Annotated in this window: 53 protein-coding genes, 1 tRNA gene and 5 pseudogenes (1 of these 59 only partly in view); 36 read left to right on the forward strand and 23 right to left on the reverse strand. The window is 69.1% G+C overall.

The window, feature by feature from the left end; translation table 11 throughout:
• Positions 1-624 (forward strand): SDR family oxidoreductase (locus PSH03_RS22295; protein ID WP_238690308.1); only part of this gene is annotated, 624 nt, incomplete at its 5' end.
• A gap of 112 nt (positions 625-736) precedes the next feature.
• Here the strand turns inward: PSH03_RS22295 and PSH03_RS22300 are convergent.
• Positions 737-1168: an SsgA family sporulation/cell division regulator gene (locus PSH03_RS22300; protein ID WP_007457244.1), complete on the reverse strand. Its 432-nt coding sequence runs from the start codon at positions 1166-1168 to the stop codon at positions 737-739.
• Positions 1169-1462: 294 nt separating this feature from the next.
• Between PSH03_RS22300 and PSH03_RS22305 the strand changes: the two genes are divergently transcribed.
• The 4 genes from PSH03_RS22305 (at position 1463) to PSH03_RS22320 (ending at position 4682) form a co-directional block, all read left to right on the forward strand.
• Positions 1463-2113, forward strand: a complete 651-nt coding sequence (locus tag PSH03_RS22305; protein WP_372494839.1) for a TIGR02611 family protein — start codon at positions 1463-1465, stop codon at positions 2111-2113.
• A 50-nt stretch (positions 2114-2163) separates the two neighbouring features.
• Positions 2164-2235 (forward strand) — tRNA-Val (locus PSH03_RS22310).
• A gap of 759 nt (positions 2236-2994) precedes the next feature.
• On the forward strand, positions 2995-3879 hold the full coding sequence (locus PSH03_RS22315; RefSeq protein ID WP_238690310.1) for a hypothetical protein: 885 nt from the start codon (positions 2995-2997) through the stop codon (positions 3877-3879).
• Positions 3880-4265: 386 nt separating this feature from the next.
• Positions 4266-4682, forward strand: a complete 417-nt coding sequence (locus PSH03_RS22320; protein ID WP_238690311.1) for a DUF7919 family protein — start codon at positions 4266-4268, stop codon at positions 4680-4682.
• 112 nt (positions 4683-4794) lie between these two features.
• Here the strand turns inward: PSH03_RS22320 and PSH03_RS22325 are convergent, their stop codons facing one another.
• The 3 genes from PSH03_RS22325 to PSH03_RS22335 form a co-directional block, all read right to left on the reverse strand.
• On the reverse strand, positions 4795-5190 hold the full coding sequence (locus tag PSH03_RS22325; protein WP_238690312.1) for a hypothetical protein: 396 nt from the start codon (positions 5188-5190) through the stop codon (positions 4795-4797).
• 31 nt (positions 5191-5221) lie between these two features.
• Positions 5222-7231: a DUF8224 domain-containing phage-derived protein gene (locus PSH03_RS22330; RefSeq protein WP_238690313.1), complete on the reverse strand. Its 2010-nt coding sequence runs from the start codon at positions 7229-7231 to the stop codon at positions 5222-5224.
• 371 nt (positions 7232-7602) lie between these two features.
• The gene (locus tag PSH03_RS22335) at positions 7603-8097 is read right to left on the reverse strand and encodes an SMI1/KNR4 family protein (RefSeq protein WP_210785546.1); all 495 of its coding nucleotides are present in this window, start codon (positions 8095-8097) and stop codon (positions 7603-7605) included.
• Between the two features lie 158 nt (positions 8098-8255).
• Between PSH03_RS22335 and PSH03_RS22340 the strand changes: the two are divergent.
• The 14 genes and pseudogenes from PSH03_RS22340 to PSH03_RS22410 all read left to right on the forward strand — a co-directional run bounded on the left by PSH03_RS22340 (position 8256) and on the right by PSH03_RS22410 (position 25683).
• A pseudogene (locus PSH03_RS22340) lies at positions 8256-9202 on the forward strand (helix-turn-helix domain-containing protein).
• A gap of 649 nt (positions 9203-9851) precedes the next feature.
• Positions 9852-12611 (forward strand): Clp protease N-terminal domain-containing protein, encoded by a 2760-nt coding sequence (locus PSH03_RS32705; protein WP_305076101.1) that lies wholly within the window; start codon positions 9852-9854, stop codon positions 12609-12611.
• Positions 12608-12946 (forward strand): CATRA system-associated protein, encoded by a 339-nt coding sequence (locus PSH03_RS22355; protein WP_238690314.1) that lies wholly within the window; start codon positions 12608-12610, stop codon positions 12944-12946. The genes PSH03_RS32705 and PSH03_RS22355 overlap by 4 nt, the downstream gene beginning before the upstream one ends.
• Positions 12939-14402, forward strand: coding sequence for a CATRA conflict system CASPASE/TPR repeat-associated protein (locus tag PSH03_RS22360; protein WP_238690315.1), 1464 nt, complete (start codon positions 12939-12941; stop codon positions 14400-14402). The genes PSH03_RS22355 and PSH03_RS22360 overlap by 8 nt, the downstream gene beginning before the upstream one ends.
• The gene (locus PSH03_RS22365) at positions 14399-15238 is read left to right on the forward strand and encodes an effector-associated domain EAD1-containing protein (protein ID WP_238690316.1); all 840 of its coding nucleotides are present in this window, start codon (positions 14399-14401) and stop codon (positions 15236-15238) included. Before PSH03_RS22360 ends, PSH03_RS22365 begins: the two co-directional genes overlap by 4 nt.
• A 245-nt stretch (positions 15239-15483) precedes the next feature.
• Complete coding sequence (locus PSH03_RS22370; protein WP_238690317.1) at positions 15484-15903, forward strand: hypothetical protein; 420 nt, start codon at positions 15484-15486, stop codon at positions 15901-15903.
• Complete coding sequence (locus tag PSH03_RS22375; RefSeq protein WP_238690318.1) at positions 15900-16913, forward strand: HesA/MoeB/ThiF family protein; 1014 nt, start codon at positions 15900-15902, stop codon at positions 16911-16913. The genes PSH03_RS22370 and PSH03_RS22375 overlap by 4 nt, the downstream gene beginning before the upstream one ends.
• Positions 16829-18448 (forward strand): effector-associated domain EAD1-containing protein, encoded by a 1620-nt coding sequence (locus tag PSH03_RS22380; protein ID WP_238690319.1) that lies wholly within the window; start codon positions 16829-16831, stop codon positions 18446-18448. The genes PSH03_RS22375 and PSH03_RS22380 overlap by 85 nt, the downstream gene beginning before the upstream one ends.
• Positions 18448-19437, forward strand: a complete 990-nt coding sequence (locus tag PSH03_RS22385) for a JAB N-terminal domain-containing protein (RefSeq protein WP_238690320.1) — start codon at positions 18448-18450, stop codon at positions 19435-19437. Before PSH03_RS22380 ends, PSH03_RS22385 begins: the two co-directional genes overlap by 1 nt.
• On the forward strand, positions 19434-20288 hold the full coding sequence (locus tag PSH03_RS22390; protein ID WP_238690321.1) for a hypothetical protein: 855 nt from the start codon (positions 19434-19436) through the stop codon (positions 20286-20288). Before PSH03_RS22385 ends, PSH03_RS22390 begins: the two co-directional genes overlap by 4 nt.
• A 74-nt stretch (positions 20289-20362) precedes the next feature.
• Entirely contained in the window at positions 20363-22348 is a 1986-nt protein-coding gene (locus PSH03_RS22395) for an ATP-binding protein (protein WP_238690322.1), read from the forward strand.
• Positions 22349-22353: 5 nt separating this feature from the next.
• Positions 22354-23541, forward strand: a complete 1188-nt coding sequence (locus tag PSH03_RS22400) for an AAA family ATPase (RefSeq protein WP_238690323.1) — start codon at positions 22354-22356, stop codon at positions 23539-23541.
• On the forward strand, positions 23534-24106 hold the full coding sequence (locus tag PSH03_RS22405; RefSeq protein ID WP_238690324.1) for a hypothetical protein: 573 nt from the start codon (positions 23534-23536) through the stop codon (positions 24104-24106). Before PSH03_RS22400 ends, PSH03_RS22405 begins: the two co-directional genes overlap by 8 nt.
• Before the next feature lie 14 nt (positions 24107-24120).
• Complete coding sequence (locus PSH03_RS22410; protein ID WP_238690325.1) at positions 24121-25683, forward strand: DUF8588 domain-containing protein; 1563 nt, start codon at positions 24121-24123, stop codon at positions 25681-25683.
• Between the two features lie 156 nt (positions 25684-25839).
• Here the strand turns inward: PSH03_RS22410 and PSH03_RS22415 are convergent, their stop codons facing one another.
• Both PSH03_RS22415 and PSH03_RS22420 read right to left on the reverse strand, forming a co-directional pair.
• Positions 25840-26154 carry a hypothetical protein gene (locus PSH03_RS22415; protein ID WP_238690326.1) on the reverse strand — a complete coding sequence of 105 codons (315 nt, stop codon included), beginning with the start codon at positions 26152-26154 and terminating at the stop codon, positions 25840-25842.
• Positions 26155-26470: 316 nt separating this feature from the next.
• Positions 26471-27055, reverse strand: coding sequence for a hypothetical protein (locus PSH03_RS22420; protein WP_238690327.1), 585 nt, complete (start codon positions 27053-27055; stop codon positions 26471-26473).
• A gap of 116 nt (positions 27056-27171) precedes the next feature.
• On the opposite strand from PSH03_RS22420, the gene PSH03_RS22425 reads away from it, so the two are divergent.
• Together PSH03_RS22425 and PSH03_RS22430 are read left to right on the forward strand one after the other, a co-directional pair.
• Positions 27172-27579 (forward strand): nitroreductase family deazaflavin-dependent oxidoreductase, encoded by a 408-nt coding sequence (locus PSH03_RS22425; protein ID WP_238690328.1) that lies wholly within the window; start codon positions 27172-27174, stop codon positions 27577-27579.
• A gap of 236 nt (positions 27580-27815) precedes the next feature.
• Positions 27816-28505, forward strand: a complete 690-nt coding sequence (locus tag PSH03_RS22430; protein WP_210785551.1) for a peptidase associated/transthyretin-like domain-containing protein — start codon at positions 27816-27818, stop codon at positions 28503-28505.
• Between the two features lie 166 nt (positions 28506-28671).
• Here PSH03_RS22430 and PSH03_RS22435 read toward each other — a convergent pair whose 3' ends face one another.
• Together PSH03_RS22435 and PSH03_RS22440 are read right to left on the reverse strand one after the other, a co-directional pair.
• A complete protein-coding gene (locus tag PSH03_RS22435; RefSeq protein ID WP_210785552.1) occupies positions 28672-29499 on the reverse strand; it encodes an SAM-dependent methyltransferase in 828 nt (275 codons plus the stop codon).
• A 202-nt stretch (positions 29500-29701) separates the two neighbouring features.
• A complete protein-coding gene (locus PSH03_RS22440) occupies positions 29702-31462 on the reverse strand; it encodes a DUF1996 domain-containing protein (RefSeq protein ID WP_238690329.1) in 1761 nt (586 codons plus the stop codon).
• Positions 31463-31656: 194 nt separating this feature from the next.
• On the opposite strand from PSH03_RS22440, the gene PSH03_RS22445 reads away from it, so the two are divergent.
• Positions 31657-32847: a cellulose binding domain-containing protein gene (locus tag PSH03_RS22445; protein WP_238690330.1), complete on the forward strand. Its 1191-nt coding sequence runs from the start codon at positions 31657-31659 to the stop codon at positions 32845-32847.
• 78 nt (positions 32848-32925) lie between these two features.
• A complete protein-coding gene (locus PSH03_RS22450; RefSeq protein ID WP_372494840.1) occupies positions 32926-33999 on the forward strand; it encodes a glycoside hydrolase family 53 protein in 1074 nt (357 codons plus the stop codon).
• A 40-nt stretch (positions 34000-34039) separates the two neighbouring features.
• Here the strand turns inward: PSH03_RS22450 and PSH03_RS22455 are convergent, their stop codons facing one another.
• The gene (locus tag PSH03_RS22455) at positions 34040-34237 is read right to left on the reverse strand and encodes a hypothetical protein (RefSeq protein ID WP_238690331.1); all 198 of its coding nucleotides are present in this window, start codon (positions 34235-34237) and stop codon (positions 34040-34042) included.
• Positions 34238-34665: 428 nt separating this feature from the next.
• Here PSH03_RS22455 and PSH03_RS22460 point away from each other — a divergent pair, with 428 nt between their 5' ends.
• Complete coding sequence (locus tag PSH03_RS22460; protein ID WP_238690332.1) at positions 34666-35667, forward strand: aldo/keto reductase; 1002 nt, start codon at positions 34666-34668, stop codon at positions 35665-35667.
• 73 nt (positions 35668-35740) lie between these two features.
• Entirely contained in the window at positions 35741-36583 is an 843-nt protein-coding gene (locus PSH03_RS22465) for a helix-turn-helix transcriptional regulator (RefSeq protein WP_238690333.1), read from the forward strand.
• Between the two features lie 18 nt (positions 36584-36601).
• On the opposite strand, the gene PSH03_RS22470 is transcribed toward PSH03_RS22465, so the two are convergent.
• Complete coding sequence (locus PSH03_RS22470; protein WP_238690334.1) at positions 36602-37549, reverse strand: helix-turn-helix transcriptional regulator; 948 nt, start codon at positions 37547-37549, stop codon at positions 36602-36604.
• Positions 37550-37763: 214 nt separating this feature from the next.
• Between PSH03_RS22470 and PSH03_RS22475 the strand changes: the two genes are divergently transcribed.
• Positions 37764-38963, forward strand: a complete 1200-nt coding sequence (locus PSH03_RS22475) for an MFS transporter (protein WP_238690335.1) — start codon at positions 37764-37766, stop codon at positions 38961-38963.
• Between the two features lie 64 nt (positions 38964-39027).
• On the opposite strand, the gene PSH03_RS32600 is transcribed toward PSH03_RS22475, so the two are convergent.
• The 3 genes from PSH03_RS32600 to PSH03_RS22485 form a co-directional block, all read right to left on the reverse strand.
• Positions 39028-39153 carry a hypothetical protein gene (locus tag PSH03_RS32600; RefSeq protein WP_255751021.1) on the reverse strand — a complete coding sequence of 42 codons (126 nt, stop codon included), beginning with the start codon at positions 39151-39153 and terminating at the stop codon, positions 39028-39030.
• The gene (locus tag PSH03_RS22480) at positions 39153-40448 is read right to left on the reverse strand and encodes a GAF domain-containing protein (protein ID WP_238690336.1); all 1296 of its coding nucleotides are present in this window, start codon (positions 40446-40448) and stop codon (positions 39153-39155) included. Before PSH03_RS22480 ends, PSH03_RS32600 begins: the two co-directional genes overlap by 1 nt.
• Before the next feature lie 217 nt (positions 40449-40665).
• The gene (locus PSH03_RS22485) at positions 40666-41085 is read right to left on the reverse strand and encodes a MerR family transcriptional regulator (RefSeq protein ID WP_238690337.1); all 420 of its coding nucleotides are present in this window, start codon (positions 41083-41085) and stop codon (positions 40666-40668) included.
• 237 nt (positions 41086-41322) lie between these two features.
• Between PSH03_RS22485 and PSH03_RS22490 the strand changes: the two are divergent.
• A pseudogene (locus PSH03_RS22490) lies at positions 41323-41619 on the forward strand (hypothetical protein); the annotation flags it as partial.
• A 231-nt stretch (positions 41620-41850) separates the two neighbouring features.
• Here PSH03_RS22490 and PSH03_RS22495 read toward each other — a convergent pair.
• The 3 genes and pseudogenes from PSH03_RS22495 to PSH03_RS22505 form a co-directional block, all read right to left on the reverse strand.
• Positions 41851-41931 (reverse strand): annotated as a pseudogene (locus PSH03_RS22495) (macro domain-containing protein); the annotation flags it as partial.
• A 17-nt stretch (positions 41932-41948) separates the two neighbouring features.
• Complete coding sequence (locus PSH03_RS22500) at positions 41949-42812, reverse strand: TIGR03620 family F420-dependent LLM class oxidoreductase (RefSeq protein ID WP_238690338.1); 864 nt, start codon at positions 42810-42812, stop codon at positions 41949-41951.
• Between the two features lie 24 nt (positions 42813-42836).
• Positions 42837-43166 carry a DUF2568 domain-containing protein gene (locus PSH03_RS22505; RefSeq protein ID WP_238690359.1) on the reverse strand — a complete coding sequence of 110 codons (330 nt, stop codon included), beginning with the start codon at positions 43164-43166 and terminating at the stop codon, positions 42837-42839.
• A gap of 965 nt (positions 43167-44131) precedes the next feature.
• Between PSH03_RS22505 and PSH03_RS33195 the strand changes: the two are divergent.
• From PSH03_RS33195 to PSH03_RS22530, 5 genes and pseudogenes are all read left to right on the forward strand, one after another.
• Positions 44132-44376: pseudogene (locus PSH03_RS33195) on the forward strand (SNIPE associated domain-containing protein); the annotation flags it as partial.
• A 360-nt stretch (positions 44377-44736) separates the two neighbouring features.
• Positions 44737-45045, forward strand: coding sequence for a GIY-YIG nuclease family protein (locus PSH03_RS33200; protein ID WP_502361700.1), 309 nt, complete (start codon positions 44737-44739; stop codon positions 45043-45045).
• Positions 45046-45146: 101 nt separating this feature from the next.
• Positions 45147-46127 carry an AraC-like ligand-binding domain-containing protein gene (locus PSH03_RS22520; RefSeq protein ID WP_238690341.1) on the forward strand — a complete coding sequence of 327 codons (981 nt, stop codon included), beginning with the start codon at positions 45147-45149 and terminating at the stop codon, positions 46125-46127.
• A gap of 101 nt (positions 46128-46228) precedes the next feature.
• Positions 46229-46663 (forward strand): hypothetical protein, encoded by a 435-nt coding sequence (locus tag PSH03_RS22525; RefSeq protein WP_238690342.1) that lies wholly within the window; start codon positions 46229-46231, stop codon positions 46661-46663.
• A gap of 27 nt (positions 46664-46690) precedes the next feature.
• Complete coding sequence (locus tag PSH03_RS22530) at positions 46691-47089, forward strand: SRPBCC family protein (RefSeq protein WP_238690343.1); 399 nt, start codon at positions 46691-46693, stop codon at positions 47087-47089.
• 21 nt (positions 47090-47110) lie between these two features.
• On the opposite strand, the gene PSH03_RS22535 is transcribed toward PSH03_RS22530, so the two are convergent.
• Positions 47111-47758: a response regulator transcription factor gene (locus tag PSH03_RS22535; protein ID WP_238690344.1), complete on the reverse strand. Its 648-nt coding sequence runs from the start codon at positions 47756-47758 to the stop codon at positions 47111-47113.
• A complete protein-coding gene (locus PSH03_RS32935) occupies positions 47755-48861 on the reverse strand; it encodes a sensor histidine kinase (protein WP_238690345.1) in 1107 nt (368 codons plus the stop codon). The genes PSH03_RS22535 and PSH03_RS32935 overlap by 4 nt, the downstream gene beginning before the upstream one ends.
• A gap of 138 nt (positions 48862-48999) precedes the next feature.
• Here PSH03_RS32935 and PSH03_RS32940 point away from each other — a divergent pair, with 138 nt between their 5' ends.
• Both PSH03_RS32940 and PSH03_RS22550 read left to right on the forward strand, forming a co-directional pair.
• Complete coding sequence (locus PSH03_RS32940) at positions 49000-49593, forward strand: CDP-alcohol phosphatidyltransferase family protein (RefSeq protein ID WP_238690346.1); 594 nt, start codon at positions 49000-49002, stop codon at positions 49591-49593.
• Positions 49590-50060 (forward strand): VTT domain-containing protein, encoded by a 471-nt coding sequence (locus PSH03_RS22550; protein ID WP_238690347.1) that lies wholly within the window; start codon positions 49590-49592, stop codon positions 50058-50060. Before PSH03_RS32940 ends, PSH03_RS22550 begins: the two co-directional genes overlap by 4 nt.
• A gap of 13 nt (positions 50061-50073) precedes the next feature.
• Here the strand turns inward: PSH03_RS22550 and PSH03_RS22555 are convergent, their stop codons facing one another.
• Both PSH03_RS22555 and PSH03_RS22560 read right to left on the reverse strand, forming a co-directional pair.
• Positions 50074-50736, reverse strand: coding sequence for a response regulator (locus PSH03_RS22555; protein WP_238690348.1), 663 nt, complete (start codon positions 50734-50736; stop codon positions 50074-50076).
• On the reverse strand, positions 50724-51884 hold the full coding sequence (locus PSH03_RS22560; RefSeq protein WP_238690349.1) for a sensor histidine kinase: 1161 nt from the start codon (positions 51882-51884) through the stop codon (positions 50724-50726). The genes PSH03_RS22555 and PSH03_RS22560 overlap by 13 nt, the downstream gene beginning before the upstream one ends.
• 131 nt (positions 51885-52015) lie before the next feature.
• Between PSH03_RS22560 and PSH03_RS22565 the strand changes: the two genes are divergently transcribed.
• The gene (locus tag PSH03_RS22565) at positions 52016-52417 is read left to right on the forward strand and encodes a DUF6069 family protein (RefSeq protein ID WP_238690350.1); all 402 of its coding nucleotides are present in this window, start codon (positions 52016-52018) and stop codon (positions 52415-52417) included.
• Positions 52418-52460: 43 nt separating this feature from the next.
• Here PSH03_RS22565 and PSH03_RS22570 read toward each other — a convergent pair whose 3' ends face one another.
• A complete protein-coding gene (locus PSH03_RS22570) occupies positions 52461-53303 on the reverse strand; it encodes a LysR family transcriptional regulator (RefSeq protein ID WP_238690351.1) in 843 nt (280 codons plus the stop codon).
• 108 nt (positions 53304-53411) lie between these two features.
• On the opposite strand from PSH03_RS22570, the pseudogene PSH03_RS22575 reads away from it, so the two are divergent.
• Positions 53412-54233: pseudogene (locus PSH03_RS22575) on the forward strand (MFS transporter); the annotation flags it as partial.
• 357 nt (positions 54234-54590) lie between these two features.
• Here the strand turns inward: PSH03_RS22575 and PSH03_RS22580 are convergent.
• Together PSH03_RS22580 and PSH03_RS22585 are read right to left on the reverse strand one after the other, a co-directional pair.
• On the reverse strand, positions 54591-55841 hold the full coding sequence (locus tag PSH03_RS22580; RefSeq protein WP_238690352.1) for an MFS transporter: 1251 nt from the start codon (positions 55839-55841) through the stop codon (positions 54591-54593).
• A gap of 129 nt (positions 55842-55970) precedes the next feature.
• A protein-coding gene (locus PSH03_RS22585) for a fructosamine kinase family protein (protein WP_238690353.1) crosses the window boundary here: on the reverse strand, positions 55971-56292 show its final stretch. It continues 548 nt past the right edge of the window; 322 of the gene's 870 nt are visible here — the last part of the coding sequence; its start codon lies off the right edge, out of view; it ends in the stop codon at positions 55971-55973.

Consider the following 56292-nt stretch of genomic DNA (forward strand, 5'->3'; position numbering starts at 1 on the left):
GCCCTGACCGCGAGGCGGCGCTGCGAGGCAAGCCCCGCCGACCGCGGCGGCGCGGCCGGCGCCGAGCGCGTGGCCGCCGCCGTACGCGAGCGCTTCGGCCACCTCGACGTGCTGGTCAACAACGCCGGCGCGACGTGGGGCGCACCGCTGGAGGACTACCCCGAGGCCGCGTTCGACAAGCTCTGGGCGGTGAACGTCAAGGCCGTCTTCCGGCTCACCACCGCGCTGCTGCCGGCGCTGCGCGCCGCCGCCAGCGCCGACGACCCGACCCGCGTGATCAACATCGGGTCGATCGACGGCATCCGGGTGCCGATGATGGAGGTGTACGCGTACTCGGCCACCAAGGCGGCCGTGCACATGCTCACCCGCAGCCTCGCCCACCAGCTCGCCGGTGAGCAGATCACCGTCAACGCGATCGCGCCCGGCCCGTTCGAGAGCAAGATGATGGCGTTCGCGCTCGACGACCCGGCGAGCCGGGCCGCCATCGAGCAGCAGGTGCCGCTGGGCCGCATCGGGCGCCCCGAGGACATGGCCGGCACTGCCATCTACCTCTCGTCGCGCGCCGGCGCGTACCTCACCGGGGCGGTCATTCCCGTCGACGGCGGCATCACCACGCACGGCTGAGCACCGGCCGATCCAGGAACGCTGCCCGCGTACTCCCTGGGTGTGTGCCGGGCCGCGCGGACTCGGCAGATCCGCGCGGCCCCGGTATGGCCGGTGTTGCAGGTTCGGGCGGTCAGCGACCGGCGAGCAGCCGGTTCACCGCCGTGTCGACGTCCAGGTGCTCGGCCTCACGGCCGCGCGGGACGACGACGTAGGTCCGTCGAAGGAAACGCACCAGGACGCTGCGCGGCACCTCGAAGAGGGCGTTGCCGTCCGGTGACGAGAGGGCCAGCGCGACGAAGTCGCCGCGCGGTGTGGCCCAGGGCCAGACCCGCACATCCCCAATGCCGGCCGGCTCGTCCAGGCCGGTGACCAGAAGTTCGCGAGCGAACGACCAACTCACCGCCTCGCCCCCTGCCGATTCGGCATGGAACAGGACATGGACCGCATACGGGTCAGCAGGGTCGTAACGCAGACTGGCACGCACCGGCAAGGCGGTGGCGTCAGGTGCGACGAGCCTTAGCGACGTCTCGACCTCTACGGTCGTCGGTCGGATGACACTCATGGACGTTCTCCCCCCGGCACCGCTGCGGAACGCGCGTGTCCCGCTTTTCCCATACTCAGGTGCTACTCCTGGCTACGCTCCGCCATACGCTGACTTCACCCAGTGGTGGGAAGGGGGACGGAAAGGCCGCGTGAATGTGAGCATTCATGTAGGATTTCCGGTTCTGCCCAGTGCGTGATCCCGCCCGGTATCGGGTGGCTCAGTCGTCGACTTACTCCGGTAACGTCCAGTCGGCCGTTGCAGTGACGGGCCCGAGCGACACTGGGGGGTGAAATGGTGACGAAGCAATCCTCAGTGGAGCCGGCGGCGGCGCCCGGCCCGCCGAAAGTCGCGGTCCGAGCAGCCGAAAAGCGGGGGTACGGAGTGCCGATGGAACAGCCCGAACGGGCCGGTCGGCCGGCGTCCGACGCCGGTCGTCCCGGTGATGATGGCGCCGGTCGTGGTGGCGACGCCGCCGTTGGTCGTGGTGGCGGCACCGGTGTTGGTGGCCGTGGCGGCGTCGACGCCGGCCGTGGTGGCGGAGTCGCCGTGCAGGAGCGGCCGCGTCGGCCCCGCTGGCGTGAGCGGATCTCGCTGACCCTCGACCTCATCCGCGCCAACCCCACCGGCCGGATCGCACTCAAGATCTTCATCACCATCGCCGGTGCGCTGGTGGTGACCATCGGCATCGCCCTCATCCCGCTCCCCGGGCCGGGATGGCTGCTGGTGATCGCCGGCCTGGGCATCTGGGCCGTCGAATACCACTGGGCGCGCCGGCTGCTCGGCTTCACCCGCCGCCACGTCCACGGATGGACACGCTGGGTAACGAAACAGTCGCTGCTGGTGCGAATCGTGCTCGGCTCCGTCGGCCTGGTCTTCGTGGCCACGGTGGTCTGGCTGTCCCTCAAGTACAGCCTCGGCATCGACGTGGTAGCCGCGGCAATGCACTACCTCGCGACCCACTGACCCCGGATTTCCGGTCCGGTTCCACGATCGGGTAGAGTCAGTGGCGCTGAGGGCGATTAGCTCAGTGGGAGAGCGCTTCGTTCACACCGAAGAGGTCGCTGGTTCGATACCAGCATCGCCCACTCTCAGATTGCGCAGGTCAGAAGCCCGTTACCGGAGTCATCGGTAACGGGCTTTGCGGTATATGCCCTCACATTGGCAGCAGCACGGCTGCTTCTCGATTCGGGCCGCCATGGACCTGCCCGGTTGAGTGACCCGGGTGCGGTCCCGATCGGGCCTGCTGGCTGGAGAAGTCCTACCGCTACCGGCGCCCACCCTCACGAGCGGGTGTCCCCGCGCCGTGGCTCACGGGCTGACTGATGGCCGCCGGTCCGGTGGTCCGCCCACTCGCCAGTCCCCATTGCGAGGTCGCGTAGGCCGCCCCAGCCCGCGAAGGTTGCGCTGGCCTGCAGTCGCCGTAGCGGGGCGATCGTCCGCGACGCTGTTTCGGTGGCCTGACGGCGCAGGGCGTCGTTCTCCGCGGCGAGATCGGCGATGACGGTGGCCGCGGCGTCATCCTGCGCCCCGATGCGGACTCACCACCTCAACAGCCCGATGCAACGGCGGCTTCCGCACCATCGGGGCTGTGCGGTGTCGGAAATCGGCGCCGCCCAGCTGTAGGCAGCACTTCCGATGGTGACATCGACGTGCTTCGGTAAGCACACCACCACCGCACTTCACTGGGAGTAGAGATGACCCGGACTGTTCGGGACGGCTTCTTGGTCAGTCTGACCGCTGGCGCCCTCACCGCAACGCTGGGCCTGCCCGGCGTTGCCACGGCCGAGCCGAAGCACCGGCCCGTCCCGGTCTGCGCGCTCCGACCACTGCACTTACCAGCGGACATGAATGGTCGAGCTCTGGCGGTCGACCCGACTGGTCGGTTCATCGCCGGTATCGGCTACCGAATCGATGACGACGATTCGCAGCCGCTACTGCTGCTCTGGGCCGGGCCGCCGCGCCGACCCGGGCCTGGGGTGGGGGACGAACCCCGCCTCACCGTCGTCACCATAGGAGCGCCGGGGCAAGTCGAGAGCATCAATCGGTACGGCGTTGCCGTCGGCAATGCCTTCGTCGACAACGTCTACCGCCCCTGGCGCTACCGCAACGGGCGCCTGGAGTGGTTACCCGTCCTGCCGACGGTCTCCAACACCTTGGCGCTGGGGATCAACTCACGCGGCGACATCGTTGGCCAGGGCGCCGTTGAGCAGACCGAGACGTCCCTGCCGCTGCTCTGGCCCGCCGACCGGCCGGGCACCGTCGAGGTGATCGACGCCCCGTCCAACGCTAGCGCGAGGGAGATCCTCGACGACGGCACCATCATCGGTACCGCCGGCAGCTTCGGCTGGGTACGCCATCCCGACGCGAGGACGGACCGGCTCACCGCCCCCGGGGCCCGGTGGTCGGGGATCTCCGCGGCCCAGGGGACCTGGGCAGTTGGTCGCATCGGCACCGGCAGTGAGGACGGGGACAGCACCCTGGTGCGCTGGGACCTGCGGACTGACGTGGCATCCGCTGTGAACCCGGCGCTGGTATCGACGCAGGACGTCAACAGTCGGGGCACAGTGCTCGGCGACCGAGCCGTCGACCACGGCGACCGGCTCGTCGCCCTGGGCGGCGCCATCCCCGGTGTCCAAGACCCCTTCGGCTGGGGGATCGCCGATAACGGCCTCGTCGTAGGCTCGATCAACGGCTCCCGACTGCGCCCAGCGCGCTGGATCAACTGTTGAAAATAGTCGGCACCACGGCTTGTGTCTCCTCACGTCGGAGGCCATGGATGCGTCGAGGGGTCCTTAAGCACCGGCAGTCACGGAGGCGGCTCCAGTTAAGTGGGCGGGTGGGTCGCCAGGTGGGGCCGAATGGTCGGCTGCTGCGCGATCGTGGGATGGCCTTCGCCACCGTCCGACTCAGCCCCGTTGAGTAACCGGCCCCCGCGGACGTGGCCGAGGCGTCCACAGCATCAGAGTGCCGCCCTGATACGCCCCGATCACCACGTCCTGGCCGCCGACCCGCCCGGCGATCACCTCGTCGATCGGCTGGGGATGTGAGCCGAGCTGCGACATGACGATGCCCTCGTCTGGGGTGAGTGCCCGTCCCCGACTGCGATGATCGACGCGTGACGCACATCCCGGACCTGGCGCCCTATGACTACTACCCGGGCTCCCCGGACGCCATTGCCATTGGTTGGCTGGATTCGAGCATGCCCTTCACTACAGGAGCCTGCCCGCGAGACGTTCGAGATCGGTTGGTGAGCCTCGGCGCCAAACCGGTACGGCTCATGCGTGGGTACCACTACTGCCAGTTCTGCCAGGGAGCGGTCGAGCCTCCGCGCGTGATTCGGGCCGACATTCGGCTCTACGAAGCTCCCGATGTTGCGCGCGGGAACGGCGAGATCTGGCTCACCGGAGCGGACGGGACGAACTTCGCTGCACCGGCGCTGATCGGCCACTACGTTGAAGAGCATCGCTACCTGCCGCCTGATGGCTTCATCGAGGCGGTTCGGAGCGGTGTCTCCACCCCCGGCGTCGCATAGTGGGGATCCGGCTTCTGCCGGCCTCGGCTGGCAAGTAAGCAGCACGGCGACGACGCCGACGAGTTTGGGCGGCGATGTGCGGGCCTGCTGGCAGACGCTGATTGTCGGCGGGCTACAGGTTGTTGATTCGGGCCAGTAGGTCTGCCTCGGTGAGGTTTTCCAGGACCGCGTCCTGCTTGCGGCCCAGGACCGCCAGCAGCTTCTCCTTCTCCAGCTTCTTGGCCGCCGCCGCCTTCGCCGCCTGGTCCTCCGCGAGGCGGACGGCGATGACGTGCTTGACGACCTCCAGCTTGGTTTCCAAGGTTGCCTTGGCCGGATTGGCCTCGGTGGTCACGAACGATTCGGTGTCGACGGCCTTGAGCTCGGCGTTGACCGCCTTGGCCACATCATCGAGGCTGAAGCCGGACCTGGCGGTCAGCGGAAGCTCCCACAGCTGTTCCGTGGTCAGCAGTCCCTTGGCCGACGGATAGCGGAACTTCTCCCGTGTGGCCTTCTCGAAAATGGTCACGGTAGCCTCTCTGGAATAGCTGGTTAAGGGATCAGAACTGGATGCTGATGAGGCGGCGCCGGCCGCCGGTCATGGTCACCTTGGCGACCACAGAGCTGCGGACCGTGGAGCTGAAGCCGAGGCCGGACAGCTGATCCGCAGACGGCTCGCACTTGGTGCGGTCGCCGAGAACCTCGAACACCTTGCGGTGCGGTTGCAGGTCGCTGCGGAGGAACTCGTTGTAGATCCCCCGTGTCGGCTGGTCGTTCACGCACCCCTTCAGGATGAAGAAGTAGTGCCGGTTGCCGACCTCGTTGTCATCGAAGTAGTTCGGCGAGTACATGATGGTGGACACCGGTACGAACTGTTCGGTGGTGATGGCCCACAACTCCTTGCCAGCACTGTCCGGATGCACGTCCTTACCCGGCCGGAAAGCGGTGATCACCCCGCCGGCAACCGTCATCCGGCCCACCTCGACGGTCTCCTTGTGGCCGACCGCGCGCTCGTGGCTGTAATGCTCGATCTTCCCGTTGCTCTCGGTCTCGATCACGAAGCCGACCTGGGTGCTGTCCCGCTTGCGGTACTGGTTCACCTCGATCCGGTACTCACCGTCGGGGACACGGTCGGTCCAGGTGACGTTCTCCACGGGTTCGCGGGAGAGCGGCCCGCTGGCGTTCATGTCGACGTCCAGCTTGTTGCGCTTCTCCTGGTACCAGATGTGGTCGCCGTTGGGTTCGTACACGTGCAGGTCCAGGTCGTCGTGGTTGAACCAGGACAGGCTCACCCGCAGCTTGCCGGTGACGTTGCCGCCGGCCCGCTTGACCTTCTCCCTGATCGAGTCGGTGACGTTGCCGCCGTACGACCAGCCGAAGTCGTTGTCCCACTTGAACAACCGCGGAGCAGCCGGGTGCTGGCCGGTGGTGAGGCTGACGAGGTGCGGCTCGTAGGTGTTGGCGACCCACAGGTCGATGGTGGCGGCGCCGGGCAGGATGTCCTTCATGAAGGAGACCACGGGAATCTCCTCCGGCTTGGCGTCGCGAAGGAGCGCACCTGACGACCGGATGGTGGCCGCCTGCATGAGTAGCCCTTCGATGCCGTCCTTCATCCGCGCCTGGGTGTCGTTGTCGACCCACAGCACGTTGGTGACCGACACGTCGGACAGTTGGGCGAACCGTCGCTGCAACGACTCCTCGATGCCCAGCTCGGCAATGGTCCTCATGGCGGCCTTGACCATGCCCGGGCTGATCAACGCCGTGGGGCGCTGGTAATTCTGCGGCGCCACCTTCGCCTCGAACGACCGGACCGCCTGCTCCAGGTCGACGCCCGCGGAGAGATCCTGGACCAGGGTGCCGATCACCGTGTTGCGGAACCGGGCCGCCGGGTTCATGGCGTTGGCGAAGACGAAGGCACGTTGGTCGGTCGCCTGGGTCCACCAGTTCTGCAGCGAGCGGAACTCGGTCACCGCCCGGCGATGCTCCGCGCCGCGGTAGAGGGCGTTGTCGTCGACGAGGTCGACGACGGTGTCCAGAGCGTGCCGGGTCAGCTCGGCCAGGCCACGCTGGAAGACCTGCACCGCGGCGTCAAAGTTGCCCTGTGCCGCGCGGACGTCCTCGATACGATGCCGCTCTTCCACCCGGCCGTGCAGGTGGTGCCACACCTCGACCTGGCCGTCGCGCAGCGTTCGGGTGGTCTTCGTCCCGTACTGCGCCTGAGTGGACCGGAAGATGGTGGACAACGGCAGCGATAGAACGAACTCGTCCAGAGCGGCGGCGACGACGGAGAAGACCGGGTCGGTTGCCGACACCCCGGACCAGACGGTACGGACCCGCCCGTCGTGGATCTCGACGACGTTGCCGAAGTGCTTGATGAAACCGCGGCAGGTCGAGCAGTCGTACTCGGATCGCTCACGGAACCGCAGATTGGTGCCGGCGGGGAAGGAGTCGAGAAAGGTGAGCCAGAGTGAGTCCCGGTCGAGACCGTCGCCGACGGCGTACAACTCACCCCTGGACATCGTGGACAGACGCGAAGTCACATCCGTCACGAACTGCTGGAAATCGCCCACCGTTCATCCCCCTTGATCGCCGGAGATGCTACGCAGCGGACGCCAATCGGAGAAACGCGTTTGCGACTGTCCGCACGGTCACAGGCCGGCGCAGGTGGCCGGCGGTCAGTTGACCGGACGCCGTCGCGTAGCTCTTTCAACGCTCGGTCCCCGTGGGGTTGGTACCCGAGCTGGCCAACAGGACGCGTACTACTGCCACGTGGCCGACTTTGGTCTACGTGACCGGTCCTGCGATTCGGCGTTGCAGGTCGTCGAGTGTGGTCTGTGCGGCGGCGCTGTTGACGGCGTGCCAGTTGAGCCGAGCCGAGAAGCGCGTCAGCAAGCCGTCTGACCTCTCTGACCGGCTCCGCTGTAGCGACGCGGACCGGCGATCAGTCCTCGACGTCGTATTCGGACTCGTCGACCAGACCCATCACGAAGGTCTCGAAGTCGGGGGCGAGGACCGTGATCTGGTAGTTCCACTCCTGGTCGACGTGCACTACGGCGGGCTCACCGGGCGAGCGGTAGTCGAGGGCGATCATGTCGTGACCCGCCGACGGGCAGTCGGCGATGTAGATGCCGATGTCGGGGTAGCCCCATTCCGCCACCCAGAAAGCGCTGCCGATCTCGCCACAAAGGCTGAACCCGGCAGTTCGACCGACCGATGCCAACGTGTACACGCCAACGTGGTCATCAGCCCAGGAGGTTCGGCTGGGTGCGGGGTGGGCATCACGGGCGAATGAGCCGCCGTTGTGTCGACGGGCCAGGTCGACGTACGCGGTGGGCAACTGGTAGCCAAGCTGCGCTTCCACCGTCCGCAGAACCGCGTCGGTCAGCGGGTCCTCCAGCGGGCCGGAGCCGTCGAAGACAGTTGCGGGATCGAGCACGGGTCGACGGTAGTCGGCTGGGGTCCGGTGTTGAAGTGCCGGTAGCCCCGTTGCGTTCGGCATGTGAGGGGTTCTAAGGCGGCAGGCAGGCCGGTAGCGTTGGGTGGCACGGCGGCGTGGGCGCCGACGGTGCGCCGCGCGCTACGAGGAGGTCCGGGATGGATTCCTTGCCGGAGTTGACTTTCGGGCAGCGGTTGAAGGTCTACCGGGAGCGGTCCGGGAAGACCCGTGCGGTGCTCGGAGGGTTGGTAGGGCGCAGCGCCGAGTGGGTCAAGGCAGTGGAGACCGATCGCATCCTGCCGCCGCGCATTCACCTGCTGGATCGCATCGCGCGTGCCCTCAAGGTCGAGGTATCTGCCTTGGTCGGGGAGTTGAGCGCTCGGTCTGCTGTGGTCAACGGGCCGGAGCATCCGGCGCTGGCCTCGGTCCGGGACGCGGTAAACCGCTTCGCAATCTCGGACGAGGCTTCCCCGGAGTCGTTGACGAGCCTGAGGGAACGGCTTGTGGCGGCATGGCGGGCACGCCATCAGGCGTCGGATCACCGTACGGTGCTGGGCGGGTTGTTGCCGGGGCTGCTGCGCGACGTGCAGCGCGCCGCGTTGGCGTACGAGGGTGATGAGCGTCGGCAGGCTCAGGCCCTGTTGGCGGAGACGTTCGGTTTGACGCAGATGTTCCTCGCCTATCAACCCGCTGCGGAGTTGTTGTGGCGGGTTGCGGACCGAGCGATGGTGGCGGCGCAGGAGTCCGGCGACCCGGAGGCGGTCGCGGGCGCGGGGTGGTTCCTGTGCCAGGTGCATCGGGATGCCGGTGACTGGGACACAAGAAGTCCGGGGAGGCAGTGCGGCAGGCACGCCGTCATGATTACGCAGCGATCCCGTCGAGGTCGCGCCGGGCACGCCACCTCATCGAGGTCGCGCGGGCGCAGTACGGCAAAGACGACAAGGAAGCGGCCGTGATGACCCTCCGGCAGGCGTACGAGTCGGCCCCGGAGACGATCCGCTTCAACGGGTACGCCCGCCAGATCACCTTGGACCTGCTCGACGGCCCACGTTCCACTCGTGACGACGCCCGTGACCTTGCGATCAAGGTCGGTCTGCTCTCGTGATCCAGGGGTAGAAACCTTACCCATTCCGCTCCGCGACCCACCGTAGCTTCTTGCTCACGGGATGCGGCGGGCGGTGCGGGTATCGCCTGGTCGCCGCCTCCCTCAGCTTCGAGGCAGGAAGCCGTCCTCGTACTCGAACGAGGGAGGGTCCGTGCGGCGCGTCTCGTATGACGAGTACCTCTCGGCCACCGCTCTGACTCTCGCCCGCAAGGACCGGGATCCTTTTGAAGATCACGATTGAGCCCCGCTCGTGAGCCGGGGCCTGACCGGCCGTTGACGGTCCAGTGGATCTTCCGCTTTGCCATGCGCGGGTAGGACGCCCGGATCGGAGGCCGACCATGGAATCCACGGCACCGGGACCGGCACCCCGTTACGCCGCCGGGACGGCACCGACTGCGGAAGTGGTGACCTGACGAACCAAGATCGTATTCCTCTGCCGGAACACCGTTTGCCCAGCACGGAGGTGTTTGTCGACAGGTACAGGGTGGGCCGTCAGGTGCATCCGGCATCTCGGCGCCCCAGGCTGAGCAATCAGACGGGACCGGCTCAACGGAGGAGTGCATGGTGTTGTTACCCATCTACCATCCTGGAATGGACTTGGTTGGCGTCCATTGCGGAGCACGTTCGCGAGTATCCGGAGGTCGGCAGGATGTTCGAGCGGTTCACCGACCGAGCGCGGCGGGTCATCGTCCTGGCCCAGGAAGAGGCCAGGGTGCTCAACCACAACTACATCGGGACGGAACACCTCCTGCTCGGCATGCTCCACGATATCGAAGGCGTCGCCGGGATGGCTCTGACCCGCTGCGGGGTGTCCCTGGAGTCAGCCCACAGCCGGATCGAGGAGATGATCGGAACCGGTTCGGAACCACCGGTCGGGCACATTCCGTTCACGCCGCGCAACAGAAAGGTGCTTGAACTCGCCCTGCGTGAGGCACTCCTTCTGAGTCATTCCTACATCGGCACCGAACACCTCCTGCTGGGTCTGATCCGTGAAGGGGAGGACGTCGGCGCCCAAGTCCTAGCCCAGCATGGCGTCGATCTGCACCGGCTTCGCCTCGACGTCATCGAGCTTCTCAACGAGCGTGAGCCTGTCACCGGCAAGCAGCCTTCCACGCCTGCCCAGCAGCCTTCCATGCCTGCCCAGCAGCCTCCGGCCGCCGAGCGGGTGCCGGACGCCCCACCGAGGCCCGTATCGACTGGTGGCATGTTCGAGCGGTTCACCGATCGATCGCGGCGGGTCATCGTCCTGGCCCAGGAAGCGGCCAGGATGCACAACCACGACTACATCGGCACCGAGCATCTCCTACTTGGTGTGATCGATGAGGGCGAAGGCCTCGGGGCCGCCGCGATTGTTCGCCAGAAAGTCGCCCTGGAATCCCTACGGATACAGATCGAGGAGATCATCGGCCGAGGGCAGAGTCAGATGAGCGGGCATATCCCGTTCACGCCCCGCTCGAAGAAGGTGCTCGAGCTCTCCCTGCGTGAGTCACTTGAGCTGGGCGACACCTATATCGGGACCCAGCACATCCTGGCAGCGCTGATCAGCGAGGGAGAGGGCGTGGCCGCGCAGGTGCTGACCCACTTCGGCGTCACTCAGGACGCCACGCGTTCGGCGGCGTCACAGCTGATGGACGAGGCTGAGACGCCCGCTCGGGAGACAATCCCGAGTCCGCGGAATTTCAGGAGCGGCCACTTCGAGCGGTATACCGCCGGCGCGCGACGGGTTATCGTCCTGGCCCAGGAAGAGGCTCGGATTCTCCACCACAACTACATCGGCGTGGAACACCTGCTGCTCGGCCTGCTCCATGAGGGCCGAAGCGTCGGTGCCCACACCCTGATCAGCCTGGGTGTCACGCTGGAAAACCTCCGGCTTCAGATTGAGGAGGTCACCGGCCGCGGCCCTACCGAGCCGACCGGGCACATCCCGTTTCACCCCGGCACCAAAGATGCGCTGATCGCCGCCGACGACGAGGCACAGCAACTCGGCATCGAGTTCATCGACACCGAACACCTCCTCCTCGGAGTGACCCACACCGGCGACGACATAGCACTTCCCGCGCTGCTCCGGCTCGGTGTCGACTACCAGCGCATCCGCCGACAGGTCATGCAAACCCTCGCTCAAGACCAGGGGGTAGCGCCGGCCGAGCCCGCGGAGACGGCCGCGACGAGCGGCGACGCCGTCGAGAAGTGGGCGCGACGGCAAGCCGGCTCGGTGGCGCGCGGCCCTGACCAGTTCGCCCACATCTTCGCGGTCGTGCCGGGGCTGGTATTGCTCGGGCAGTCCGGCGTGCACCTTCCGCTCGGTTTCGTTGCCGACGTGGTGCGGCTCACCCACTACGGATCCCGGCCCGACGAGCGGCTCGCTGCCGTACACGCGCTCCCGGACATGCGGCGTCTACGCGAGTTGAACTGGCCGCCGGCGGCACGGGTCGGCTTCGCCGCGCTGCTCGGGGCCGACGCTCCGGCCGATCCCGGCGACGTTCCGCCGCCGGTCTCGGCGGCCGAACTGCGGTCGTCGCTCATCCGCGCCATCAGCCTGCCCGAATCGGACCTGGAACCCGTGCTACCGGACACCGGTGCCATCCTGAACGCCCGCCGTCGCGTCACCGAGGGCACGGTCACCGGCCTGCTGGTGGTCGGGCCGGGCTCGGTCGCGGTGGATCCCGCCTTGCCGCTGCGGATGCGGCAGGACTCGGCCGCGCTGCCCGCTCTTACCGGACCGCAACGGAGCCTCCTCGAATGGTCCGGTGCCCGTCCAGCGATCGAGGCCCGCACCCGGAGCGGGTCCACCGCCCGGGGGCCGGGGATGACCGGGGTCAGCCGGCGCGGACAGCTCACCAACCTGCTTCCTTCGCAGCTGGTGCTGCCGCCGGAGCTGCTGGTGCACCGATTCGCCGAACGCAGCCTGCTCTATCGACTCCACGAAACGCAGACCGAACCGCCGCTCGGCTCGGTGCGGATCCTGCTGGACACCAGCCCGCCGACGTTCGGATCCGTCGGCGTGGTGCTCCGTATTGTGGTGCACGCGGTCGTCTCGACGCTCTGGTCGGCGCGCCAACTGCCGACGCTGGTCTTCCTCGACCAGCCGGCCGTCGAGATTAACGTGCACAAGCCGTCGGACCTGGGTAACGCCTGGGCCCACTACAGCCTGGAACCGGCCGACGTGCCCGCGGCGCTCGCGTCTTGCCAGCGTGCGGACCGCCCGTCGGTATTGCTCACTCAGCACCACCTGGTGGCCGACCACGCGATCACCGGCACGCCCTGGTTGCGGCTGATCACCGCGCAGCTGCCCGGAGACGCGCCGGCGAATCCGGCCGCCCGGCCCTTCCATACCCACCTCACCGACCAGCCCAGCGAGACCGAGCTCGCCGCCGCCGTCCGCACGGCCCTCGCCCCGGAAGCCCGATGACGACAGCACGCGAGTTCATCTTCCGGGCGGTTGCCGAGGAGACCGACCTGCTGCTGTCCAGGGTCGAGACCTGGCAGCTGCCGCCGGACCGGTGGCCGGCCGTCGACGCCGCGCTCGCCGAGGTGGCCGGCGCGATGGCGGCCGGCGACCCGGCCGCTCTACGGAGTGCGGCCGCGTTGCTCGAGTCCACCGGGCCCGGACGCATCACCCGGCTCGGCGCGGAGCCGCCACAGGATCCACCACCGCCGATACGCGACCGGATCGTCCGGATCGTGCACCGTCGCAGCGAACCGCCTCCTACCCCGCCCGAATCGGAACCCAATGGAAATGACTGAACGGCAAGCTGTGCTTCAGCTGTTCGCGCCACTCGACGGCCCGGACGCGGCCGAGGCCTACCGGCAGGTGGGTACGGTGTGGCAGCGGTGCGCCACCACGCTGGACATCACCGAGCCTGCTCTCGGCCTGCCCGCCGGCCTACCGCCGGACGTGCCCCGGCTCGTGACGGGCCCCCTTGCCGCCGCGTGCGGCCCAGGACCGGGGGTCATCCAGGCGTTCGCCGGGTGCGAGGCCGGCGTTCTGTGCCTGTCGGTGGCGAACGCGCCTAAGTCCCCGGCCAGCCCATGGGCGGATCTGGCCGTCGTGTGGGACGACCTCCTGGCCGGCGTCGAAGCGGGACTGTTGGGCACCGTGCGACTATATGTAGGTTTTTATCCGTTGGGAGCGGCCGAGTCGTCGATCGAGGCCGCAGCGCGGGAGGCCCTGCCGGAGGCATGCCATCGGTGGCCGGCGCCGACACGGGTCGCCAAGCATCGGCTGGTGTGGGAGAGCGGCGCGGGCGAGGACGGGCGGGCCGGCCGGACCCTGGTGGTGGCGGCGCCGATCGGCACCGACGCGACGCTGAGCGCGTGGCTGTTCACTCCCGGAGCCGGCGCCCGCGCACCGCTCACCCGATACCTCGTCGACGCGGCGAAGGTACACGCGTTGGCGCGTGTGTGGCGCGACGAGCGCCGCACGATCGACCTGCTGGCCCGCGCGGAAAACGGGATCGACCGGCTGCTCGACGTGCTGGGCCCGGCCGCGACCGGCGAGGAACTGCGGGCGGCGCGGGAGAAGGTGGTGATCACCCAGGCGGAGTCGGCCGGGACGGTCGACACGCTCGCCTGGGTCCGCCGCGCCGGGCAGACCGCGACGGCGGCCGCCGCGAACCTGACGGCGACCCGCCGTGCTCATCTGGACGGTGATGCGCCGGCCGGGCCGTTCGCCGACGACCTGGCCCTGGCCGAGAGCCTGCGGGCACACCTCGACGACGACCTGATCCACCTCACGATCACCAGGGACCGGGCGCAGCAGCTCACCGACCTGGCCGGCAGCGTGTTGGCAAGCCGGCTGGAGGAGCGACAGGAGGCGAGCCGGCGGCGCATGGAACGTTTCGGGCTGCTCCAGGCGGCCCTGATCGGTGCCGTCCTGATGGGATTGACCGCGATTCAATCGCTCCAGTACGCCGTACCGATTCCGAACTCGGCAAAGCCGGCGCTGGTCGCCTCGCTCGGCGCGCTCGCCCTCTACCTGGCGGCGATCTCGATCTGGCTGGCGCTGCCGGTGGGCGCCTGGCTGGCGGACGCGGCGCTCGCGCTCGTGTCCGGGTCGGTACTGTGGCTGGCCGCCGCCTGGATCTCCCGCCAGGCGTTCGACACGGTGCTGCCGGGCCGGTTCACGGCGCTCGCCTTCGGGGTCGGCGTGGCGGTTGCCGCGACAACCGCGATCATCCGACACCGCCGGAGGGCCGCATGAACGAGGTACTCAGCGAACCGGAGCTGGCCGCGCTCGCCGAGGCATACCCGCTGGGGCCGCCCGCCACCGTCCTGCTGGAGCGGGCCGGCTTCCCCCGCGCCCATGTCCCCAGCATGATCGGCGTGTCCGCCGCAGTCTTCTGGCGCCTCGTCAACGCCGAAATTGCCGCCGGTGTGCTGGAGAACGGGAGTGAGCGCATCCTGAAGATCGCCGAGGCGCAGTATCCGGCGAGCCCGATCTTCGGATCGACAGGAATCCGCCGCGTCTTGCTGGTCGGCGCCGCACCCGACGGCCTGCCCGCGATGCGACCGGACCGGGATCTCGCCGAGGCTGTGCGGGCCGTCGAGCGCGGTGGGATCTCAGTAACCTACCGTCTCGCCGCCGACGTCACCGATCTCGACGTCCTCGGGGCCGAGCGGCCCCACCTGCTGCACCTCGCCTGCCACGGCGACGGCGAGTTCCTGATCTTCGAAGGGCCGTCCGGTCCTCGGCCCGTTGCCGTCGACGACCTCCTCGGTCTGCTTGACGGGTATGCGCGGACCAGCCGGCATCGGCTGCGCGGCATCTACTTGGCCTCGTGCGATGGCGCGGCCCAGGCACAACGGTTCCTGTCTGTCGCCGATCGGGTGGTCGCGTTCGCCGGGGAGCTTGCCGACGGGTGCGCCCCGGCGTTCACCGCCCACCTGTATCGCGCGCTGATCACCGCCAAAGACCTGCACGAGGCGGCCGGCCTCGCACTCGACCGGATGACCTCGGCCCAGCCGTCGTGCCGACGGCTCGCGAACCGCTTGATTGCGCTGCCGGGGAGGAGGAGTCTCAACAGGACGGACGGCTGATGGGTTTTCACCCTCAGTCATTCGACGATGGCATCAGGTCCTATGCGATTCCGGATAACCGAGTGGGGTGGGCCCTGAACTCGCATGATGAGGAAGCGGACTTCGACGCCGGTGTGGCGGCTGCCTTTGACCCACAGCGATACCTTCAGGGTGACGTCAGCGGACTGGCCGTCACAGGACTGCACTCGTGGTGGAACCACTTGTTGTGCGAGGGCTGCGGGCATAGCTTCCGCCGGGGCGAGCGCGTGCATGTGTCCGTCACACCCCGCACGGCGCACCACGCCGACCTGCCTGGCGAGTGTCCCAGACCGGCCGGCGGCGAGACGTCCGTCGAACTGCTGGACGCCGACGTCGCCGACTTCGCCGACGGAGTGGAGGCGGCCTGGCCGGCTGGCCACACCGTGCTCCGGCTCGCGCCCAGCGACTGGCGGGTTGCCCGCCCACCGGCACCTTTGCAGCGCACCCGTTGTCTGGTCTGCGCCCACACCCTGCGGGTCGGCGAGCGCGTCGTGGTCTGTCCGTGCAGCCCACAACGGCCGGAGTGCGCTGCGACCGTCCACCGTGACCCGGCCGCCGGCCTGACCTGCTGGGAAACGTGGTGTCCGAACGGAGTCGTCGGTGCCTGCCCAATCACCATGGCCCGCCGGGTAGGCGTACGCCCGTGACCGCCGACGACCGGTATGCCCGGCAGCGACTGATCCCCGGCTGGGACCAGGACCGACTCGCCGCGGCCACCGTGGTCATCGCCGGAGTCGGTGCGCTCGGTAACGAGGTCGCCAAGAACCTCGCGCTGGCCGGCGTGGGCCATCTGCTGCTGTGCGACCCGGACACCGTCGCACCGTCCAACCTTAGCCGCTGCGTGCTGTTCAGCGCCGCGCCTGGTGATCCGGTCGGCCGGGGCAAGGTCCAGGTCGCGGCCGAGGTGCTGCACCGGCTCGCTCCGCAAACCCGGGTGACCGGCCGTGCCCGTGACCTGACCACCGGTGTCGGCCTGGGCGAGCTGGCCGACGCCGACGTCGTGGTGGGCTGCCTGGACAGTGTCCGGGCCCGCCTGGACCTCCTCAGTCGGTGCGCGCTGGTCGAGGCGCTGCTGGTTGACGGTGGCACAGGGGCGTGGGGCGGCGAGGTGCGGGTCCGCCGGACGACCGCAGAGGGCTGCTACGCGTGCACCCTGACAACCCGCGAGCGCGGCCGCAGCGATGTGCCGTGGAGCTGCGCCGACGCCACCGGCGACCACACGGCCGCAGCAATGGTGGCCACCACCGCCCTGATCGCGGCCCAACTTAGCCTCGCCGCGTTGGGCGAGGTGATCGGCCGGCCGGCGGACTCGGGAATAACTGTCCTCGACGGCGGCACGGGGCTGACCCGGCGGGTGGAGGTCACCCGCGACCCGGGATGCCTGCATCACCGGCCGCTCGGCACGCGGGAGCCGGTCATGGCGGGAAGCCGGTCCACGGTGGCCGAACTCGCCGCTGAGCTGCCGCCAGGTGCGGAACCACAGGCATGGGCGGAGTTCATCGTGCCCGGCGCGCCCGGCGAACGGCCCCGGACGACCAGCCGGATCCTCGACGCCGCTGGCGACGCTCGGCTGTGCGACCTGGGCATCGCGCCAGCAGAAGTCCTGCCCGTCCGTACGACAGAAGGGGATTACCGGTGGATGAGGCTGAGTTCCTGAGGGAACCGGGCGGACAACCGGATCCCGCGGAGAGGGGCGTGGAGATCCCGCTGAACGAGGGCGAACATGAGGATCTTCTGCGGGAGATCGCGGAGGCGTTCAGCGACGAGGCGGGTGCCGGAAGCGTCCTCAACCTGATCGGCTTCCCCCGAGCCCAGCGCCCAAACTTCGCCGCGCACACGCCCAACCAGTATTGGGCCCTGATCGGGCAGCAACTGCGGCTTGGCGTGGTGCACAACCCGAACCGGCGGCTGATCGAGGCGGCGCTGCGGGTGTACGCGTATAACCCGGTGTTCCGCGGCCTCGCCATGCGCTACGGCCTCATCGCCACCGACGGCCAGCCCGCGTCGCCGCCGGCGGCTACGCCTGCGGCTTCCGAGGCCACCTCGGCGCCCGCCGAGACCGCGCCCGAATCATCGAGCGCGACCGAGCCGGCCACCTGCCACGTGATCGTGCGGGCGAGTTCCGAGGATGACCGGGCCGAGGCCACCAAGGTGCTGCAGCAACTGGGCCTGGATCCAGAGGATGTCTGGGCAACCGCGCACGCGGTGTCGTTCCGTGTCAACACGGCCGAAGTAGGCGCCCTGCGGCGCCTTCTCGATCGCACGGACATCGGCTGGACCGTGGTGCCGCCGACAGCCCGCGACTATCTGATCGGTGAGCTGTTCGTGGACGGGCCAGACGGCCGTCGGTTCCGGCTGGTCGACGCCCCCGCTCAACAGACAGTCGGCAACGTCGCGCAGGAGGTCGTCAGCCAGTACGGCACCAGTTTCGCCGACCGGGCCCGGCCGACCGTCGTCGATCACGTCGAGCTGGACGGCAAGGGCCGGCGGCTGGACCCGGAGCAGACCCTGCACGACGCCGGTGTCAGCGAGCGCAGTTACCTGCGGGTGGGTTTCCAGGCAACGGCGGGTGCGGTCAACCCGCTGATCCGGCAGGACGCGCTCAGCCGGGCCCGCAACGAGATCTTGGAGGCCGCCGAGAGCCGGCCCGACATGGTCGTCGGCGCGGTGCCGTTCACCCTGCCGACCGAGTATCAGATCGAGTTTCAGCAACCGAGCTTCGGGCCACCTGATGTCGCGGGCGGCGAGCCACGCCCGCTGTCGGACCACGTCGTCCTGATCCGGTTGCGCCCCGACTTTCCCGAAATCGCCCCGGTCGCCTACTGGCTGACGCCGATCTTCCACCCGAACATCTACCCGAACTATGACAGCGACGCCGCCCGGGAACGCCCCTACCAGCGCGGACTGGTCTGCCTCGGTGAGCTTGCCGAGGCGTACACACCGGGTTTGCACTTCGGAAAGCTCCTCGAAACTCTGATCGACATGGCCGCCTTTCGCAACTACGCCGTGTTCCAGCCCAGCGGTGAGGTTGGCCCGGACGGACGCCCCGAGCTGCTCGGCGACTTCTACGACGGTGCGGCCGCCCGGTGGGTGCTGGCCAACCAGAAGCTCATCGTGGCGATGGGCGGCCGTCCGGTGCGACCCGAGAAGCCGGCCAAGCCGGCTTACCGAAACTTCATCGAGGCTCTCTGATGACCTACGCCGCGGTGGAGCTCTACCGGACCGACACGCTCACCAAGTTCGGCAGTGTCGGGCTGACCGACCTGCTGACACCGGTTTTTGAAGCCCTGCTGGGCCGGCCGCTGGACGGCGCGGAATTCCACCTGACGCTGCTGCCGATCCAGGACCGAACCACCTTGCGTGGCGATCCGACGCTCGTCAACCTGCGCGGCAGCCACGGGTACCTGCAGGTCCGGATCCGGCACGGTTCCACGGTGGTCTACCAGCACCCGCACTCGGTACGCGAGATCGTCGGCTACCCGCTGCAGCAGCTGCTCGGCAAGAGCTTTCCTGAGGAGCACGAAATGGGTTTCGGAATCATCGCGGACGGCCTGGCCGGGCTGTCACTGAGCCGCCCCACACCGGCCAACGAGGGGAGTATCGAAATCCAGGCACGGCGGCGGCAACCGGTGTTCCACCTCGAGGAGATCTCCGAACCTCCGCCTTCGGCGACGGCGGCAAGTCTGGGCGCGCCCGAGGACGACGCCTCCGGGCGGGTGGGAGTCATTCTCACTCCAGAGGTACGCGACCAGCTACTCCACGACATGGAATTGTCCCGTGAGGTCGAGGAGGGCGGATTTCTCGTCGGCCGCCCGTACCGCGACTCCGAGCATCCCGACCGTCACCTCGTGCTGATCACCGCCGTGCTCACGGCCGAACGGACCGGCGCCTCGCTGCTGCACTTCACGTTCACCGGCGACAGCTTCGTCCGGGTCAGCGAGACCGTGGCGGCCCGACGTCAGTCCGAGAAACTGGTCGGCTGGTTCCACACACACCTGTTTCCGGCGACGGTCGAGATGGGGTTGTCCACGATCGACCTGGAATTGCACTCCTCCACCTTCCGGCGCCACTGGCAGATCGCCGGCCTGATCAATCTGCACGGGGACAACCGCATCCTGCGGTTTTACGCCGACCAGCAGGGCGTCATCGGCCCGGCGCCGTACCGGGTGCAGGCCGCGTGACCGCCGAGGCCACTGCGCGGGCCGTGCTGCGCTGGGCGATCCGCGCCGAGGGGCCGATCCCCAGCGGCGACCTGACGGCGCCGGGTGACCTGGCTACGCCCACCGAACAGACCCGACGCGGCCTCGCCGTGCTGGCTGCGGCCTGCGCCGCCCGGCTCGGCGCCGGCTCACCACCGTTCGGCGACGACACGCCCGCCGACACCGGCGGTGTGCTGCTCGCCGCGGCTCTCGGTGCCCGCGCCGAGGCCGCCACGCGGCTGGCCGGTCTGGCCGAGCCGCCGCCGATCACCGGGCAGGCCGGCTGGTCGGCGGCGCTCGCCCGGCACGCGGTCACCGAACGGGCGCTGGTGCAGGCGGCCCCGCTGGCGGAGAGCTTTCTTGCCGTGTCGCCGCTGTCCCGGGTGCTGCACCGGCCCACCCGAGAGGCCCTCGCCGCGCAATCCCACGAGACGGAGATGGCCCTCGCCGGCCAGCTCCTCGACAGGCCCGGCGGCGAGCGGGTCCTCCGGCACACCTGGGCCGCACCGTCGTCCGACCCGGACGCGTTGCGATGGCGCGGGCTGGTGCTGGACCGGCTGGTCACCAACCGTACGGGCTGGCTTCTCGACCTTTACGTTCTCGCCCGGCTGCGGCACGGGTCGGCCTGGGACCGGCGGAACCGCACCGCGATCCGGGAGGCGAGCCGTATGCGCGCCCGGCCGCCCGATGCGCTCGCCGTTCTGGGGTTCTGGGTCCCGCTCGCCCGGCTCGACTGCGACCAGCCCGACCTGCTGCGGTCGCGGCCGCTACTGGACGGCCACCGCCCGGTCCTCGACGCGATTCTGCGTCTCGGCCTCCTGCCGAGGGGATGACCGAGCCGATGCTTACTCTCGCCTTAGCCGCGGTTTACCCCAAGGCATTCAGCGACCGGTACTCGATCGCGCGGATGGACGAACCGGACCTCACTCTCGGTGACCTGCTGCGGGAGCATCCGGCGTTTGGGCTGCAGCCCCTCGAAGAGGAACATCTGCAGGTGCCAGTGAAGTCGCTGGCGTTGCGCGTCGAGCCGCTCGGCGGCGGTGCGACCGCACTGTACCTGCCGCCGGGCATCCCGCTGCCGCTCGGGAGCTCCGAACCTGCGCCGGAACCGGAGCAGGCCGCCCTCTCCTCTTCGGCGCAGCCGGCGGCCGGACCGTCCCTGGGTTGTCTGCCGAACGGCAACCCGGAACGAGTCAGCGAGCGCGAGGCTGTGCTCATCGCCCACGATGTCGAGATCAACCGAGCGGCGGCGTACCTCAACAGCGGCCTGTCGGTGCTGATCCGGTGTGACAAGCTGCTGGTCGAACACCTCGTTCGCGAGGTGCCGGGGCGGGCAGGGCGCGAGCCGCTCCTCGGCGAGCTGCCCGCCGTGGCGGCTGGCGACGTGATGAGCATGGGCACCGGCCGCCGGGCCGCGCTGCTGGCCACGCTGGCCCGCATGGTTCGGGAGGCGAAACCCCAGCAGGTCGTCGTCGTTCCGCATCTCGACCTGCTGGCCGGTGGCAGCGACGCGGCGCTGACGCTAGAGGGCCGGGAATTGACCGATGTGCTCTATTCGCGCAGTGAGTGCATCCTGCTCGGGTTCACCGACCCGTCGCTCATGATTCCCGAGGTCCTGGCGAACCGGTTCGGCGTGCAGATGCCGATCGACATCCTGCCCCGCGAGGTGACGACGTCCGGCAGCGGCCGGACCCCGATCGGCCAGGCCCTCGTAACCCGGGAGGAGGCAGACCTGTTCGACGGGTTCGACGCGCCGGAGCTGTACAAGCACATCGCCGGCATGAACGCGGTCCGGCTGCGGCATGCGCTGCGCTTCGCCTTCCACCAGCACCGGCCGACGACTGGTGCCGGTTGGGAGCGCCCCCGCTTCGCCGACCTCGTACAGGAGTTGCGGGTGTTCAAGGCCCGGGCGTCCAGCTCGTTCGAGATGCCGACGGTGACATTCGAGGAGATCGGCGGGTACGACACTGTCAAGGACGAGCTCAAACGCGCTTTGAAAATCGTCAGCGGCGCCGTCGACCTGCCCGAGGACCTGCGATACGACCTGGTGCCACGCGGGTTCATCTTCCACGGACCGCCAGGCACCGGTAAGACGCTGTTCGCGAAGGCTGTGGCGAATAAGATGGACGCCACCATCCAGGTGATCTCCGGGCCGGAGATTACCGACATGTACGTGGGTGAGAGTGAGCGCAAGGTCCGCGAACTGTTCGCCGAGGCCCGCCGCAACGCGCCGACCGTGGTGGTCTTCGACGAGTTCGATTCCATCGCGGGGCGCCGGTCAGGCCGTGGCGACGGCGGCAGCCGGGCCGGCAACGCGATCGTCGCCCAGCTGCTGACCGAGCTCGACGGCTTCCGTCCAGAAGTGCCAGTGCTGATCATCGGCACCACGAACCGGATCGACATCATCGACGACGCTCTTCTGCGGCCGAGCCGGTTCCGCCCGATCCGGATCGACCTGCCGGACGAGCTCGCCCGGCGGGAGATCGCCAAGGTGCACGCCCGGCACTTCGGGATCCCGGTCTCCGGCGGGCTGCTCGACCGGATCAGTCGCGCCACGGACCGGATGAACGGCGACGAGATCCGCTCGATCTTCCGCGACGCCCGCGCCGACGAGCTGGTCGGCGAACCGCGCCGCCCGGCCGACGCCCGCCGCCTCGGCGAACTGGTCGGCGCCCTACGGCTCGGCCAGCAGGAACACGAAATTGACAGCACCGAGGTTGCGGGCACCAGGCCGGGGCGGCGGGCCACCTTCACCGTCCTCACTCCGCTACGGCGACCGGCCCGGCGTCCCGTGCCCGAGGGCGAACTGACCGTCACCGAAACCGTTCCGACTGGCGGATCGGCTCCCGTGATCCGGCCGAGCGAGCCCAGCATCGATTCCGAAGAGGAGTAACCGTCGTGACCGTGGTGCAACTCGATCGTGACATCCGGATCAAGGCGGCGACGTACGCGACTCGGCTGGCCGAGGTGAAAACTCAGTTCGTGGACCGGGACGACGTCATCGACATCGTCGCCATGGCCACCCTGTGCCGCGAGCACGCCCTGCTGATCGGGCCGCCGGGCACCGCCAAGAGCAGCGTCATCGACCGCTTGCGGAAGCTGCTCGACGTGCGCTATTTCGCGTACCTGCTGACCCGCTTCACCGAGCCGGCCGAGCTGTTCGGCCCGCTGGACCTGGTGGCCTTCCAGCGCGGAAGTTACCGGGTGAACACCGATGGGATGCTGCCGACCGCACACATCGCCTTTCTGGACGAGGTTTTCCAGGGCAGCAGCGCGATCCTCAACTCGCTTCTCACGATCGTCAACGAGCGGCGGTTCTACAACGGCAGCGAGGTCGTCGAGCTCGACCTGATCTCGCTGTTCGCCTCGTCCAACGAGATCCCGGACGACCCGCTGCTGGCCGCCTTCTCCGACCGGTTCCTGCTGCGGTGCAACCTCGACTACGTTCCCGACGACTTGATCGAGGACGTGCTCGACATTGGCTGGCGCGGCGAACGCGACCGGATCCGCACGGAGGTGGCCGAAGGCGAGCGGGCGACCGCCCGTACCGAGGTGACGTTTCCGCTGGCCGAGCTCATCCAGTTGCAGAACGCGGTAGCCGATGTCGATGTCAGCGGCGTCCGGGACACCTTCGCCGAGATCCTGCGAACGTTCCGGTCCGAGGGCGTCGTCTTCTCGGACCGCCGCGCGGTCAAAGCCATGAAGACGTTCGCCGCCTCGGCGCTGCTCTCCGGCCGCCCGCGGGCCGAGCTGTCCGACCTAGGGCAGCTCGTGCACCTGTGGACACTTCCCCAGGACGAGGTCTCGATCCGGCGCATCCTCGCCGACCACCAGGTGTCGGTACTCGAGCGAGGCCGTCAGGTGCGGGACATCACCGAGATCAGCCTCGACGTGCGCCACATCATGCGGCTGCGGGAATCGGCGCAGACGGCCGAGGAATGGCGCGAGGTGATCCGGCGGCTGCACCGCCTGACCACCGAGGTGCAGCGGGACCATCCCGGCGGGCAGGAGGTGCTCGGGCAGCTGCAACAGTCCCAGCGCGAGACGGTGGCGGCGTACCGCGAACGTTTCGAGCCGAATGGCTGACCGGGCTCTGATGCTGGCTGCGGCGGAGTGCTATCTCGAGGCCGACGCCCCCGCGGATGCCGCACGCTGTTTCCTCGCCGCGGGCGAGCCAATACGGGCTGCCCTCGCCTATGTCGAGCAGGCGATGTACCGGGAGGCGGCCGAGGCCTACTTGTCCGAAGGGAAGTTCCTCTGGACCGCGTGGCTCCTGGCACACCGGGTCGACGACGTCCAGTCGGCTCGCGCGCTCGTCGAGCAGTACGGGCAGTTGGACGACATCCGCTGGCAGCTGGTTCGAGCTCGATGCGACGCAGCGCAGGACATACACGCCGAACGCATTCTCATGGTGCTCGGCGACGTTCAGCGTCTGCAGGCCGGGCCGGACGGCGCCACCGATCCGATCGAGGAGTGGGCAGTCGCCGTGGCGACGGCCCTACACCGGCCCGACCAGGCTGCCCTGATCTTCGCGGCCTCGGCGCACGGCGGGAGGGCCGGTGCTGTGGCGCGCTGGCGCGACTGGTTCAAACGGGAGTACGGCGAAGAACTCGTGCTCCCGCCCGGACTCGGTGGAGGGAATGACCAGTGACCGGTCCACGACCGATGCAACGCATCGAGCCCCTGAGCCCAGAGCCGGTGCCGGCCGAGCCGGTCGTCCCGTCGCAGAGCCAGCGGGCGCCGAAGCCCGTCGCGCCGGAGCGCCACGACGTCCTGTTCGCCTGCCGCTTCCCGGCGGCCGCCGGCGCCCTGGCGTTCGTCGGCGTCCTCCGCGCGACTAAGGCCGCGCCGGACCTGTCCGTTCTGCGCGATGGTGAGACCGGCGGATGGTGGGTGACCACCGAGGTCGACCTGCAACTCGGGCGGCAGCTCGCCCGTATGGTATCGGCCACCGCGTACGTGGCGTCCGGCGATTATCTGCTATCCGACCCCGGCTTCGGCCCGCCACCGGTGGGCGTCTCCGAAACGAAGTCCGCCGTATCGCGGAACACTCTCGTGAGCAGCGACGTCGTGACACTGATCCGGACCGCGGGGGTGCAGCGCGTGCCGGTCCGTCCGGTGGAACGGCTACGTATCCTGCTCGACGGTGCGGCCGCCGCGCACATCATCCGGCGCACCATCGATCTGGGCTTGAACGTGCGCCACCGGCCAGTCCGCCTCAGTCCGCTGTTCCCCGGCCCGGCCGGCACCACGACCTTGATCGAGCTGGCCGTGTCCGCGTATAGGGGCAACCTGCCTCCGTCCTTGGTCACCGCCCTGACCCGGGATCCGGCCGCGCTCACCTGCCGCATCGCAGGCAGCCAGGACGACCTGCTGATCGAACACACCGTTGCGGCCCCGCTCGACGACCACCTGCTGGCCGGTCTCGTCGATGCCGGAACGTGGGTCCTGGCCGCCTCGCCGTTCGGCTGCCGCCGTCTCGACGCGCTCGGCGAGTTCGCCGACAGCGCCGGACTGGTCCAGTTGGGCGAGGACTACCCGCTGATCGAGGAGGAACCGCCGGCCGCGCTGCCAGACCTGCAACTGCCGGCGGTACGGGTCGTTTCGCGCCGCACCGAGGGCCAGGCCCTGGACGCCGTGCTGGTCGACGATGCCGAGCTGTCAACCATCCGTTTGCTACTCGAGGGCGATCCCCTGGCCGATACCGCCCGGATCATCCTGGGCCGCGACCGGCACCTGCTGGTCGCGCCCGGCGGCATTCTGGTGCGAATCCCGGTCGGCCAGCCGCTGTACGCCCTCGGGCCCGGCCCGCTCTATCTGCCTCTGGGCTGTTCGCTGCGCCCCCACGTCCCACCGTCAGCCCGTCGCGAGCTGTTCCGTGCCGGACAGAATCGTGCAGTGGTGCTCACTCCGCGCAGCGGCTGGGTCTTCGATCCGGGCACCGCGATGCCGGTCTGGGCTTTGTGGGTGGGCGATCTGCCGGAACTGGTCCCCCAGTCGGCGAACGATGACCTGCGCCAGTTGCTCGACGATCTGAGGCTGGACCAGGACCAGCCGGGCCCCGGGTCTCACCCGCCGGACGACGAGGCGGCATCGTGGCACGAACTCGCCATGGAGGCGGAACTTGCCGGGCGCCTGAAGGAGGCGGCCGATCTGCATCGCCGGAACGCATCCCCGCTACGTGCGGCCCGCCTTTACGAACGGGCGGCGGCGGAAGCTCAGCCTTAGTTCTCCAGAGCGGCCGCCAGGGTCGGAGCGGCGGTGCGGGAGGCGATCAGGCCGCCACAGGCGAGCATGTGCCGAACGATCTAGGGGATCAGGGAGTGGTTGCCTGGCCTTTTCGCTGTTCAAGGCATCTTCTCTCAACGCAGCGCAACTGCCTTCCTAAACCGTCTGTCGGTCGAGCTGGCTCGGATGTACCCGGAACAGGCGTTGTCCGTCCTCGGCTTCGACCCCGTACGGTGCGGTCGAGACGACGAGTGCCTCGCCATCTCGGCCGACGATGCTGCACAGGATGTGGACAGGTGCAGGCAGGCGAGCCTCAAGGTGCGACTTGTCAGCGGTGAAGACCGGGACCTTGTCGACGAAGTACCACGACGTGCTGTTGACGTCGACGAGGCGAACCCGCACCCAGCCCGGGAAGTCGTGGCTGATCCACGAAACTGCTTCGCAGCGGAGGTGGGCTTCTTCGGCTGTCACGAATCGATCGTGCCGGGTTGCCTGCGCCGGTGGCAACAGTGCCGGACGCCCGCCGCCGCCGACTCCGCGGGTCGGCGAGGGACCAGTTCCAGGCGATGACCAGGCCGTCGAAGGCCGTTCGTGAATGACCATCGATGACCACTTGTGACGACGCCTGCACAGGTGGAAAGGTGTGGTCGGCCCACTGATCAGGCCGGCCGGGCCTTCCTTACCTGTAGTTGTTGGCCGGCGAACGGTCGACCTCGCGATCCGGCAAGGCCCCGCTCTGCGTGACCGATCACGCGGCCAGGCCCCGGGGCGTCCTCGTCGTCTGGGTCTAGGACGGGAACACCGTGCGGAGCACGTCGGAGACCAGTTGGCGCAGCTCTGGTGGGTTTTCTTCGGCACGAAGGTTCAGCAGGGTGATGAGGCGGCCGCGAACTCCCGGGTGGTCGTTGGCCAGGAATATGCGCAGGCCGGTTTCCTGGAAGGCGTGCCGCAGGTCGGTGCATGGATCGTCCCCGGTGTCGCCTCCCGTGACGCGCAGGTACGTGCAGTACCAGGCGTCGGCCGCACCGATGATCTCGTAGTCGGTTCCCGTTCGGAGATATTCGAGCAGCCTGGTCTGGACGCGCCGGCGGCCGAAGACGGCGAGCGCTGGTCTGATGTGTCGTTGAGTGTGACTTGGGTCAGGTTCGTAGACGGCCGCGAGCATCAGTGGTTCGAACAACTCCTCGGGCTGCGGCGGCACCGCCTCCCGCATGATCATCAGGGCCACGCTGCATTGCCAGTGCCGTCGGGCCCGCGGGTCGTTACGCTCATCGCCGGAAGGTGTCAGCGGCGCTGTGAGGTTGAGAGCGTTGAGTACGTCGACAAGAGACCGCTCGTACCGGTCATAGCGCTCGAAGCGAACCTCATCCACGGCCGAGACTTTACGTCGGCGCACGCGGCGACTGCGGCCTGCGCAAGCAAGCAGTGGGCGCCTGGGACTGTCAGAATCGTGTCGACGGAGCCGGTGCGCGGAGGCGAGGAGAAGGCATGAGCGACTGGAACGACAAAATCATCGCTGAGTTTCGCGACAACGGTGGGCAGGTCGGCGGTCAGTTCGCTGGCGCTCCGCTGCTGCTGTTGCACACGGTGGGCGCCAAGAGTGGCCAGCCCCGCGTGAACCCGATGATGTACCAGAAGGTGGACGGCGGCTATGCCGTGTTCGCGTCCAAGGGCGGTGCGCCCAGCAATCCCGACTGGTACTACAACCTGCTCGCTAACCCCAAGGCCCAGGCGGAGATCGGTACGGACAGGGTCGAGTTGGTCGCCAGAGTGGCCGCCGGGGACGAGCGGGAACGGATCTGGAGCGCGCAGAAGGCCGCGTATCCAGGCTTCGCCGACTACGAGCGGAAGACCACCCGCCAGATCCCAGTCGTCGTACTGGAACCCGCGCGGTAGGCACTCGACGTCACGTCGGTGCACCCGCGGCGCGCTCGCCCGCATGGCGTGAACGATCTCGCCCACCTCCACCACGAAGGTGGCCCGGTCACCGAAGCGACGTTTCATCAGCCCGCGAGACTGGCAGCGGCATGCCGCACGACAGTCCATTCGCAAGGCATTGAAAGATGTTGACGTAGATCATCTTGCTGGCTACGGTGAGCGCGCTGTGACGTACTGATGATACGGGGGCCGCAATGTTCGTCGGATCAACGTTGGATGCGCGCACCCGTCTCACTCGCCGTGGTGTTGCCGCATTGGCCGCGTCGCTGGCACTGGCCGCCGGTTCGATGCTGGTGGCACCGCCTGCGTCGGCGGCCGTCCGAGGGCCCTCTGGGACGAAGGCGCCTCTTCAGCCGGCAATCAGCTTCCCGGGCGGCGACAGCGCCGCCGAAGGTGGCCAGATTGCCATCACGTTCGCCGCGAACGGCGACACTCGGGTGACCAAGTTCCGCTACAGCGTCGACAACACGCATCTGGACGGCGAGGTCCAAGCGGCCTCGGACGGCACGGCCAGTGTGACGATCGACGTAGGCAGCGTGACGGGTGAGCGGCCGGTGTACGCGGTGGCGGTCGACCGCCGCGGCCGGCTGAGCCCCATGACGCAGGGAAGCTTCACGGTGTCTGCCATCTGGAGCCTCCAGGGCCAAGCGTTCGACACAACCACCTGGCTGCCGTTGGAGGGGGCGACAATTCGGCTGGAGCCGGCCGGGATCGAGGTCGTGACTGGCCCCGATGGTGCCTTCCAGTTCGTTGTCGACCCAGGTCTGTACAACCTCATCGGCACCTACGCTGGCCCGCCCAGCCTTTACGGCAGCCAGCAGGTGGAGCTTGACAACCAGGGGATGCGGTTCGACCTGTACCTCTTCCCGGACTCCGGGAGCTGATGTCCAGCCTCCGCGATGATGGATCGGGATGCCTGGCCCTGGCGCTTGGCGCCGGGGCCATCTTCCTGCCGCCAGGCTGAGGAGGGCGGCTGGACGGTCAGATCCCGACGCGGCGCGTCCGTCGGCGGGCGCGCGCCCGCCGACGGACCGCAACGCAAGACGGCGCCTATGGTTTGCGGGCGAGGAGCCCGACAAAGGTGTGATAGGTGTCGGTCTGCACCGTAGCCGGTGCGTCCGGCTCTGGGCGCCACTCGGCCAGCGGCACCAGCCCCGGCTCCAACACCGTCAGGCCATCGGCGAACGAGAGGATCTCCTCGTCGGTACGCCAGCGGCCGGTGCCCAGCGACTCGTTGAAGACCCGCTCGACCTCGCGGGCCTTGCGGGAGCCCTCCGGGTCTCGCTCGCCCGGGTCGCGGAAGTGCGAGATCGCCACGTAGCTGCCGGAGGGCAGCGCGTCGATCAACGCGGCCGCCACCGCCTTCGGGTCCTCGTCGTCGCCGAGGTGGTGCAGGATCGCGAAGAGCAGCAAGCCGATCGGCCGGTCGAAGTCGAGGAACCGGCGTACGTCCGGGTGGTTGAGGATCGCCTCCGGCTCCCGGATGTCCGCCTGGATCACCGTCGCGGTGCCCTCCGCGGCGAGCAGGGCCCGCCCGTGCGTCAGGACGATCGGGTCATTGTCCACATAGACCACCTGAGCCTTTGGGTTCTGCTCGGTGGCGACCTCGTGCACGTTGCCCTGGGTGGGCAGCCCCGAACCGATGTCGAGGAACTGGTCGATGCCCGCCTCGCTGACGAGGAAGCGAATCACTCGACGCAGGAAGGCCCGGTTCGCCTGGCCGGCTGCCGGCCCGTCCGGTGTGATCCGCAGGGCGTGCTCGGCAACCTTCCGGTCGACCTCGAAGTTGTCCTTGCCGCCCAGGAAGAAGTCATAGACCCGGGCCACGCTGGGAATGTTGGGGTCGATACCGGGGGGTGCCGCCTTGTCGCGGGTCACAGGCGTCTCCATTCGATGGGGATTGGCGCAGGTCGAGGTCTGCGGCGGTGCCGGTGTTCCGGCGAGTGTAACGATCGGGAGGATCGAATTTTGCCCCACTGGTATCGCTCCCAGTGAATCGTCCCCTCGGTAATGGCGACACACCGGGTCGCGGCCGGTAGCCGGCCGCGACCCGTCCCGCCCGAGCGACGCGGCCCCGGCGTCAGGAGCAGTTCTTGCCCTTGTTGATGCAGGTGGCGATGCGTTGCATCGTCTGGGCGGAGTTGACGTTGACGAAGTCGTTGTGGTCGGAGAAGGGGTTGTGGTTCTCCTCGGGGAAGGAGTCGAGGGCGTACTGGCCCTTGACCTGCACGTCGCGGGCGATGTCGTAGGCCACTGTGATCCGCAGTTGCGGGATCGCCCGGAAGCCCTGTGGGCAGCCGCCGGTGGCCTTGTCGGCGAACGCGACGTGGTTGCGGTGGTTGTCGCTGTCGACGTTCCTGCCGTCCCAGCAGCCGGGGAAGTCGTGGACGCGCTGCACCTGGCTGCCGGCGGGGCAGATCGGGTACTTGTCGGAGAGCCGGTCGGTGAAGCCCGAGCAGGTCCAGGTGGCACGGGCGTTGGCCGGGCCACGGCTGGTGGGCTTGGCGTCACCGGTGAGGGCCCGCAGGAACTTCGGCATCGGCACCACTTTGCTGACGGGGTTGCCGCGGTATTCGATCAGCACCTGCGCCGGGCGGACGATGCCGCCGGTGTTGCCGGGCAGCTCAAAGTTGGGCCCCTGCGGGTCGGGCAGTGCGGCGGCGCTGGTGGGTGCGCTGCTTGGTGCCGCCGGGGTGCTGGGGGCCTGGTCCAGTGTGCAGCCGGCGAGCGCTTCGAGACCCTGCGGGCGGGGGGCCTGCCGCCCGATCGCGGTGGCGATCCGGTCGAGCACGGCGACCCGCTTGGCGCGTAGCGGTCCGAGGATGGCGTTGTCGACGAAGGCCGGGCCGCCCTGGCCACGGCTGGTGACGAGGCGTTCGTTGGCTTCGGAGATCTGCCGGTCGAGTTCGTCGAGGTTGCGGTTCACCTCGGCGAGCGCCCGATCGGGTACGCCGGGCACCCTGTCCCGCACGGCGGGGCACTGGATCCGCGGATTCGCGGCCTGGGCCGCCTTCACACTCGAACGGTGGGCGCTGCCGGGCATCCGGGCGTGCATGTCGTCGTAGCTGACATCACAGTCGACAAGCGAGACCAGGCCAGGCTGGTTACCGCCGGCGGTAGTGATCGTGGTGCTGATCTGCCTGATCATCGCGGCACGTCGGGCCCGCAGCGAGTCGATGACCTCCCGGTTGAAGGCGGCGTCGATGCGGCCCCGGCTGCCGGTCATCCGCTGGTTCGCGGCGGCCTGCTGGCGATCCAGCTCGGCCAGCAGTCGGTCGACGGTGCTGCGGGCCCCGGTGGGGACGGCCCGCAGCCGTTTGCCGACCGAGGGGCAGACGACCATCGGCTGGGTCTGGGCGAGGGCCTGCTGGACGCCCTTGCCGCTGCGAACGGTCTTGTCGATTCGCACCACCGGCCAGAAGTAGGACGACTTGTCGCCGTTGCGGCAGGTGGTGCCGGAGGCGTCCAGATCGGCGTCGGAGGAGTTCGCGGTGATGGCCAGGTTGCCGACGAAGTCGTGGACGTGTTCGGCGCCGTTGCGGATGCCGGGCTGGGCCACCGGGTTGTCCGGGCTGAACTTGCCGTTGCCGTTCGTGCCGCAGTCGACGGTGAACCGGCCGGTCGACGCACCGGCGGCCGGCCTCGGGTTCCGCACGTTCGGCGGCACGTTCTCGATCGACACGAACTGGTCCAGGCTGGTGGCGGCATCCGCGGTGCCCTTGCCGCCACTGGAGACGAAGGTGGCGGTGAGCGCGCCGGTGGCCGCCAGCACGAGCGCGGCCATGGCGATTCGGGCCGGCCGGGTCTGGACCAGTGCGGTCCCGTTCTTTCTGCGGTTCATCGGAATCTCCTCAAAGCCGGAAAGGGCTCCGGTGATGTGCTGTCTCCCCTCGGTACGGGCCAACGGGCGGTCAACGGTCAGCGGTCACCGGGCACGTCATGGTTCGGTAAGAAGTCGGGCATGAGCCGCGCCGATCACCGGCCGAGGCGTGAGACACGTTGGCGATCATCGATCTCTTGCTGCATCGTCGAGGTATGACTGGCGTTCGCTCGTCCTCGCTGTTCCGCCGTCTGCGGCCGGGCCTGCTGGCCGCCGTCGTGCTGTCGACGGCGGTGCTCGGCACCGCTCTGAGCGCCGCACCGGCGGCCGACGCCGGCACCGTGACGCCCGCCGCGTACCCGCGGGTCGCCCCGGCACGCGGTGGGGCCGCGGGGTCCGTCGCAGCGCCGGCCGGAACCGCGCCGCCAACGTCGCCGACGCCGTCCGGTACGCCGAGCACCTCGCCCGCCCTGCCGAGTGCGCCCACGAACCTGACCGCCAGCGAGGTCCGGAGCGCGTCGGTCACCCTCACCTGGACGGCCGCCGCGCCCGGCTGCTGCGCCATCACCGGGTACGACATCACGTACTACCAGGAGTTCGGCGACATCGTCTTCAGCGCCAGCGTCGGGGCCGTCACCAGCACCACGATCACCGGCCAGCTTGGGGCGGGCCAGCAGTACACGTTCCGATTGATCGCCCGGGACAGCCTCGGGCAACGCTCGAACTGGTCGGACGCGCTGACAGTGGTCACACCGGTGACGGACACCGGCCCGGACACCACCCCGCCGACCGCGCCGCAGAACCTGACCGTCGGCGAGGTGACCGCCTCGACCGGCACGTTGTCCTGGTCGCCGTCGACGGACGACGTCGGCGTGCTCGGGTACAACGTCTACCGGTTCGACGGCTGGTTCACCTCGCAATTCGTCGCCACCGTGCCGGGTACGACGTACACGACGCCGCTGCCTGCGTCGACGCCGCTGCGGAACCTGTACTACGTGCGGGCCCGGGACGCGGTGGGCAACGTGTCGATCGCGTCGAACACCGTCACTCTGCCCACGACGACGACTCCGACGCCCCCGCCGCCCTCGACCTGCCGGGTGACCTACCGGAACCAGTCCGAGTGGCAGGGCGGTTTCGTGGCCACGGCGACGGTCCACAACGCCGGGGCGGCACCGATCGACGGCTGGGCCGTCACCTTCAACTTCCCGGGAGACCAGCAGGTCACCTCGGGGTGGAACGCCACGATCGGCCAGACCGGGACCACAGTGACCGCTCGTGACGTCGACTGGAACCGCGTCCTCGCGCCGAACGGCTCGGCGACCTTCGGCGTCCAGGGGCGGTGGAGTGTCAGCGACGCGCCGCCGACCGGCTTCTCGCTGAACGGCGCCCCCTGCACGGCGGGCTGAAGGAGCCTCGTGATTACCCATACGGTTGTGCCCCACCACCGCCGCGCCAGGGCCCTGCTCGGGGCGGTTACGGCCGGCATCCTCACCGTCGCCACCACGCTCGCCGGTGCGCCCGCGCCCGTCTCCGCCGCGAACACGCTCACCATGCGGGGTGCCGACGTCTCCTCGTTGCAGCGCAGCCTGGATCTCGGCGCCAGGTACCACGACGCCGGCGGGGTCGCCCGCGACCCACTGGACATCTTGAGGTCCGTCGGCGTCAACTACGTCCGGCTGCGCGTCTGGAACAACCCGATCAGCGGCTACAACAACAAGAACGCGGTGTTGGGCCAGGCGAGGGCGGCCAGGGCGAAGGGCCTCAAGGTGCTCATCGACTTCCACTACTCCGACACCTGGGCCGACCCTGGCAAGCAGTACAAGCCGGCAGCCTGGGCCGGCCACAGCCTGAGCCAACTGCGCACCGACGTCTACACCTTCACCTACGACGTCTGCGCCAGCCTGCGGGGGCAGGGCACCCCACCGGACAGTGTGCAGATCGGCAACGAGATCAACGTCGGGATGCTGTGGAACGAGGGCAAGGTCGTCAACAACGACTTCGTCCCGCTGGCCGGCCTGCTGAAGCAGGGCTACAACGCGACCAAGGCGTGCGGCAGCGGCATCCCCGTGATGATCCATACCGCAAACGCCGACAGCAACGCCAACGCCCGATGGTTCTACGACGGCATCCGCGCCCAGGGTGTGCAGTGGGACATCACCGCCCAGTCGTACTACTGCATGTGGCACGGCACCCTGGCGAACCTCTACAACAACATCGTCGATCTGCGCGGGCGCTACGGCAAGCCGGTGGTGATCGTGGAGACCGCGTACCCCTTCACCCGGAACAACGCGGACAGCGAGCCGAACGCCATCGGCGACGCGACCTGTGACGGCATCAGCGCGACCTGGTCCGGGCAGGCCCAGGAGTTCGACTGGGTGCAGAACACCGCCCGCAACGCTGGCGCCATCGGCGTCTTCTACTGGGAACCGACCTGGTACGCCGTCCGCGGCAACGGCTGGGATCCGGCCAACATCAACGGCACCGGAAACCAGTGGGACAACATGGCCGTCTTCGACTGGTCAGGGCGGGTGAACCCGGGCGTACGGTGGACGCCCTGACCCACTGCCGAACACTTCACGACCAGGCGGCGGGAAAGGCTCAGCAGGTGCGCGGCTGCCAACTCACCTTCGTCGCGAACATGGGCACATACAGGTCCCCGCCGCCCGGGCGAGCGCAGATCGCGCCGGAAAGCTGCGTCCCGAGGTAGTTGTAGGACCAGGTGATCTCGGCGTTGCGGGAGGTGCGGTTGTAGAAGTTGAAGGCCGGGACGTTGCCGGACCACTCGGTAGTGGTCACCAGAGACGGAGTCGCGGTCGGACCCTCTGCCGGGTGATCCCAGTTGGGCCAGATGCAGAACGTGCCCTGCGGACAGTTCCCGGGTAGCCAGGCTTCGTTCGATGCTTGGGAGCTTGCCGCCGAAGCGGCGGGGGCGGTGGCCAGCACGCTGGCGACGGACGCGGCGAGGGCGATGGATTTCAACAGCACGATTCACCTACCTGCATCGATAGTCATGGATAAATGCCAAAAGGCTACCGGTGGAAATTTGAAGGGTCAAGCAATAGGAGCGCTGATCAAGGTGTCGTCGCCGATCAGCCCCGGGCCTGCGTCGGATCGTCGCCCCGTCGGGCCGGGGATGGGCAGAACGCCGATAACGGCGCCGATCTGTCGCAGGCTGGTGACGAGCGTTCGGAAGACGCTCGTGGCATCAAGGAAGAGAAACCAACATGATCTTGCAGAAGCACGCGATCGGTGGTCAAGGGCTGGTGGCCTCGGTCGAGGGACTCGGCACCATGGGCATGACCGCGATGTACGGCACCCCGGACGACGCCGAGTCCGCCGCCACCGTTCACCGCGCACTCGAACTGGGCGTGACCCTGTTCGACACCGCGGACATGTACGGCCCGCTCACCGGGGAGGAACTGCTCGGCCGGGCGCTGAGAGGGCGTCGCCACCAGGCCCTCATCGCGACCAAGTTCGGCGGTGTGACGTTCGACGATGCCGGCCGCATCATCGGCGGCGCCAACGGGCAACCTGACTACGTGCGCAAGTCGCTCGACGGATCGTTGCGCCGGCTCGGCACCGACTACATCGACCTGTACTTCCAGCACCGGGTCGACCCGAACGTACCGGTCGAGGAGACCTTCGGCGCGCTCGGCGAACTCGTCACCGAAGGCAAGATCCGGTACCTCGGGATCAGCGAGGCGTCGCCGGAGAGCATTCGCGCCGCGCATGCCACCGCGCCACTGTCGGCGGTGCAGACCGAGTACTCGTTGTTCACCCGAAATGTGGAGACCAATGGTGTGCTCGACACAGTGCGAGACCTGGGGATCGGGTTCGTGGCGTACGCGCCGTTGGGCCGTGGTTTCCTGACCGGCTCGGTTCGTGGTCTGGAAGACCTGCCCGAGAACGACTGGCGTCGTACCTGGCCGCGGTTCGCCGAGGAGAACCTCCGGCAGAACCTGCTCCTGGTGGACCGGATCCGCGCCATCGCGGAACAGGCGGGTGTCACGCCCGGCCAGCTCGCGTTGGCCTGGGTGCTGGCGCAAGGTGACCACGTCACCGCAATCCCCGGCACCAAGCGTCGGACGTATCTGGAGGAGAACGTCGCCGCCGCGCAGCTCAGGATTGACGCCGGCTTGCTCGATGAACTCGGCGCCGCCGCTCCGGTCGGTGCCGCCGCCGGGGAGCGCTACGCCGGACCGGCCATGGCCGCGATCCAGGAGTAGCTTCCGACATCGACGGGATCTTCGCGGTGCCTCCAGCAGCGCTGGTGGCACCGCGATCCGGAAAGGGCAGTTCGTGGCGCGAACCGAACTCGGCGACTTCCTGCGGGCTCGCCGGCAGGCACTCCGCCCGGCTGACGTCGGGCTCCCACCACGCGGGCGGCGCCGCACCCCCGGCCTACGCCGTGAGGAAGTCGCACTCCTGGCAAATGTGTCAGTCGACTACTACGAACGACTCGAGCAGTCGCGCAACACCAACCCCTCGCAGGCTCTACTCGGCAGCCTGGCCCGGGCGTTGCGGTTCTCCGTCGACGAACGGGACTACCTCTACCGCCTCGCCGGACATCCCGCGCCGACGACCTCCAGCGTCAGCGGGTACGTCGACCCCGCGATGATGTTCCTCCTCGACGCACTCACCACGGTGCCAGCACACGTCATCGACGACCGGACCACCGTCCTCGCCCAGAACGCCCTCAGCCGCGCGCTGTTGGGCTCCTGGACCGACGGTGGCGACCGGCAGTCGAACGTGACCTGGCGCTGGTTCACCCACCCCGAATCCCGCGCGCTCAACGTGCCGGAGGAGCACGAGGCGATCGGCCGCGCATACGTCGCCGACCTACGCGCAGCCGCCGCCCGCAGCGGCCACGACCCCGTATCCGAACAACTGATCGCCGATCTCACCACTGTCAGCCCGGAATTTGCCCAGTACTGGTCCGACATGCAGGTCGCCCCGCTACAGACCACCCGCAAAATCCTCGTCCATCCGCAAGCCGGACGGCTGGACGTACAGTGCGACTTCGTTCTCAGCACCACCACGGGTCAGCGCCTGGTCATCTTCCGGCCTCAACCCGGCACGGCCACCGCCGACAACTTCGACTTTCTGCGCGCCCTCGGCGAACAATCCTTCGACAATTCCTGAATCGCTACGCCGATTCCGTCACCGCGATGGCGCGGTGGGCCGCTCCTGGGTAGCGTCTGGTCCCCAACTGGCCAGCAGTCGCAGCGCCTGCTCCGATCGCGACCCGGGCTCGGCGTGGTAGGTGCTCAGCATTTGCTCCGGATCACCGGGGAGCGCGAGTGTCTCGTAGCGCACTGTCAGCTCACCCACGAGCGGATGTGACAGGCGTATGACGCCGTGCGTCTTCTTCTTGACATCGTGGGTGGCCCACAGTCTGCGGAAGTCCTCGCTCTTCAACGACAGTTCGCCGATCAGGGACGCCAGCGACGGGTCGTCGGCATGTCGGCCGGCGCCCAGCCGTAGTTGTCCCACCACGTCGTACGCCTTGGCTTCCCAGTCAGGAAACAACTTCCGGGACGCCGGGTCGAGGAAAGCGATCCTGGCCCAGTTCCGGTCCGATGAGGTACGGGCTGCCCAGTCACCGAAGAGGGCGGAGGCGGTCTGGTTCCAGGCCAGCACATCAGTGCGGGGCCCCCATACGTACGCTGGCACGCCTTCCAACGCGGCGAGCAGTTCTCGTATCTCGGCCCGTACCTGTTGGTGTGGCGGCCTGGGTCGGCGCTGATGCCGCTTGGGCTGGGCCAGGCGCACCAGATGGGCGTGCTCGGCTTCGGAGAGGTCGAGTACGCGGGAGATCGCTTCCAGCACCTCACGTGAGACATTGCGGGCGTTGCCCTGCTCGAATCGCGTGTAGTACGCCGCGGAGACCCCCGCGAGCTGCGCGAGTTCTTCCCGGCGCAGACCGGGGACGCGACGCCGTCGGCTGTAGTCGGTCAGCCCAACATCGGCCGGTTTGCGGCGGGCCCTGCGGGTGCGCAGAAACTCGCTCAGCTCCGCGCGTTGGTCGAGACCCTGCTGCGGCTTCGGTTCGGTATCCGTGCCCGAAGTGGCTGAGAAATCGGTGTGAGTGACGTGGCGAGCTGCCATATCTCGATTATCCCACGCAGTTCGCACCTCAACCTGTCCCTGCCAGTGGTAGCCACACGAGACGTAGGCCAAGCAGGTGGCTGGCTAGCGCCGCGCCCTTGAAGCACGCTCGATGTGACCTGAGGAAACAGCTTGCAAGCCCATCCGGTGCACGCTGGCTTTCCGTCATCAATCCGCCCGGACGGCCTCGCCGCCCTATTTTCGAAAGAGCACCATGACCATCACCGCATTCAAAGACCTGAGCCCGACGACCGCGCGGCCGGGCCGCCTTCCGGGAATGGCATTGTTCGGCCTTTTCCTGGCCGGCTTTATCAGCATCCTCACCGAATGCCTTCCGGCGGGCCTCCTGCCCGAAATGAGCCGCACTCTGAACACGAGCGTCTCGCTCACGGGCCAGACGGTCACGATCTACGCGCTCGCCACAGCGCTCGGCGCCATCCCTCTCGCGTGGGCGACGGCCAGCTGGTCGCGCAAGCATGTCCTGCAACTTGCCTTGGTCGTGGTCGCCGTCACCAACGCGCTCACCGCGCTGTCCGAGAACTACACGCTGACGATGGTGCTGCGCTTCGTCGCCGGGCTGGGAACCGGACTCATCTGGCCACTTCTCGGTGGCTACGCCGCCCAAATCGCGCCAGAGGGACGACAAGGCCGCGCCATCGCCATCGCCCTGGCCGGAACCCCGATCGGGCTGGCCTTGGGCGTCCCGCTGGGAACCTGGCTCAGCAGCCTCGGGGGCTGGCAACTCGCCTTCTACGCCGCTGCTGCCGTGACCGTCATGGCCATGGCCTGGGTCCTGGTGGCCGTCCCGAACCTGCCCGGACAACCGGTAGACGCCCGCTTCAGGATCTCGCAGGTACTGGTCGTGCCCGGGCTGCGGCCCATTCTGTTCGCGCTGGCCACGTACATGATCGCTCACAATCTTCTCTACACGTACATCACCGACGTCCTGCTTCAGCTGGGGATGGCCGACCAGACCGGCTGGGTGCTGTTCGCCTTCGGAGTCACCTCCGTGCTCAGCGTTCTCGTGGTCGGAACCCACATCGACCGACACCTGCGCAGGCTTGCCGTGAGCAGCACCCTGCTCTTCGGGGCCAGCGTGCTCGTCCTGGGCGTCGTCGCGGACGCACCGGCGCTGGTCTACGTCGCCGTCGCCGCATGGGGCTTCGCGTTCGGTAGTTCCCCGAGCCTGTTCGTGGGCGCCACGATCAACGCCGCCGGAGAAGCCGCGAACGTCGCTCAGTCGATCACCATCACGGTCTTCTCGGCTTCTATCGCGACCGGGGGTCTCATCGGTGGCCTCCTGCTCGCCGGCCTGGGCACCGCCTCGATCACCTGGGCGGCACTCATCCTCCTGATCGTCGCGGCCGCAACTGTCATCGGCAGCGCCAAGTACGCGTTCCCCAGGAATGGCTGAAGCCGGGCGGCAGCGGTCGTTTCGGGAGCGAAGCTCTTGGTCGTCGTACGCAGCGGTGACCGCGTCACGCCAGTTGGCGGGAGTGGGGACGGCTGAGGTTCAGCGCGGCCGCGACGGCCTCGGCGTCCCGGTCACGTATGGCGAGCCACTCAAGCTTGTAACCGAAGCCGAGCGCGGCATCGGGAGCCATCAGCGGTTGAGGTAGGCGGCCAGGCCGCCGAGTTCCTCGCTGGCGATGAACACCGACCGCACGTTGAGGATGGCCTCCTCGACGTGGGCGGGGCAGCCCCACGCCGCGTCACCCCACGAATCGGCGATCTTGACCTCGGCTGGCGCGGTGCACCCGGCGGCGCCGCCGAGCTGGCAGTGCTCGGGGTGCGGCGTGGCGGCCTGCGCGGCCGCGGCGGCACGCATCTGGGTGGCGAGTTCAGCGGCGGCGGTGGCGCGCTGCTCGGCCTCGGCGCGCAGTTCCCGCTCCACGCTTAGCACCTTGGCCAGCTCGTCATTGGCCGACTTGGCGCGTGCCTCGGCGGCGAGTTTCGCCTGCTCGATGTGGTGGCGTTCGATGGCCAGGGCTGCGGTGCCGGCGAAGAGCCGGGTGAGGGCGAGGTCGGTGTCCTGCGGGACGCGCGGGGTACGGTGATACATCGCGAAGGTGCCCAACAGGCCGCCGTCGCGAGCCAGGATCGGCGTGGACCAGCAGGCCGCCAGTCCGGCCTGGTCGGCCAGGTCCCGGAAGTCGTCCCAGAACGGATCGGTGGCGATGTCGGTGACGATGACTGGTTCCCGCCGGTGGGCGGCGGTGCCGCACGAGCCGACACCTTCGCCGGTCGCGATGCCGTCGATGGCCTTGTTGTAGAAGTCGGGCAGGCTCGGCGCGGCGCCGTGGCGCAGGTGCCGGGCGTCGGAATCGGCGAGCAGGACGGAGACGAGCACCTCCTGCGGTGCGAGGTTCTCGATACAGCGGGCCATCCCGTCGAGCACCTCGGTCAGGGGTGCCTGGCGGGCGATCTGCTCCAGCAGGGCACGATGTTCGGCCATCAGCCGTTGGGCATGCTTGACCTGCGTGGTCTCCACGCCGAGCACACGGATCCCGGTCACGTTGCCGTCGGCGTCCCGACGCGGCTCGTAGGTGAAGTCGAAGAACGCCTCCCGGGCCTGCGGGCCGCTGCCCAGCAAGACCCGGACGTCACGGCCGGTGTACGGCTCACCCGTGCGGAAGACCTGGTCCAGGAGCGCGATGAATCCCTGACCGGCCAGTTCGGGCATCAGCTCGGCGATCGCCATCCCGACTCGGGCCCGTTCTTCGCCGATGGTGGCGAAGAACGCCGGGTTAGCCGTCTCCACCAGATGCGACGGCCCCGCCAGAGACGCGAAGACGGCGATGGACTGCCCGAACAACGCCCGCAGGTCCTCCTCCGCTGCCTGCTCGGCATCCGCCGAACCCGCAACAGCAGTAGACCGTTGGTCTGGTACGGCGGTCATGGTGTGGGTTTCGCCTCTCGTCTGCGGATACGGGCAACGACCGACGGCGCCACCCTTGAGTGCGGGTGGCTGCGGTGCGGCGGAGTTGGTTGGGGCCACCGCCGGTGCAGCGTACCCATCTGCCCGACATTCAGGTCCTACCCACCAACCAGGCACCGCAACCCGGCACTCGAACGGCCACGACAGCCAGCGAATGCGGTCCGGCCGGCGGTGTTCGTCAGCGCAGCTGAGGTGTGTGTTCCGTCGGGGCGAGCTGGGGTTGCTGTTGCCAGGGATCACCGGAGGCGCCGGCGGCGAGGTGTTGTTCGTAGCTGGCCACTTTGCCGTTGATGAGTTCGAGGGTGTCGCGAAGCAACGTGAGCCGCTCGGCCTCGTTGCCGCTGCCCTCGCGTACGAGCTGAGCGAGGCGGCTGATCGTGGTGAGCGGCATACCGGAGGCACGGAACTTCACGCAGTTTGCCAGCCACTCGACGTCCCGGGCGCTGTAGCCGCGCCTGCCAGACCCGTCGCGCCGCACTTCGCTGGCTAACAAGCCCTTACGCTCGTAGAGCCGCAGGGTGTGCACGCTCAACCCGGTGCGCTGCGCCACCTGCCCGATGCTCAGGCCGCTGTCCGCCATGGCGTCGACCGTAGCCATTGACCTAGACCTCGGTCTAGCATCTAGCGTCCGCGGCATGACCAGCGACACGACCCACACCAGGTTCGGTGCCCACAGTACGGCCGGAGACGTCCTCGCCGGACGCAGCGCAGCAGGCACTCGCCGACGTACCCGGGGTCGAGGTCGACCAGCTCGATCTCGCCGACCTCACCTCCGTCCGTGCCTTCGCCGTACGGTTGCTCCGCAGCCACCCCGCGCTCGACATCCTGATCGCGAATGCCGGCATCATGGCCTGCCCGGAAACCCGGGTTGGACGGCTGGGAAGGGCACTTCGCGGTCAACCACCTCGGCCACTACGCGCTGACGAACCTGTTGTGGCCCGCGCTCTCCGCCCCCGACACGGCTCGCGTCGTCTCGGTGGCCTCCCGGCGCAACCCGGCGTGGCGTATCCGGTGGGACGACGTGCAGTTCGAGCGCGGGTACGACAAGTGGGAGGCATACACCCAGTCCAAGCTCGCGAACATCCTGTTCGCCCGTCACCTCGACCTGCTCGGCAGGCCGCACCGCGTCCGTGCCTTCTCCGTCAACCCCGGCTGGGTCCTCACTCCCCTGCGACGGCACCTCGCAGCCGAGGAGATGGTCGCCGCCGGCTGGATCGACGCTGACGGCACTCCCGCACCGGGCCTGTTCAAGGCCGTCGAGCAAGGCGCGGCGACCCAGGTCTGGGCCGCCACGTCACCCCACCTCGACGCGAACGGCGGCGACTACTGCGTGGACTGCCGCATTACCGACGGCAGCCCCACGGACAGCAAGGCTGCGCCGATAGCACGACGCCAGAAGGTCGGCCTCGCCGTGGCCGCCGCCTTCCCAGACCGGGCCAACGGTGCCGCGGGTTTCGGAAGTCAGATCAGGGCTGCGGCGAGGGCGCGGAACGCGTCGGCGGGGAACGTCGTGTCGTCGCCGCCGTTGAGCACCTGGATCGCCACCTCGTCCGCGCCGGCCTGGTAGTGCTTCTCCAACCCGGCCACCACCTTCTCGACGCTGCCCCACGGGATCAGGGCGTCGACGAGGCGGTCACTGCCGCCGTCGGCGAAGTCCTCGTCGGTCCAGCCGAATCGCCGCAGGTTGTTGGTGTAGTTCGGCAGTGCGAGGTACCCGCTCGTGTACTGGCGGGCGGTGGCGCGCGCGGTGGTGGCGTCCGTGTCGAGGACCACCGCGACCTCGGGGGCGAGCAGCCGGTCGGGTCCGATTGCCGCCCGGGCTTCGGCGGTGTGCTCGGCCGGGACGAAGTACGGGTGCGCACCGGTCGAGCGGTCGCGGGAGAGTTCGAGCATCCGCGGGCCCAGTGCGGCCAGGATGCGCCGCTCGGGCGGAAGCCCGGCCGCGTCGAGGCCGTCGAGGTACTGCACCATCCGTGAGTACGGCTTGCGGTAGTCGGTGCCGCCGCTTTCCACCACCACCGCGTGGCTGGCGCCGAGACCGAGCAGGAACCGGCCGGGATGCGCCTGCTCCGCGTCCTTGGCGAACGCCGCTGCCTCGGGGGGCGACGAGTGCCAGATGCTCAGGATGCCGGTCGCGACCCCGATGCGGGTGGTCCCGTCCAGGATCTCCCGGAAGCGGGGGGCGACGTTCTCGCCGAAACCACCGGAGAACCAGATTCGTGAGTAGCCGAGATCCTCCAACTCGGTCGCGGCGTCGATGGCCGCGCCCTTGCTCTCGCTAGCAAGGAAGAACGGTTGCCATACGCTGACGAGTCGTTGTGCCATGCGGCAACCCTACGACCCGCGGGGTCAGGCGTCGCGGCGCAGCAGGATGGTGACGGCCACCCAGACGACGACCAGGGCGAGGCCGAGCCATGTCTGCCCGAGTAGGGCGAACATCGCGCCGCCGAGCACGAACCAGGCGGCCTGGAACGCGCGCTTGGCCGATGGGCGAAGCGGCACCCGGGCCCGTGGCGAACCGAGCGCACCCCAGAGCCCGGCGAGCAGCAGCGGTACGACGATGGCAGCGACGAGCCGGACGGTGGTCGGTGCCGCCAAGGCCCAGCCCCAGCGTGCGCCGACGGCGAGCACGGTGAGCTCCAGTAAGAGGATCAGCAGAAGTCCCGCCCCTCGAATCATGGTCACCGCCCCCGCTTGGACCTCATCGGCGATCTGTCCACCACGTCCCTCAAGCTGGCTAGCTTCCATAGCCCGCAAGCTAAGGCGATTAGCCAGCGTCGTCAAGCTTGAATGTGAACGGGTCGGTGGGGGAATGCGGAGGGACCGCGACCGCTCATGCGGCACTCGTGACACCGGTCGCCCACCCTCACCAATCCACTTGCCTGCTTCGCGCGCCGTTGAGTGCCGTGTTCAAGCGACCGTGCCGTGATGGCAGGTGTTCAGTTGGACACCCGCGAGCGGCTAGGAAGGGGAATTTGGTGTCCGTCTGAGCGATGTCCGCCCCGCTCTCGAGGGCTAGCGTCTGCGGTTCAGTGGCAACAAATGGGGGTTGAGCTGTGGATTATCGCTTCAACGCGCCGCCGAACTGGCCGACGCCGCCGACAGGCTGGGTGCCGGGCCCCGGATGGAAGCCAGACCCCGCCTGGGGATCGCCGCCGCCAGGATGGCAACTGTGGATTCCTATTGCCTCGGCTGCGGTAGCGATTACGCCACAACCCACGCCGCCTGCTTCCGCGGTGGCCTCCCAAACACCGCAGCCTGTCCCTGGGCAGCGCGTCGACGATCCCGAAATTCCCTTGTTCGGGGCACGTGGCAAAGCGCGTGAGCTGGCTGCGGAGGTCACGCATCTTCGGGCAGAGTTGCAGAATCTTCGGACCGAGATGGACCGCCTCGGAGCGCTGCCAGCGATCGAGTTGGAGCAGTACCGCGAGAGATTGGGTCGCGAGATTGCCGACCAGAGGGCGACCGCTCAGACGCAGAAGGCCGACTTCGACCGTCAGCTACTCGAGCTTCGCCGGCAGGTTGTGGTGACCGAGGAGACGGCGCTGCTCCAGGAAGCTGGTGTTTACCAGTACAAGCACCCCCTGTCGGATGCGGTCGCTTACCAAGCCGCGCTCGCTGGGCTGCAGGGCAAGATCAAGAGCATGGTCAAGCGGGAAGGAGGCGCGGTGCTCGCGGCGAACGGTTGGACCGTGAATGGGTCCGCAGCCGAGGGGCGGGTGATGATTCGCGACTTCTCAAAGCTCATGCTGCGGGCCTACACGCCGAAGCGGACAACTTGGTACGAGGTCTGAAGCCCTACAAGCTTGACTCGGCCGTCGAGCGCCTGACCAAGGTGGCCAGCATCATCGCGAAATTGGGTAAGACGATGCAGATCCGTATCTCGGAGAGTTACCACCGCCTCCGGATACAGGAGTTGGAACTCACGGCTGACTACCAGGCGAAGGTGGCCGAAGAGAAGGAACGCGAGCGGGAGGAGAAAGCCCGACTGCGCGAGGAACGTAGAGTTCAGCAGGAGATCGATCGTGAGCGGGCCCGCCTCGACAAAGAACGCCAGCACTATGCCAACGCGCTCGCCGCGTTGCAGGCAAAGGGTGACGTTGATGGCGCCGCGCAGATGCAGGAGCGGCTTACCCAGATCGACTCCGCGATTGAGGACGTCGACTACCGCGCGGCCAACGTGCGGGCCGGCTACGTGTATGTGATCTCCAACCTCGGTGCGTTCGGCGAGAAGATGGTGAAGGTCGGCATGACCCGACGCCTCGATCCGCTCGACCGCGTACGGGAGCTCAGCGACGCCTCCGTGCCCTTCAACTTCGACGTACACGCCCTGTTCTTCTCTGAGGATGCCGTTGGCATCGAAGCCAAGATGCACGCACGCCTGGCCGATCGGAGAGTCAACCTCATCAACCAGCGCCGCGAGTTCTTCTACGCGACTCCACACGAGGCCAAGGAGCACCTGCTGGCGTTGGCCGGCAACCTGCTGCAGTACGACGAAAGCCCCGAGGCCCTTGAGTACCGGCAGAGTCTCACCCAGGCGAAGGGACAGGCGGGATAGGGCTCGTAGCAGGTGGATACGTGTCACCTGGGGTTTGTGGCATGCACTCCTGCTCGGTGACGACGATGCCCACGCCGGGTGGTGGTCACTATGGTTGGTCGATGGACGTTGTCAGCACTGCCGACGTCTCGCCGGGCGACCGGTTCGCCTTCTGGCGGGAGGTCAGCGCGAAGCTCTGGGTGCCGTACGAGTTGGCCCGGGACCGGCCGACAGAGGCCGGTTTCGAGGCGCGTGTGGGCATCGCCGAGTTCGGCCCGGTGCAGGCGACGGTGATGACGACGATGGCGCACTCGGTGCGCCGTACGCCCCGGCTGATCCGGCAGGCCGACCCGGAAGTGTTCAAGGTGAGCTGCATGGTCAGGGGCAGCGGCACGCTGACGCAGGGCGGCAGACGCGCGGAGTTCGGTGCCGGGGATCTCGTGCTCTACGACACCTCGCGTCCGTACCTGGCCCAACTACGGCCGGACGATTCGACGAGCCGGATGCTGCTGCTGCGTTTCCCACGGGCTCTGCTGCCGTTTCCACCCCGGGAACTGCGGGAACTGAGCGCCGTCCGCATTCCCGGCACCCGTGGCGTCGGTGCGCTGTCGTCGCGCTTCCTGTTGCAGCTCGCCGACCAGATGGACGGTCTGACCCCGACCGAGACCGCGCGTCTGGCCACCCTGACGCTCGACGTGCTGATCACGGCATTGGCCGACGCGCTGGACACCCAGAAGGTCGTTCCCACGGACACGCGCCGACGGGCGTTGACCGCCCGCGTCCACGCCTTCATTGGCGACCATCTGGGTGACCCGGAACTGACCCCGAACGTGATCGCCGCAGCGCACCACATCTCCTTGCGGCATCTTCACAAGGTGTTCCAGCACGAGGGGCACACCGTCGCAGGTTGGGTCCGCGAACAGCGCCTTGAGCGGTGCCGACGCGACCTCGCCGAGCCCCGACTGGCCGGCCGGACGATCAACGCGATCGCCGCCCGATGGGGATTCACCAGTGCCGCGCATTTCAGCCAGGCATTCCGGGCCCGGTACGGCCAATCGCCCACCGAATTTCGTCAGCAGCTCCGGACCGTGCACGGAGACTAAACACCAGGACACGCAGCTACAACGACAGGTGCGGATGCTGCGGGCAGTCTCGTCTCAGTAAGTCGGCTCATCCGAGACGACAGCACTGAGAAGGAGAAACCATGCGTCCGTGGGCAAAGAGACTCCGTCACGCCACTGTCGTGGCCCTGGCCCTCGCCCTGCTGCCGATCATGGCCGGGACGGCGCAGGCCGCCGAGGTGGCCTACAACCAGAAGACCCAACGCCTCGATGCCAGACCGAACAGCGGGATGCCGATCAGTCTGGTCAGCCGCGAGATCACGCTTGTGGACGGCAGCTACGGCTGGTGGACCTTCCCCACGTCGGCGCCATGCCAGACCTACACCGGCCGCATCCTGCCGGGCAGGTACACCTGGACGGACCAACTCTGGCCCGGGGTCCCCAGCGTCGGAACCTACCGCCACCACAGCTATCTCACCGAGGAGAGCGGCGGTTGGTCGTACCACCTGCAATGTGACTTCCAGCTGTCCGCCACCGGCTCCTACAACTGGGGTAGCGGCCTCGACCCCCACTTCTGACATCGCATCCGCGAAAGGACAACCACCATGGGCAGTTACCTCCTGCGCCGTACATTCCCCGCATCGAGAGACCGGGTCTACGAATTCTTCGTCGACCCGGTCGCGTTCTCCCACTGGTTCGTCGTGCCGGGCTTCTCCACCCCCGCCGAACGGGTCCGCATCGACCCACGGCCGGGCGGGGAGATCCACGCGGTGATGGTGTCCGATGCCGACGCCACGCAGGTGCCTTTCGTCGTCGGCTTCGGTGACCTGGAACCGGCGGAAAAGGTGGTCCTCCACCCCGGTGAGGACGAACGCGTCACGATCACCCTCACCGACGTCCCGGAGGGCACCGAACTCGCGTACCGGTATGAAGGACCGGCGGCCGAGCCGGCGGACGTCGCCGCCGCTGACGTGATGCTGGACCGCATCGCGGAACACGCCTGACGGTCCGGTCGGCGACGACCGTCACGGTGCGAGGCCGGCCTGGATCGCCAGGATGGCGGCTCGTACGCGGTCGCGGCTGCCGGTCTTGGCCAGCACGTTTGTCACGTGGGTCTTGACGGTGCTCATGGACAGGTAGAGGCGTTCGGCGATCTCGTTGTTGTTGAGTCCGGCGCCGATCAGGGCGAGCACGTCGGTCTCCCGAGCGGTCAGCTGGTAGGCCGCCAACTCCACGCGGGTGGCCGGCCCGGTCGCGCGGACCCGGTCGAGGACGGCGCCGGTGACCTCGGCGGAGAGGACCGCCTCGCCGGCCGCGACGGTGCGCACCGCGGCGATCAGGTCACGGGCGCTGGACCGCTTGAGCAGGAACCCGCGCGCGCCGGCGGCGATGGCGTCCAGGACGTAGGCGTCGTCGTCGAAGGTGGTGACGACGATGACGGCCGGGGCGTGCGCGATCGTGGCCAGCTCGCGGGTGGCCTGCAGGCCGTCGAGCACCGGCATGCGGATGTCGACGAGGGCGACGTCGATGCGCGAGTCGCGACGTACGGCGTCGAGGAACTGTCTGCCGTCGGCCGCCTCGGCCGCGACCTGGATGTCGGGTTGGGATCGCAGGATCAGGCTGAAGCCGTCCCGGACCAGCTCCTGGTCGTCGGCGATCGCGACTCGGATCATCTGTTCGCCACCGGCAGGTTGGCCTGCACCACTGTGCCGCCACCGGGGCGCTGGCTCAGCTCCCAGCTCCCGCCGCGCGCGGCAACGCGTTCCCCGATGCCGAGCAGACCCGAGCCGCTCGTGGGTGCGCGGGGCGGCCCGATGCCGTCGTCGCTGATCCGTAGGCGGGCGTGGTCGCCGACGCGGGCCAGTTCGACCCAGGCCGCCGTGGCTTTCGCGTGGCGGGCGATGTTGGTGAGGGCCTCCTGGGCGATGCGGTAGGCGGTCAACACGCCGATCTCGTCCAGGCCCGGCTCGGGGTCCAACTGGACCCGCACCGTCACGCCCTGCTGGCGCAGCGGCTGGGCGAGCAGCTCGTCGATGTCGGACAGGCGCGGCGGGGCGCTCACCGCGATCGACGCGTCCGGATCGCGCAGGTGTACGACGAGCGTGTCGAGTTCGCTCAGTGCGGTGCGGCCACTGCCCGCGATCGCCCGCAGCGCCGCCCCCGGGTCGTCACTGAGCTGGCCCGCCTCGGCCTGGACCACCATCGCGGTGACGTGGTGGCCGACCACGTCATGCAGCTCGCGGGCCAGGTTGGTGCGCTGTTCGAGCCAGGCGGCCTGGCCGCGCAGGTCGTCCGTCTCCCGGGTCAGGGCGTGGCCGCGTGACCACGATCGCAACAGGATCGCCAGGACGTAGCCGGCCGTCACGAAGAAGAACGGCTGCTCGTACACCCCTCGCTCGTTGAACAGTGCGGTGGTGAGGGCGCCGGCCGCGCCGATCAGGCCACCCACCCACCCCAGCCAGGGGTGTCGGGCCGGATCCTCGCAGACCGAGACGAACACCAGGCCGGCGGCCGCGAGGCCCAACTGCACCGACTCGCCGGTGCTCACGATCGCCACGAACCCTGCGCAGACCGCGAAGACCAGGGTTCGGTAGCGGGGGCGCAGCGCCGTGGCTCCGAGGCCGACCGGCAGCACCAGCCACGCCCAGCCCGCCGGCACGGACACGCCGTCCTCGACGGTGGTGACCACGGCGGCGATGATCAAACCAACCGCACCGTACGCGAGCCGGCGCACTCGCTCGGGGTCGCGCAACCGTTCGCGGATTCCAGTCGTCACCCGCACAGTCTCCGCGACCAGCCGGAAGAGCGGCCAGTACCCAGGTACCGGATCGGCCGGCACCCCGGTACCGCCCTCGCAACCAGATCGGCACCGCGGCACGTTCCGCGAAAACGCTCGCCGGACGACTCTGCGGGAGTGACTCTCGTCGACTCCCGCGCCGCCATCACCGTCGGCCCGCTTCGTACGGTTCCCAACTACATCACCGCCGTTCGCACGGTCGCCGCCGTCACCGTCGGTATCGTGGCCCTCGTCTCCGGGTCGGTGGCATTGATGGCGGTATCGTACGGTATCTACTGGATCGGTGACGTGCTCGACGGCTGGGCCGCCCGCCGACTCGGACAGGAGACCCGGGCCGGGGCCGTCTTCGACATCGTGAGCGACCGCGCGTGCACCGCCGTACTCTGCGTGGGCCTCGTCTCCCTCGTGCCGGACGTCGCGGTCGTGGCAGTGGTCTTCCTGCTCTCGTTCCTGGTGCTGGACACCATGCTGTCGCTGGCGTTCCTGTGCTGGCCGGTGCTCAGCCCCAACTACTTCCACCTGGTCGACCGGCGGGTGTGGGCGTTGAACTGGTCGCCAGTGGCCAAGGTCGCCAACACCGCCGGCGTCATCGGCGCCATCGCGTTCGGGCAGTACCTGCTCGCGCTGGGCGTCGCCGTCGCCGTTGTCGCGGTGAAGCTGTGGTCGGTCGCCGCGGTGGTCCGGCTGCTCGAACGGGACGGCCGGGCATGAGCAGCCTCGCCGAGGCCGTGGTGGCGCTCGGCTATGGTGTCGCCTCGGCGCTCGTCCCGATCGTCAACGCCGAGGCCTACGCCGTGGTCGCCGGGCAGCGCGGCGGCCACGCTCTCGTCGCCGTGGTCGCCCTGGCGCTCGGGCAGACCGCCGGCAAGCTGCTGTTGTTCGAGTCGGCGCGTCGCGGGTCGGGGCGACTGGCCCAGAAGGTCGCGAAGCGGGGAAAGTCAGGGCGCGCGGCGACTCGGGCCGCGCGGTGGACCGAGCCGATCCGACGCTGGCTCTCCCGCCGCCGCACCGCCCTACCGACAGTGCTGGCCTCCGCCGCGGTCGGGGTTCCACCGTTGGCCGTCGTCAGCCTCGCCGCCGGCACCGCGGGCCTTCGACGTTGGGAGTTCGCCGTCGCCTGCCTTTCCGGGCGGGTGATCCGTTTCGCAGTGCTCGTGCTGCCAGCGGTGCTGGCCTGACCCCGGGGCCCGGTCAGAGGAGCCGACCGTCGTGGGCGAGCAGGGCGATCTGGGTGCGGTTGTCGAGATCCAGCTTGGTCAGGATGTGCGAGACGTGGGCCTTCACCGTCGTCACGCTCATCAGCAGCTCGCTGGCGATCTCGGCGTTGGAGCGCCCCTGCGCGATGGCCAGCACGACGTCGCGTTCCCGGGGTGTGAGCACTGCCAACCGCTCGTGCGCCCGCTCGTAGGACTCGGCCCCCGACGCGACCCGCTGCATGAGGCGGCGCGTCACGCCCGGAGACAGCATCGGGTTGCCGGCCGCCACCGCCCAGACCGCCTGGCTGATCTGCTCGGGCGGGGTGTCCTTGAGCAGGAAGCCGCTCGCGCCGGCTCGGAGGGCCCGCACCACGTGCTCGTCGGTGTCGAACGTGGTGAGCACGATGATCTCGGGCGGCCGGTGGCGGCGGCGCAGGCGCTCGGTGGCGGTGATGCCGTTCATGCCGGGCATCCTGATGTCCATCAACACCACGTCGGGCAGGTGCCGATCCACCGCCGTGATCGCCGTGGCGCCGTCGGCGGCCTCGCCCACCACCACGATCCCGTCGGCGCCGTCGAGCATCAGCGTGAGCATCCCCCGTACGAGAGGATCGTCGTCGACGATGACGACCCGGATCGGACCCGTCACGTCGGCCACGGCAGCCACGCGATGAGGTGGAACCGGCCTGCGGCGTCGACGTGGTGGGCGACCCGACCGCCGGTGAGCGCAGCCCGTTCGGCGAGGCCGATCAGGCCGGTACCGGCGCTGACGGTGGCACCGCCGTCGGGCGTGGTCGGGTTGCTCACCGCGATGCTCAGGCCGGCGCCGGGCGCGCCGCCGAGCACCAGCCGGACCGGCTGACCAGCGGCGTGCTTGCGGGCGTTGGTCAGGGCCTCCTGCGCGATCCGGTACGCGGTGCGGCCGACCGTCGGGGGGATCTCGACCGGCGGACCGAACGGGTCGTCGACCTCGATCTGTTGCCCGGCGGCCCGCGCCTCGTCGACCAGGCGCGGCAGGTCGGCGAGGGTCTGCCCGGGTGGTGCGTCGGTCGGCGACTCGGTGTCGTCGCTGCGCAGCAGGGTGATGACCTCGCGCAGCTCGTCGAGGGCGTGGTGTGCGCTGGCCCGGATCACCCCGGCGGCGGCGCTGAGCCGCTCGGGCGGCGCGTCCGGCCGGTACTCCACCGCGCCGGCAGCCGCCGCCAGCAGGGACAGCCGGTGGGCCAGCACGTCGTGCATCTCCCGCGCGATCCGGCTGCGCTCCGCCGCCCGCGCCTCGTCGACCCGTCGTTCCTGCTCCTGCTCGGCCCGTCGGGCCCGGTCCCGCAGCGCCGCCAGCAGGGCGTTGCGGGCCTGCGCCCAGGTGCCCCAGCCGAGCAGGGCCGCGTAGGCGATCGTCATCAGCACCAGCCGCCACCCGTACGGCAGGCTGGGCACCGGCCGCCAGAACGCCTGCACCGCCTCGCCCGCCACGCCGACCGCCGCCACCGCCGCCGCTTGCCGAAACGGTCGGTTGCGGGCAATGAACAGCACCGCGAAGCTGGCCACCGGCGTGGCCACCGGAGACAGCGCGACGAGCAGGCCGGCCAGCACGCCACCGATCTGCGGGCGGCGGACGACCACCGGTACGAGGGCCAGGGCGGCCATCGCCAGCGCGACGTCGACGCCGACCCGGCCGGCGGAGCTGGACCGGGTGGCGGACCACAGCATGGTCGCGACGAGGACGCCGATCGCCACGGTCGTCAGGACCACCGGGACGGAACGCCACGTCCGCGGCGGCTTGACCTCGCACGTCGCCGCATCCACACGGCGCACGCTACTGGGCTCGCGGCCGGCCGGACCACCTCCTTTGGTAGTACGCCGGGCCGCCAGCGGGCGTACCCGCCGTGGCGCCTGGACCGACGCGTCCGGCCCGGTCCGGTCCACAGACTCAGACCATGACGAACAACCTTCTCCTGGGACGGGCCGCGGTGGCGGCCGGCGCGATCATGGTGGCGGTGGTCGAGTTCGCGCTTCTGGACTCGGCGGCCGGCGTCGACCTGGCGGTCAGGTCCGCTGACTCGACCCGGCAGATCACTGTGGCCGCGGTCATCGTGGCCACCGCGGTCGCGGCACTGGCCGGCTGGGCGCTGCTCGCGGTGCTGGAACGCCGCACCAACCGCTCCCGCGGCTGGTGGACCTCGATCGCGGTCGCCGTCCTGCTGCTGTCGCTCGCGGTCGGGCCGCCGAGTGGCGTCGGTGGGGGAGCGAAGGCGACCCTCGCGCTGCTGCACCTGAGCGTCGGCGTCATCCTCATCCTCGGCCTGCCCCGGTCTCGTCCGGGAGGGGCGAGCCGATGACCACGCTGACCGTGCGCAGAGACGTCGACTCCGGGCCAGGTGCTCAGACGATGCGACGGAGCACCGTCTCCACGGCGTCGATCAGCGGATCCCCCTCGGTCCGTGGGTGCCGGGCGAGACCGAACTCGACGTCCGGCAGGACGGGCAGGGCATCCGTGTCACGGCAGATCATGACCGGTTCGAGGTTCGCGGGCATGAGCGCCGCCACGCCGAGCCCGGCCCGCACCGCGGCGAGGACCCCGACCAGGCTGTTGCTCTCGAAGGCCACCCGCCAACGCCGATCGGCACGCTCCAGCGCGTCCAGCACCGACGTACGCCAGGAGCACGGGTTGGAGAAGAGCACCACCGGCAGCGGATCGGCGCTCACGTCCACACCCTGCCCGGTCGCCCAGACCAGCGGGGCGCGCACCGTCCAGCGCGGCGGCCCGGGAATGTCCGGTACCGCGTCGAGCACGAGTTGGACGCGGCCGGCGTCGTAGGCCTCCCGCATGGCGGCGTTGGAGCAGCTGAGCACCTCCAGCGTCGCGCCGGGATGCAGTCGGGCGAGGTCGGCGAGGGCCTGCGGAAGGTGGGACGCGGCGAGGTCTTCGAGCAACCCGACGCCACAGTGGCCGGTGAGCGCGCGTCCGGTTTCGGCGAGTGCCTGTGCGGAGAGCGAGAGGATGCGTTCGGCGTACGGCAGCAGCTCCTCGCCCGTCCGGGTCGGCGAGACACCGGACGACGACCGGTGCAGCAGCGGACGACCGACGGCGCTTTCGAGCTTGCGCAGCTGCTGGCTGAGACCGGGCTGGGTCTGCCCGAGCGCCGTCGCCGCACGGCTGATGCTGCCCTCCCGCACGGCGGCGACGAACGACCGCAGCAGGGCGGTCTCCAGGTCCCTGGCCATAAGCAATCATTATGCCAGCCTCAACGAGATGGCGTCTTCTTATGGCGGGCGGGCGGAACTAGCGTCAACCGGGTGACCAGCTACCGGCAGGTGCTCGCCGTGCCAGGGATGGCACCGCTGCTGGGCGTCTCGTTGCTTGCCCGCACCGCGATAACGGCCGATGTGATGGCGCTGACCCTCTTCGTCGTCCTCGGCCTGGAACTGAGCTACGCGGCGGCCGGTGGGGTCGCGGCGGCCCTGACCGCCGGAGTGGCGCTGGGCGGGCCACTGCTCGGCCGCATGATCGACTCACGGGGCCTGCGCCTCGTCCTGCTGGTGACCGTCAGCGCGCAGGTCGTGTTCTGGCTGGGCGTGCCGGTCCTGCCGTACGGGTTCCTGCTGGTCGCCAGCTTCGTGGCGGGCCTGTTGATGGTGCCGGCCCAGGCGGTGAGCAGACAGGCGATCGCCGAGATGACGACGGCGCAGCAGCGCCGGGCCGCGTTCGCGCTGGAATCGGTGCAGGGCGAACTGTCGTACATCGTGGGCCCGGCGGTGGTGATCCTGGGCGCGGCGACGGTGTCCCCCGACGTGGTGGCGTGGGGGGTCGGTGCCGCGATCCTGGCCGGCGGTGTCGGCATCGCCCTGCTCAACCCACCGATGCGCGCCCAGGACGAGACGGACGCCGCCGCGGCGGAACGACCCCCACGCCGGCAGTGGCTGGACGCCAGGATGATCGCTGCGCTGACGATGGCGTTCGGGACGACGACGCTGCTCAGCGGCGTCGACCTCGCCATCGTCGCCACGCTGCGGGAGGCAGGTCAGGTGTCCTGGGCCGCCGTGGTCGTCGTGGTGTTCGGCGTGTCGTCGGTCATCGGCGGGCTGGTCTACGGCGCGCTGACCCGGCCACTGCCCACCTGGCTGCTGCTCGCCCTGCTCGGGTTCGTGACGATTCCCGCCGGGCTGGCCCACGACTGGCGGTGGTTGTGTGTGGCCGTCGTCGGCAGCGGACTACTCACCGCGCCGACCCTTGGCACTGTGGCCGACGTGGTGAGCCGCCTGGCGCCGCCCGGTGTGCGCGGCGAGGTGACGGGTCTGCAATCGTCGGCGCAGAGCGCCGGTTTCGCGCTCGGAGCCCCGCTCGTCGGCGTGGCGATCGACCTCTCCGTGCCGGCGGGCGGTTTCGCGACGGCCGGCCTTGCCGGCCTCGCCGCCGCGGGCACCGGATACCTGCTGTCCCGCCGCTCGCCCGCGCGAACGGCGGGAACGAGTCGAGCAACGTCCGATCTCAGTTCGCACAACTCCTCGACGTCACGCCCGGCCCGTACCGGAGGGTTTTCCGACAGCAGGCGAGTCGGACCGGCGTATAGCTGGGGGACTGGCGACGGTCGGCTCCGGCGCGACGACGCGCCCGCGATGTGCGTCCACGGCGAGCAGCGTGAGGGCGGCCAGCGTCAGCAGTCCGCCCGTGAGCGCCAGCGGGCGTGCCCCCGAGGTGGGCAGGAGGGCACCGCCGAGCAGTGATCCGCCGGCGATGCCGGCGTTGAAGGCGGTGCTGACACCGGCCGACGCGATGTCGGTGCTGCCCGGGGCCAGTTGCAGCATCCGGTTCTGCACTGCGGAGCCGAACGCCGCGTACGCGAGGCCGATCCCGGCGAGAAGCGCGACCACGCCCGGCTTGAGCGCGCCGAGCACGTACAGCCCGAGCAGCGAGGCCGTGCCGATGCCCAGCGGCGTCAGCAGCGAAGCGATCGGTCGGGTGTCCAGCGTCCGGGCCGCGACCAGGGTGCCGACGACGCCCGCCGCGCCGGAGACGAACAGCAGCGGCGCCAGCACCGCGTCGGCGAAGCCGCTGACGTCGAGCAGGAACGGTGTCACGTAGGTCTGCAGGGTCATGAAGCCGCCGATGCCGAGGGCGGTGGCGATCAGCAGTACGGCGAAGCGCCGGCCGTGCGGTGCGCTGCCCCGGGCAGCGCCGCCGGCGGCCGGAGGATAGGAGGGGAGAAGGATCAGCACCGCGGCGGCGATCGCCACACCGATCCCGGCCAGCACCGCGAACGCCGCGCGCCAGCCGGCCTGCTGCCCGAGCCAGGTGCCGAGGGGTACGCCGAGCACCGGGGCGAGCGTCGCCCCGGTCGCGAACAGCGCCACCGCCCGGCCGCGCACCGCGACCGGGAACGGCCCGATCACTGTCGCCGTGGCGACGGACCAGAACAGCGCCTGGGCGAGGGCGGTCACCAGGCGGGTGCCGGCCAGCACTGCGTACGTCGGTGCGAGCGCGGCGGCGGCGTTCGCGGCGGCGAACAGGAGCATCGTGACGCCGAGCAGGTGCCGCCGGGGGACGCGCTGAGTCAGTCGGGTCAGCGGCACGGACGCCAGCACCACCACGACGGCGTACCCACTGACCAGCAGGCCCACCTGTGAGCGGGACCGGTCCAGATCGGGTGCGATGCGGGTCAGCAGACCGACGGGCAGCAACTCGGTCGTGATGAACGCGAACGCGGCGAGGGAGAGCGTGACGAGCACGGCCCTGGCCCTTCGCGGCGACACCTCCGGTGCCATGGTCCACCCCCCATTCCAGGTGGTCACCGTAGTGGAGGGCACGACTCCCGCTCCGCGCACGGGCCTCGGCTACCGTCGACCGGATCGGCTGGCCGGGCCGGTCGCCGCGATCGGCGGCCGGCCCTGTGGTCACGATCGCGTCCGGAACGGGGCAAGGACGGCGCGGATCTGATCGGCCGCGCCCCAGTCGTCGTCGAACTGGGCCAGCACGGCGAGGTGCTGTCGCAGCTGGATGACCGGCATCCGGGCCTCCCAGTCGGCGTCGAGCGAGGTCAGCTCGGCGTAGACCTCGAACATCCGTCGCGCCTCGGGCGGGGGCGAGGTGGACCACACGTGCGCGAGGTCGACCTCGGCCCAGACGTACGACACGGCCGGGTCGATCAGCGCCGGCTCTCCGTCCGCGGTGGCCAGGACGTTCTGTGCCCACAGGTCCCCGTGCGTCAGACACGCC

The sequence above is a fragment of the Micromonospora salmantinae genome (assembly GCF_022230905.1).
GTDB classification, from domain to species: domain Bacteria; phylum Actinomycetota; class Actinomycetes; order Mycobacteriales; family Micromonosporaceae; genus Micromonospora; species Micromonospora salmantinae.

Bases quoted from the DNA above. Each gene is read 5' to 3' on its own strand.
- PSH03_RS32705 (WP_305076101.1), top strand. From the start codon at position 9,852: ATGTTCGAGCGGTTCACCGACCGAGCGCGGCGGGTCATCGTCCTGGCC.
- PSH03_RS22385 (WP_238690320.1), top strand. From the start codon at position 18,448: ATGACCTACGCCGCGGTGGAGCTCTACCGGACCGACACGCTCACCAAG.
- PSH03_RS22395 (WP_238690322.1), top strand. From the start codon at position 20,363: ATGGACGAACCGGACCTCACTCTCGGTGACCTGCTGCGGGAGCATCCG.
- PSH03_RS22580 (WP_238690352.1), bottom strand. From the start codon at position 55,841: ATGGCACCGGAGGTGTCGCCGCGAAGGGCCAGGGCCGTGCTCGTCACG.
- PSH03_RS22430 (WP_210785551.1), top strand. From the start codon at position 27,816: ATGTTCGTCGGATCAACGTTGGATGCGCGCACCCGTCTCACTCGCCGT.
- PSH03_RS22505 (WP_238690359.1), bottom strand. From the start codon at position 43,166: ATGATTCGAGGGGCGGGACTTCTGCTGATCCTCTTACTGGAGCTCACC.
- PSH03_RS22525 (WP_238690342.1), top strand. From the start codon at position 46,229: ATGCGTCCGTGGGCAAAGAGACTCCGTCACGCCACTGTCGTGGCCCTG.
- PSH03_RS22500 (WP_238690338.1), bottom strand. From the start codon at position 42,812: ATGGCACAACGACTCGTCAGCGTATGGCAACCGTTCTTCCTTGCTAGC.
- PSH03_RS22445 (WP_238690330.1), top strand. From the start codon at position 31,657: ATGACTGGCGTTCGCTCGTCCTCGCTGTTCCGCCGTCTGCGGCCGGGC.
- PSH03_RS33200 (WP_502361700.1), top strand. From the start codon at position 44,737: ATGACCCGACGCCTCGATCCGCTCGACCGCGTACGGGAGCTCAGCGAC.
- PSH03_RS22480 (WP_238690336.1), bottom strand. From the start codon at position 40,448: ATGACCGCCGTACCAGACCAACGGTCTACTGCTGTTGCGGGTTCGGCG.
- PSH03_RS22460 (WP_238690332.1), top strand. From the start codon at position 34,666: ATGATCTTGCAGAAGCACGCGATCGGTGGTCAAGGGCTGGTGGCCTCG.
- PSH03_RS22410 (WP_238690325.1), top strand. From the start codon at position 24,121: ATGCAACGCATCGAGCCCCTGAGCCCAGAGCCGGTGCCGGCCGAGCCG.
- PSH03_RS22530 (WP_238690343.1), top strand. From the start codon at position 46,691: ATGGGCAGTTACCTCCTGCGCCGTACATTCCCCGCATCGAGAGACCGG.
- PSH03_RS22360 (WP_238690315.1), top strand. From the start codon at position 12,939: ATGACTGAACGGCAAGCTGTGCTTCAGCTGTTCGCGCCACTCGACGGC.
- PSH03_RS22550 (WP_238690347.1), top strand. From the start codon at position 49,590: ATGAGCAGCCTCGCCGAGGCCGTGGTGGCGCTCGGCTATGGTGTCGCC.
- PSH03_RS22565 (WP_238690350.1), top strand. From the start codon at position 52,016: ATGACGAACAACCTTCTCCTGGGACGGGCCGCGGTGGCGGCCGGCGCG.
- PSH03_RS22315 (WP_238690310.1), top strand. From the start codon at position 2,995: ATGAATGGTCGAGCTCTGGCGGTCGACCCGACTGGTCGGTTCATCGCC.
- PSH03_RS22520 (WP_238690341.1), top strand. From the start codon at position 45,147: ATGGACGTTGTCAGCACTGCCGACGTCTCGCCGGGCGACCGGTTCGCC.
- PSH03_RS22425 (WP_238690328.1), top strand. From the start codon at position 27,172: ATGAGCGACTGGAACGACAAAATCATCGCTGAGTTTCGCGACAACGGT.
- PSH03_RS22470 (WP_238690334.1), bottom strand. From the start codon at position 37,549: ATGGCAGCTCGCCACGTCACTCACACCGATTTCTCAGCCACTTCGGGC.
- PSH03_RS32600 (WP_255751021.1), bottom strand. From the start codon at position 39,153: ATGGCTCCCGATGCCGCGCTCGGCTTCGGTTACAAGCTTGAGTGGCTC.
- PSH03_RS22535 (WP_238690344.1), bottom strand. From the start codon at position 47,758: ATGATCCGAGTCGCGATCGCCGACGACCAGGAGCTGGTCCGGGACGGC.
- PSH03_RS22405 (WP_238690324.1), top strand. From the start codon at position 23,534: ATGGCTGACCGGGCTCTGATGCTGGCTGCGGCGGAGTGCTATCTCGAG.
- PSH03_RS22355 (WP_238690314.1), top strand. From the start codon at position 12,608: ATGACGACAGCACGCGAGTTCATCTTCCGGGCGGTTGCCGAGGAGACC.
- PSH03_RS22365 (WP_238690316.1), top strand. From the start codon at position 14,399: ATGAACGAGGTACTCAGCGAACCGGAGCTGGCCGCGCTCGCCGAGGCA.
- PSH03_RS22570 (WP_238690351.1), bottom strand. From the start codon at position 53,303: ATGGCCAGGGACCTGGAGACCGCCCTGCTGCGGTCGTTCGTCGCCGCC.
- PSH03_RS22485 (WP_238690337.1), bottom strand. From the start codon at position 41,085: ATGGCTACGGTCGACGCCATGGCGGACAGCGGCCTGAGCATCGGGCAG.
- PSH03_RS22440 (WP_238690329.1), bottom strand. From the start codon at position 31,462: ATGAACCGCAGAAAGAACGGGACCGCACTGGTCCAGACCCGGCCGGCC.
- PSH03_RS22475 (WP_238690335.1), top strand. From the start codon at position 37,764: ATGACCATCACCGCATTCAAAGACCTGAGCCCGACGACCGCGCGGCCG.
- PSH03_RS22300 (WP_007457244.1), bottom strand. From the start codon at position 1,168: ATGAGTGTCATCCGACCGACGACCGTAGAGGTCGAGACGTCGCTAAGG.